General features: G+C 34.9%; 51 protein-coding genes, 1 rRNA gene, 2 pseudogenes and 1 riboswitch (1 of these 55 running past the window's edge). Of the genes and pseudogenes, 4 read left to right on the forward strand and 50 right to left on the reverse strand.

The genetic code is table 11. The features are described 5' to 3' along the window. The 18 genes from G600_RS0105290 to G600_RS16240 form a co-directional block, all read right to left on the reverse strand. A 16S ribosomal RNA gene (locus G600_RS0105290) occupies positions 1-129 on the reverse strand; the annotation flags it as partial. A 555-nt stretch (positions 130-684) separates the two neighbouring features. Beyond that, positions 685-1,458: a CvpA family protein gene (locus tag G600_RS0105295; RefSeq protein WP_027431017.1), complete on the reverse strand. Its 774-nt coding sequence runs from the start codon at positions 1,456-1,458 to the stop codon at positions 685-687. A gap of 35 nt (positions 1,459-1,493) precedes the next feature. After that, positions 1,494-2,744 (reverse strand): DUF5711 family protein, encoded by a 1,251-nt coding sequence (locus G600_RS0105300; RefSeq protein WP_027431018.1) that lies wholly within the window; start codon positions 2,742-2,744, stop codon positions 1,494-1,496. A gap of 13 nt (positions 2,745-2,757) precedes the next feature. Further along, positions 2,758-3,852 carry a hypothetical protein gene (locus G600_RS0105305; RefSeq protein ID WP_027431019.1) on the reverse strand — a complete coding sequence of 365 codons (1,095 nt, stop codon included), beginning with the start codon at positions 3,850-3,852 and terminating at the stop codon, positions 2,758-2,760. A gap of 223 nt (positions 3,853-4,075) precedes the next feature. Continuing rightward, positions 4,076-6,364 carry a hydratase gene (locus G600_RS0105310; RefSeq protein ID WP_027431020.1) on the reverse strand — a complete coding sequence of 763 codons (2,289 nt, stop codon included), beginning with the start codon at positions 6,362-6,364 and terminating at the stop codon, positions 4,076-4,078. Between the two features lie 72 nt (positions 6,365-6,436). Next, entirely contained in the window at positions 6,437-6,853 is a 417-nt protein-coding gene (locus tag G600_RS0105315) for an HIT family protein (protein WP_027431021.1), read from the reverse strand. A gap of 113 nt (positions 6,854-6,966) precedes the next feature. Continuing rightward, positions 6,967-7,992, reverse strand: coding sequence for an SCP2 sterol-binding domain-containing protein (locus G600_RS0105320; protein ID WP_027431022.1), 1,026 nt, complete (start codon positions 7,990-7,992; stop codon positions 6,967-6,969). Positions 7,993-8,057: 65 nt separating this feature from the next. Then, positions 8,058-9,632 carry a DUF6382 domain-containing protein gene (locus G600_RS0105325; RefSeq protein WP_027431023.1) on the reverse strand — a complete coding sequence of 525 codons (1,575 nt, stop codon included), beginning with the start codon at positions 9,630-9,632 and terminating at the stop codon, positions 8,058-8,060. Next, positions 9,632-10,105, reverse strand: a complete 474-nt coding sequence (locus tag G600_RS0105330; RefSeq protein ID WP_027431024.1) for a TadE family protein — start codon at positions 10,103-10,105, stop codon at positions 9,632-9,634. Before G600_RS0105330 ends, G600_RS0105325 begins: the two co-directional genes overlap by 1 nt. An 11-nt stretch (positions 10,106-10,116) precedes the next feature. Beyond that, positions 10,117-10,575 carry an A24 family peptidase gene (locus G600_RS0105335; RefSeq protein WP_027431025.1) on the reverse strand — a complete coding sequence of 153 codons (459 nt, stop codon included), beginning with the start codon at positions 10,573-10,575 and terminating at the stop codon, positions 10,117-10,119. A gap of 13 nt (positions 10,576-10,588) precedes the next feature. Further along, positions 10,589-11,506, reverse strand: a complete 918-nt coding sequence (locus tag G600_RS0105340; RefSeq protein ID WP_027431026.1) for a TadE family protein — start codon at positions 11,504-11,506, stop codon at positions 10,589-10,591. A 50-nt stretch (positions 11,507-11,556) separates the two neighbouring features. Then, positions 11,557-13,749 carry a DUF5702 domain-containing protein gene (locus G600_RS14980; protein ID WP_027431027.1) on the reverse strand — a complete coding sequence of 731 codons (2,193 nt, stop codon included), beginning with the start codon at positions 13,747-13,749 and terminating at the stop codon, positions 11,557-11,559. Next, positions 13,730-13,897: a Flp1 family type IVb pilin gene (locus G600_RS15400; protein WP_074521981.1), complete on the reverse strand. Its 168-nt coding sequence runs from the start codon at positions 13,895-13,897 to the stop codon at positions 13,730-13,732. The genes G600_RS14980 and G600_RS15400 overlap by 20 nt, the downstream gene beginning before the upstream one ends. A gap of 37 nt (positions 13,898-13,934) precedes the next feature. Further along, positions 13,935-15,218, reverse strand: a complete 1,284-nt coding sequence (locus G600_RS13810; protein WP_034245671.1) for an immunoglobulin-like domain-containing protein — start codon at positions 15,216-15,218, stop codon at positions 13,935-13,937. Positions 15,219-15,235: 17 nt separating this feature from the next. Beyond that, a complete protein-coding gene (locus tag G600_RS0105360) occupies positions 15,236-16,000 on the reverse strand; it encodes a type II secretion system F family protein (protein WP_051195374.1) in 765 nt (254 codons plus the stop codon). Next, positions 15,936-17,159: a CpaF family protein gene (locus tag G600_RS0105365; protein ID WP_027431029.1), complete on the reverse strand. Its 1,224-nt coding sequence runs from the start codon at positions 17,157-17,159 to the stop codon at positions 15,936-15,938. The genes G600_RS0105360 and G600_RS0105365 overlap by 65 nt, the downstream gene beginning before the upstream one ends. Next, positions 17,149-18,138 (reverse strand): P-loop NTPase family protein, encoded by a 990-nt coding sequence (locus G600_RS0105370; protein ID WP_027431030.1) that lies wholly within the window; start codon positions 18,136-18,138, stop codon positions 17,149-17,151. The genes G600_RS0105365 and G600_RS0105370 overlap by 11 nt, the downstream gene beginning before the upstream one ends. A gap of 32 nt (positions 18,139-18,170) precedes the next feature. After that, positions 18,171-18,626 (reverse strand): prepilin peptidase, encoded by a 456-nt coding sequence (locus G600_RS16240; RefSeq protein WP_081669419.1) that lies wholly within the window; start codon positions 18,624-18,626, stop codon positions 18,171-18,173. Between the two features lie 205 nt (positions 18,627-18,831). Here G600_RS16240 and G600_RS13815 point away from each other — a divergent pair, with 205 nt between their 5' ends. Further along, complete coding sequence (locus G600_RS13815; protein ID WP_051195375.1) at positions 18,832-19,815, forward strand: glycoside hydrolase family 25 protein; 984 nt, start codon at positions 18,832-18,834, stop codon at positions 19,813-19,815. Between the two features lie 47 nt (positions 19,816-19,862). Here the strand turns inward: G600_RS13815 and nudC are convergent, their stop codons facing one another. The 8 genes from nudC to uvrC form a co-directional block, all read right to left on the reverse strand. Further along, positions 19,863-20,921 (reverse strand): NAD(+) diphosphatase, encoded by a 1,059-nt coding sequence (gene nudC / locus G600_RS14985; protein ID WP_051195376.1) that lies wholly within the window; start codon positions 20,919-20,921, stop codon positions 19,863-19,865. A gap of 69 nt (positions 20,922-20,990) precedes the next feature. Then, the gene (locus G600_RS0105385) at positions 20,991-21,941 is read right to left on the reverse strand and encodes a TIGR03943 family putative permease subunit (RefSeq protein WP_027431031.1); all 951 of its coding nucleotides are present in this window, start codon (positions 21,939-21,941) and stop codon (positions 20,991-20,993) included. A gap of 123 nt (positions 21,942-22,064) precedes the next feature. After that, positions 22,065-23,267, reverse strand: coding sequence for a CobW family GTP-binding protein (locus G600_RS0105390; RefSeq protein ID WP_027431032.1), 1,203 nt, complete (start codon positions 23,265-23,267; stop codon positions 22,065-22,067). Between the two features lie 201 nt (positions 23,268-23,468). Continuing rightward, positions 23,469-24,422 carry a DNA-binding protein WhiA gene (gene whiA / locus G600_RS0105395; RefSeq protein ID WP_027431033.1) on the reverse strand — a complete coding sequence of 318 codons (954 nt, stop codon included), beginning with the start codon at positions 24,420-24,422 and terminating at the stop codon, positions 23,469-23,471. A gap of 2 nt (positions 24,423-24,424) precedes the next feature. Beyond that, positions 24,425-25,297: an RNase adapter RapZ gene (rapZ, locus tag G600_RS0105400; RefSeq protein ID WP_027431034.1), complete on the reverse strand. Its 873-nt coding sequence runs from the start codon at positions 25,295-25,297 to the stop codon at positions 24,425-24,427. 76 nt (positions 25,298-25,373) lie between these two features. Next, complete coding sequence (murB, locus tag G600_RS0105405; RefSeq protein WP_027431035.1) at positions 25,374-26,291, reverse strand: UDP-N-acetylmuramate dehydrogenase; 918 nt, start codon at positions 26,289-26,291, stop codon at positions 25,374-25,376. A gap of 106 nt (positions 26,292-26,397) precedes the next feature. Next, positions 26,398-27,357: an HPr(Ser) kinase/phosphatase gene (gene hprK, locus G600_RS0105410; protein WP_027431036.1), complete on the reverse strand. Its 960-nt coding sequence runs from the start codon at positions 27,355-27,357 to the stop codon at positions 26,398-26,400. Positions 27,358-27,494: 137 nt separating this feature from the next. Further along, a complete protein-coding gene (gene uvrC / locus G600_RS0105415; RefSeq protein WP_027431037.1) occupies positions 27,495-29,333 on the reverse strand; it encodes an excinuclease ABC subunit UvrC in 1,839 nt (612 codons plus the stop codon). Positions 29,334-29,584: 251 nt separating this feature from the next. Between uvrC and G600_RS0105420 the strand changes: the two genes are divergently transcribed. Together G600_RS0105420 and G600_RS0105425 are read left to right on the forward strand one after the other, a co-directional pair. Further along, positions 29,585-30,445 (forward strand): hypothetical protein, encoded by an 861-nt coding sequence (locus G600_RS0105420; RefSeq protein ID WP_027431038.1) that lies wholly within the window; start codon positions 29,585-29,587, stop codon positions 30,443-30,445. 14 nt (positions 30,446-30,459) lie between these two features. Beyond that, entirely contained in the window at positions 30,460-31,131 is a 672-nt protein-coding gene (locus tag G600_RS0105425) for a hypothetical protein (protein WP_027431039.1), read from the forward strand. Positions 31,132-31,277: 146 nt separating this feature from the next. Here G600_RS0105425 and metK read toward each other — a convergent pair whose 3' ends face one another. The 22 genes and pseudogenes from metK to G600_RS0105535 form a co-directional block, all read right to left on the reverse strand. Continuing rightward, the gene (gene metK / locus G600_RS0105430; RefSeq protein WP_027431040.1) at positions 31,278-32,453 is read right to left on the reverse strand and encodes a methionine adenosyltransferase; all 1,176 of its coding nucleotides are present in this window, start codon (positions 32,451-32,453) and stop codon (positions 31,278-31,280) included. 122 nt (positions 32,454-32,575) lie between these two features. Then, positions 32,576-32,685, reverse strand: a riboswitch (SAM riboswitch). 198 nt (positions 32,686-32,883) lie between these two features. Continuing rightward, a complete protein-coding gene (locus G600_RS0105435) occupies positions 32,884-33,984 on the reverse strand; it encodes an HD-GYP domain-containing protein (RefSeq protein ID WP_027431041.1) in 1,101 nt (366 codons plus the stop codon). A 221-nt stretch (positions 33,985-34,205) separates the two neighbouring features. Beyond that, positions 34,206-34,472: a hypothetical protein gene (locus G600_RS0105440; RefSeq protein ID WP_027431042.1), complete on the reverse strand. Its 267-nt coding sequence runs from the start codon at positions 34,470-34,472 to the stop codon at positions 34,206-34,208. A gap of 125 nt (positions 34,473-34,597) precedes the next feature. Next, positions 34,598-35,518, reverse strand: coding sequence for a YitT family protein (locus tag G600_RS13825; RefSeq protein ID WP_051195377.1), 921 nt, complete (start codon positions 35,516-35,518; stop codon positions 34,598-34,600). Positions 35,519-35,542: 24 nt separating this feature from the next. Then, positions 35,543-36,928: a DEAD/DEAH box helicase gene (locus G600_RS13830; RefSeq protein ID WP_051195378.1), complete on the reverse strand. Its 1,386-nt coding sequence runs from the start codon at positions 36,926-36,928 to the stop codon at positions 35,543-35,545. Between the two features lie 163 nt (positions 36,929-37,091). Then, positions 37,092-37,550, reverse strand: coding sequence for a low molecular weight protein-tyrosine-phosphatase (locus G600_RS0105455; RefSeq protein ID WP_027431043.1), 459 nt, complete (start codon positions 37,548-37,550; stop codon positions 37,092-37,094). 163 nt (positions 37,551-37,713) lie between these two features. Further along, positions 37,714-38,180 (reverse strand): annotated as a pseudogene (locus G600_RS16155) (tyrosine-type recombinase/integrase); the annotation flags it as partial. A 62-nt stretch (positions 38,181-38,242) separates the two neighbouring features. Beyond that, positions 38,243-38,506: pseudogene (locus G600_RS16160) on the reverse strand (tyrosine-type recombinase/integrase); the annotation flags it as partial. Between the two features lie 44 nt (positions 38,507-38,550). After that, the gene (locus tag G600_RS0105475; protein WP_027431046.1) at positions 38,551-39,543 is read right to left on the reverse strand and encodes a Panacea domain-containing protein; all 993 of its coding nucleotides are present in this window, start codon (positions 39,541-39,543) and stop codon (positions 38,551-38,553) included. A 107-nt stretch (positions 39,544-39,650) separates the two neighbouring features. Beyond that, a complete protein-coding gene (locus tag G600_RS0105480; RefSeq protein ID WP_027431047.1) occupies positions 39,651-40,139 on the reverse strand; it encodes a hypothetical protein in 489 nt (162 codons plus the stop codon). Positions 40,140-40,703: 564 nt separating this feature from the next. Next, positions 40,704-41,003 carry a nucleotidyl transferase AbiEii/AbiGii toxin family protein gene (locus G600_RS16280; RefSeq protein WP_334290764.1) on the reverse strand — a complete coding sequence of 100 codons (300 nt, stop codon included), beginning with the start codon at positions 41,001-41,003 and terminating at the stop codon, positions 40,704-40,706. Further along, positions 40,937-41,701 carry a type IV toxin-antitoxin system AbiEi family antitoxin domain-containing protein gene (locus tag G600_RS0105485; RefSeq protein ID WP_027431048.1) on the reverse strand — a complete coding sequence of 255 codons (765 nt, stop codon included), beginning with the start codon at positions 41,699-41,701 and terminating at the stop codon, positions 40,937-40,939. Before G600_RS0105485 ends, G600_RS16280 begins: the two co-directional genes overlap by 67 nt. A gap of 367 nt (positions 41,702-42,068) precedes the next feature. Beyond that, a complete protein-coding gene (locus G600_RS13845) occupies positions 42,069-42,878 on the reverse strand; it encodes a FlxA-like family protein (protein ID WP_081669421.1) in 810 nt (269 codons plus the stop codon). Between the two features lie 767 nt (positions 42,879-43,645). Further along, entirely contained in the window at positions 43,646-44,326 is a 681-nt protein-coding gene (locus G600_RS13850) for a helix-turn-helix domain-containing protein (protein ID WP_034245679.1), read from the reverse strand. Between the two features lie 159 nt (positions 44,327-44,485). After that, the gene (locus tag G600_RS0105500; protein WP_027431049.1) at positions 44,486-45,190 is read right to left on the reverse strand and encodes an EAL domain-containing protein; all 705 of its coding nucleotides are present in this window, start codon (positions 45,188-45,190) and stop codon (positions 44,486-44,488) included. A 448-nt stretch (positions 45,191-45,638) separates the two neighbouring features. Beyond that, positions 45,639-46,334, reverse strand: coding sequence for a hypothetical protein (locus tag G600_RS15000; RefSeq protein WP_051195379.1), 696 nt, complete (start codon positions 46,332-46,334; stop codon positions 45,639-45,641). A gap of 273 nt (positions 46,335-46,607) precedes the next feature. Beyond that, complete coding sequence (locus G600_RS0105510; RefSeq protein WP_027431051.1) at positions 46,608-47,696, reverse strand: Fic family protein; 1,089 nt, start codon at positions 47,694-47,696, stop codon at positions 46,608-46,610. Positions 47,697-48,237: 541 nt separating this feature from the next. Beyond that, positions 48,238-49,311: a Fic family protein gene (locus tag G600_RS0105515; protein ID WP_330361984.1), complete on the reverse strand. Its 1,074-nt coding sequence runs from the start codon at positions 49,309-49,311 to the stop codon at positions 48,238-48,240. Between the two features lie 382 nt (positions 49,312-49,693). Further along, positions 49,694-51,730 (reverse strand): methyl-accepting chemotaxis protein, encoded by a 2,037-nt coding sequence (locus G600_RS0105520; protein ID WP_027431053.1) that lies wholly within the window; start codon positions 51,728-51,730, stop codon positions 49,694-49,696. Positions 51,731-51,881: 151 nt separating this feature from the next. Next, positions 51,882-52,973 (reverse strand): GGDEF domain-containing protein, encoded by a 1,092-nt coding sequence (locus G600_RS0105525; RefSeq protein ID WP_027431054.1) that lies wholly within the window; start codon positions 52,971-52,973, stop codon positions 51,882-51,884. 103 nt (positions 52,974-53,076) lie between these two features. Beyond that, the gene (locus G600_RS0105530; RefSeq protein WP_330361985.1) at positions 53,077-54,138 is read right to left on the reverse strand and encodes an NAD(P)H-dependent flavin oxidoreductase; all 1,062 of its coding nucleotides are present in this window, start codon (positions 54,136-54,138) and stop codon (positions 53,077-53,079) included. A 160-nt stretch (positions 54,139-54,298) separates the two neighbouring features. Then, positions 54,299-54,826: a TetR/AcrR family transcriptional regulator gene (locus G600_RS0105535; RefSeq protein WP_027431056.1), complete on the reverse strand. Its 528-nt coding sequence runs from the start codon at positions 54,824-54,826 to the stop codon at positions 54,299-54,301. Between the two features lie 130 nt (positions 54,827-54,956). Here G600_RS0105535 and G600_RS0105540 point away from each other — a divergent pair, with 130 nt between their 5' ends. Beyond that, positions 54,957-55,784 carry a DegV family protein gene (locus G600_RS0105540; RefSeq protein WP_034245683.1) on the forward strand — a complete coding sequence of 276 codons (828 nt, stop codon included), beginning with the start codon at positions 54,957-54,959 and terminating at the stop codon, positions 55,782-55,784. A 149-nt stretch (positions 55,785-55,933) separates the two neighbouring features. Here G600_RS0105540 and G600_RS15005 read toward each other — a convergent pair whose 3' ends face one another. Further along, complete coding sequence (locus G600_RS15005) at positions 55,934-56,509, reverse strand: hypothetical protein (RefSeq protein ID WP_051195380.1); 576 nt, start codon at positions 56,507-56,509, stop codon at positions 55,934-55,936. Between the two features lie 104 nt (positions 56,510-56,613). After that, positions 56,614-57,671: the 3' portion of a hydroxylamine reductase gene (gene hcp / locus G600_RS0105550; protein ID WP_027431058.1), read on the reverse strand. Its footprint extends 577 nt past the window's final position; 1,058 of the gene's 1,635 nt are visible here — the last part of the coding sequence; its start codon lies off the right edge, out of view — the gene reads right to left on this strand; the stop codon is at positions 56,614-56,616.

Genomic DNA, 57,671 nt, shown 5'->3' on the forward strand with positions numbered 1-57,671 from the left:
CTCACCCGTCCGCCACTCAGTCAACAAATCGTCATCCCGAAGGAATCGTGATAAGTTGCTTCGTTCGACTTGCATGTGTTAAGCACGCCGCCAGCGTTCATCCTGAGCCAGGATCAAACTCTCATAAAAAGTTTTACCTTAGCTTAGTTCTGAACGAACTAGCTTAATAGTTTCGTTTCCGTTTAACATTACTGTTATTAAGGATAATCATTTCAAAACAAAATTTGTTTTACGATTGATTACTCGCTTGAATATTTCAAAGAATTTTCAAGGTTGTCATTCTGTTCAGTTGTCAAGGTTCTAACCTCCAAAGCCTTGTGTTTACTGGCTTTGTTGATGTTTTGTGTCGTTGCTGTATCGCAGCGACTTGTATATATTATCACCACAGTTCCTTTCTGTCAACACTATTTTTCTAATTTTTTGTGATTTTTTTGAAGTTTTTCAAAAAAATCGAAGAAAGCCAGTATTTATCGGGCTTTGATAGTGTTTTTCAAAAAAATATATACATTTTTACAAATCACAATTTAAAGATTCGTGTATCTATTATAATGATTTTTCTTTTCTTTTTCAACTAAAAAAATCACATCTAACTCGCAATTAATAGGTTTTTAATCCTATTTCTACGAGCTAGATGTGCTTATTTACTAGCTTATATTTTTTGTTTTGAATTAAAGTGACACATTTTTAGAAGATTCTAGTAAGTAATAATGTGTTTAGTGGGTTATGATTATATAAGAAGGCTAGTATTGCATTTTCATTAATATCTAATAATAGATTAGATGCAAACTCTGTGTTTCCGAGAGCTGTTATTACTATAAAGAATAACCATACTATTATTAAGCCTTCGCACAAACCAACTGCTGCTCCAAGGATTTGATTAGCTCCTTCCACAAATGGAATCTTAGCAAGGATATTAGTAAATGCTAAGATCATTCTGATTATAATGTAAAGAACTACTATTAATATCATGTAAACTAAAGCGTTAAATACAATATTTGTAAGGCTTGTAGCTGCAATATGTAAAGTAATATCTCTTACACTTGTTGTGCCATACTTAGACATTGTGGATGCCATATCTGAAGATGAGTTATTTGAAAGAGCTTTTACAAGTGAATCTGGTAATTCGAACTTCTCACCGATTTGTTCAATAATTTCATTCATCTTATCAGAGATTTGTGTAAGCTTTGATGTATCTATTGTCTGATTAGCAAGTTCGTTGGATGTGAGGTAAGAATTTACCGCCTCATTCTCTCCTAAAATTTCATAGAATGATTGTTCCATCTTGTTGTCTAAATCAGAATTGTTTTTAATTGCTTCTGTAATAATTGGGGCAAAAATTGTTGTTATTAAAATACTTGCGATTAATGAAACAATTGAAAGCGCAATCTTTAACACGCCTTGAGCATAACCCCATATAGCAAATCCAACCAAAATAGCTAAAATTATAACTACTAACATTTCTTGTCCTCCCTTAATTTATTAATCTGAAAAGATTATTTTAGTTTTATAGTCTGTATGTAATTTCTATTAATTATAACATACTTTCCTTTTTTACCTAAGCAAACCACATCTGAAATTGTGGAGTCAAAGGAAATATTGGCTAAAACTTTTCCCTTCATATTCATAACACAAAGAGATGAGTCATTGTTTAAAACAATACTTGAATCATCAAACTGGATCGTGTCATAGTTTGTGTCAAACGTTGTTTCACATATCTCATTACCTGAAGTGTTATAAACTACTAATTTGTATAAATCGGACGAATCCGTGTTATCTGTTACAATACCAATGTATTTGTCGCTATAAAAGATTCTTTGAATTTCTTCATCTATACTAATCTTTTTTAAAAGCTTTGGTGTTTCTTTTACCTTATATAGGCTGATGCTATTCTCACTTACTGCCACTGCAAGTGTATCTGTAAGGAACTGCACATCTCCAACAATTGTTGAATCGAAATCGTAGCCACCTACAACTCTTTCAGTTTCATTTTTACCAACCTCAGAGAAATTATAGAATACGATGTTGTTCTTAATTTCTTCTCCACTTACATATATGTAAGCTGCCATAAGTTTTGTACCATCATCTGTGATGCTTACATCAAATGGATAGCCATCTCCGGAAAGCGTTGTCTTTACGCTATAGATTTTCTCACCGGATTTGTCATACATATTAATATAGTTAGCGTTGTTATCTTCAAGAACCGCAACCACTAAGCCATCTTTTGCTACTTCCACCTGGGAAATTGTAAGGGATGTGTTAACTTCACTTATGTAACCTGACTTATCAAATAAATAAATCATATTACCGTTAACATCGCCAACTGCAATAAAGCTATCGCAAATCTTAACCTGAGGTTTCTTCATGCTAAAGGTTTGATTCCATACAGCGGTTCCATCTAATGTAAAATATGAAATACCATCGCTACTACATCTTAAATATCCATCTCCATAGGAAATGTAATCTGATGTTTCCACGTCTTCTCTACTTATTGACTTAGTCAATTTATATGAGGAATAAGTTCTATTATCCAAAATGTAAATAACTAAGAGCACTAACAAAGCAATCACAAATACTACTGCCGCCACTACCTTAAGCTGTGTGATTCTGTGCTGTCTTACTTTTTGACGTATTTCTTCCTCTGTGTAAATATCATTGCTATCCTCTGAATCTTTTTGAACTATTTTTCTAATTGGCGCGTTCTTATCGCCATTGAATCTAGGTTTGCCTGATAATATGTCAGCCATACGACCTCCCTATTTATCTTAGTTCCTTAAATTCAGAAATTGCCTGACCAATTGTATCAAATTCATACTCTTTCATCATTTCTGCAAGCTCAAATAACTTGTCTTCATCATCTATGAATTCTCTTCCAAGATAAGATTCATAGTTATTAGAAATAAACATTTTCTGATCAGTTAATTTCTTTTCAAGAACTTCTCTTTCTTTTTTCTTGGATGCTAATATATTTTTGTTCTCTTCAATTTTACCTGTATATCTGCCCTCAATTTCAGAGATAATATTAGTCTTAGTCTTTTGCTCAAACTCATCGCAAGCAGCTTCTCTTTCGCTTTCGATTCTAATAATCTCGTTGTTGATAGCTTCTATTTTCTCATCATATGACTCTAGGCCATACATTTCTTCATTCTTATCTTTTTTAATACTATGTCTGATTTTTTCAATTTTAAATTCATTAATCTTAATGAGACTCTTAACTTCCTGTGCCTGTGTTATTAATTCTCTGTGATTAACCATAATTCCTGAGTTAACCTTTTTGTAGATGAAAATAACAATTAAAGCAACAACAAATGTATATAAAACAAGAAATATATCATCTATAACTGGGCTTATATAAATTCCAAATGGAATCAAGCCAAAAACAATAGCAACACATGCTACAAAGATAACATAATCTAACATAGTTTTCGAATTAAATAATGCTAAAAATAATCTTGAATTGCAAAATAGACTTACCTTTTCTTGAGCAAAGGCCTTTTCTATCTGACGCTTTAGCTCTCTATTTTCTATCTTTAAATCCTGTGTTTCTACGGCAATACGTTCCTTTACTCCTGCCATCTTAGCCTGGTCTCTTTTAGACTGAGCCTTCTTTAGTTTATTTTTTCTTGCTCCAACAAGTTTATCATAGCTCGCATTTATACTTGCGCTGCCTTCCTTTACACGTAATGTAACTTCTGTCTGAATATTTTTTTCTGCTGTATTAACTTCTCTAGATAAAGCCTTGATGCTATCGTTTAACTCATCAAGCTCCTCTCTATTGTCGTTATACTCTGTTACATCAGATATAATCTGCTCTAAAATTTCTAATCCGCCATTAAGTATATTCTGGTCTGCCATAATATATTTCACTCCCTCTTTCTAAGCCAAAAGTGTTTTCTTATAAAGCTGATGGGAGACTCTCAATCGAGAACCTCCCTCATCCTTTATAAATTATATAAATTGTAACAATATTTTAAAACAATCGCAATTATAATCTGAAAGAAATTCAACTTTTTCTAAATTATTATGTCCATTTTTTGCAAAATTTAATTTGCCAATTAGCAAGCTAATTTATGGATTATTAGTGATGTGACTTATAGTAATTGATTAAGCAACCATCTAAAATAATCTGGCGCTCATCATCTGTAAGTTCATCCATCTTAAGTTCGAATTCCTTCATTCCCTTATTAACAACGTATGCCTTAAAGCTTGTAGCTTTCTTTGTGATTGCATCCCGTACATTTGGAATGAAAATGTAATCATCATTAGCAAATGGTAAATCACCCTTATCAATGATAAATGGCAACATACCCCAGTTAATAAGATTTGATCTATAACGCTTAGTTGCATATTCGTTAGCAATGTTAGCCCAACCGCCAAGAACCTTCTGACAAGATGCAGCCTGTTCTCTAGCTGAACCATCACCTGGCTTAACTGCAAAGATTGTAGAACCAACACCTGTATTTTCCTTAGATACATCAAAGCTTTCCTTGATTGTATGCATAATATCTCTTAATTCTGGAAGAGCCTCACCCATACACTCTCCTGCTTCTCTTGCCTTTTCTGCCTTTTGAACTTCCTTAGCTTTTCCTACATATGCAGGGTCTTTTCTTGAAAGTGCAAATTCTGCAAGACCAAGAGGATTTGATCTATAAGATGATGTTTCTCCTGATGGAATAAGTTCATCTGTTGTTGTAACTGGATCATGAATTTCTGATACAACCTTTATTACTAAATTCTCTGGTAAAGCTACCATTTCTGGCCAGTCTTTAATGTTAGGTCCAAACTGGATTTCCTGGCTTGGATCTGCAACGCCCTTGCTATCAAATACACGATTAGCATAGATTGAGCTATCGAAATGATATGTTGGACCGCTAAATTCTACATCTAAATCTGTTGCTGAAGTTAAGTAACCCTTATTAGCTGCTGTGGCTGCAATAGAACGAGCATCCATAAGTGCAACTGATGCAATCTGGCCATTTTGTAACTTAGAACCTTCTCTGTTAGGGAAGTTTCTAGTTGAATGTCTAATTGAGAAGGCATTATTAGCTGGAGTATCACCTGCACCAAAGCAAGGTCCACAGAATGCTGTCTTAACAATAGCACCTGTTGCCATAAGGTCAGCTAATCTACCATTTCTTGCAAGTTCAACATAGATTGGTGTTGAAGCTGGATATACAGATAATGTAAATTCGTCTGCACCAATTGAGCGGCCCTTTAGAATATCTGCGGCTGCGCAAATATTTTCAAAACCACCACCTGCACAACCTGCAATGATTCCCTGGTCAACGTATAACTTGCCGTCTCTAATCTTATTCTGTAATGAGTAGTCAACCTGACCATCAAGACTTACTAAAGCCTTCTTTTCAACATCAGCTAAGATGTCCTTTAGGTTAGCGTTAAGTTCTTCGATTGTATATGTATTACTTGGATGGAATGGCATAGCAATCATAGGCTTGATCTTTGAAAGGTCAACGTATACAACTCCATCGTAGTAAGCAACATCACCAGGATTAAGTTCAGCGTATGACTGACTTCTTCCGTGAATGTCGTAGAATTCCTTGATTCTATCGTCTGTTCTCCAAATTGAAGAAAGACATGTTGTCTCTGTTGTCATTACATCTACACCGATTCTGAAATCAGCTGAAAGACTTGAAACACCAGGTCCAACGAATTCCATAACCTTATTCTTAACATAGCCATTTGCGAAAACTTCGCCGATAATAGCAAGAGCCACATCCTGAGGACCAACGCCCTTAGCTGGCTCGCCTGTCATGTAGATAGCAACTACCCCTGGCATGTTAATATCATAAGTTCTATTAAGTAACTGCTTAACAAGTTCAGGACCACCTTCACCCATAGCCATTGTACCTAGAGCACCGTAGCGAGTGTGGCTATCAGAACCAAGAATCATCTTGCCTGCTTCTGCGAGCTCTTCTCTAGCAAACTGATGGATAACTGCCTGATGAGGTGGAACATAGATTCCGCCATACTTCTTAGCAGCTGTAAGTCCAAACATGTGATCATCTTCATTAATTGTTCCACCAACAGCACATAAACTGTTGTGGCAATTTGTTAAAACATATGGAAGTGGGAACTTCTCAAGTCCAGAAGCTCTTGCTGTCTGAATAATACCAACGAAAGTAATATCATGAGAAGTCATCTTATCAAACTTGATCTTTAACTTTTCCATATTACCTGATGTATTATGCTTCTCTAAAATTCCATATGCGATTGTGTTCTTTTTAGCTTCTTCTACTGAAACTTCTCTGCCAACCTTTGAAGCAACTTCTTTACAGACATCAACACCATCCTCAATAATGTCGACACCGTTTAAAAGGTAAGCTCCGCCTTTGCTTAGTTTTATCATACCAACTTCCTCCATTTATAAGCACTAAAATAACATGTCTACAAAATTAGATATATTCAATATGGTAATAAATTACAATAAAGAAGAAACCTTTTTCTTAATTTCATCTATATCTGCTTGTGTAGCTTCACCTGGAGTCCAAGTCACATTTACAGAATCATTCTTGTATCTTGGAATAATATGCATGTGGAAATGGAAAACAGTTTGACCTGCTGCCTCGCCATTATTCTGCACGATATTAAGTCCGTCAAAATCAAGTACCTGATTATATGCCTTAGCCACCTTAGTAGCTACCTTGAATATATGGGCTGCTGTCTCATCGTCTAACTCATAAATGTTATCAAAATGATTCTTTGGTAAAATGAGAACATGGCCCTTAGAAGCTGGACTAGCATCAAAAATCACCTTTACAAGCTCATCTTCATAAATTGAGTTTGTCTCTATCTCTCCATTAGCAAGTTTACAAAAAATACAATCATCTTTCTTCATGTGCTTTCTCCCTTATTATTATTAGCACTTCCTGTATAGTACACATTTACCTACTGTACCCTACTAAAGTACACTTAGTATAATAACCTAAAGAAAGGGATATTACAATATTACTATTTTTGAAAAATAAATAATTCGTCTAACATTTTCAAATCCTTTAGATTACCCTTTGCGGTCATGTCTCCTGCCATAAATGAGCGTTGGAAAGAGGTCTGTCCGCTGACAATTCTTTCAAAAGTTTCTTTATCCATTTTACCAATCACATCAGCATCAAGCTTTTCGCCAAAGCTTACCTCTATGTTGGAACCTGAGATTTCAATAACTAGTTTCTTGCTTGAGGAAGAATCTGTAATGCTTGTTTGCTCTTTCTTATCGCTGATTATTAGCATGTAGCTTCCTAGGTATTTGCTGCTGTTGTTGAAATTATTTTTCAAGACGTCGATGTAATATTGGTCGCCGCCCTTGCTTTCGCTATCATAGAGTTCCTTATACATTGCCGATAGATACTCGATGTCTTCTTTTTGAGTTTTTACAAATGTGTCGTCGGCCGCAAACTTTGAAAGCTGCTCATTTTCCTGCGGTGTTAGATGAATTGTATCTCGAAGCAGATTTTTCTTAATCATACTTGTGCTTGAGGGTAGTGTTAGAGCCTTCTTTGAGATGGTTCTGTATATATTTTCAGAAAATTTTTCAATGAAGGTGTTGTAGTCTACATTAAATTCGAAATCAGAAACATTATCCACATAGGCACTTAGGCTATTCCCTAGTTTTCCACCAATGATCTCCCAAGAGTTGTTAAAAGCGTTAACAACTTCTCTTTCTCCATAGCATCTTGAAAGGACAACCGGGAACATGTAGACGTCTTCTACCTTGCTTTTATCTGCATAGAGCCAGCAGCTATCAAGAAAATGTTGCATATAGCCGCCCATGCCTACCCATTCCACAGTGGTTGCAAGGACCACGCCGTCGCAATCGCCTATAGTTGAACCTAGTGAAGTGATTTTATTTTTTAATTCGTATAAATTGTATCTTTCAACCTTAACCTTTAATTCCTCTAAAATGTCCTGAATCTTTGAAATTACTGTTAAAGTTGGGTCATCAGCTAAACCTCTTCCGCCGTAATAAATATTTACCCTCATAATCTATCCCCCAAATTCTTTAATTGTTCCAAAACTTTATTATTATCTTGAATATAGCATAAAGCCTAGCTTATTTCAACCTTAAAACTTACTGATGCTATAGTTATTATATCTCCATCCTTAAGAATTTTCTTTTCTTTAGTTTCAAGTCTTTCCCCGTTTAGGAAGCTTCCGTTAGAGGAATTAAGGTCTTCGAAAATGTAATCCTCTCCTTCTTTTTTAATACTGGCGTGCATTCTGCTAACTAGCTTTGAGTCAAAGAAAATGTCAGCTACTTCCTTAAAGTTACCCATTACCATTGGGAATTTCTTTAGGGTGATTTCTTCTTTATCTAATTCAAGTTCTACATCTTCTGGATTTTTAAAAGCCATGTTTTTATGAACTGATTCAATAAGGCCTGTGCTGTCCCCATCAAGAATTAACTTGAATTTATTAGCATGTCTCTTTTTTACAAAATCTGAGAGAAGGACTGTATCAACGGAGATGTTATCCTCAACTTTAAAGGCTGTCTTAGATGTTGGATTTGTTTTAGTTAGACTTGTATAGTTTGGGCTTTGGGATGCAGAAGGTTCTGAAATCGGGGTTACTGGGGTTGGACTTGTAAAGTTGTGCTCTGGCGCTGGGGATGTTTTGCTCTTATAAGCGGCTGAGGCTTCTTTGTTTGTATAGTTTGTCTTCTTTTCTCTTGTCACATAAGGAATTTCTTCCTTTGTAAGGGCTGGCTCTGTCTTTAAGCTATCTAAGCTTTTCTTATATAAGTAGATACAAGCTACGCCCACTAAAAGAAATGCAAAGTTTAGGGCCTTCGGGATAGTGATTGGAATTAGTCTTGGAGACAACATTTCTATTAAAGAAAAGATTGTAAAAATTATACCTGCTGCCAGAACCTTTTTATTGGCCTCTAGTTTTTCCTTTTCAGGATCATCAATTAAGATTTCTTCCTTTGAAATTGTATCAATGGTTATCACTTCCGGCTCTGTTGCATTTTCATAATCTGTAGTTTGAGGAGTGTCATTGTAGTCTGGCTCAAGAGGTTTTACTTCCTCTATAAACATCTTGTCATGAAGCTCGTTGTAGAGCTTTAAAAGATTATATGGGTCGTAGCTATTAGAGAGAATATTTTGGTAAAATTCATACAAAAATACCACGCTAGTCTTATCCATGGAATGATCAAAGTGCTCTAAGACATACTCAAATACTGAGCGGAGATTATCTGTGAAGTTGGAGTTTTTCAAACTTGGTAGGTAAATAAAATTCAAATTTTTAGTGATAACATCCATGTAGATAAAGTTAGGGTCCAGTAGGACAAAATCAAGATCTAACATGTATTCATCTACTAGTCTTACCATTTCTGAAATGTTAGAGCAAAGTAATCTAACGTCTTCTAGTTTCATTTTCTCATATTCATAAAACTGAGCGAACTGCTGACGCTTGCTGATGTCATATTTTAAATAGTGTTTGTTGTTTACAGACGCCTTGCTAATCTTTAGGAAGTGATCAAGTCGATTTTTTACAATCATCTTAATCTGGTAATCCTCTTCGTAGCCCTTGTCTGTCTCGATGGTCATTAGGCTCTGGCCGTTTACTCTTTCGTATTCTATATTTAAATTTTCTTCGATTAGATTTTTATTCATCTTCATTAATCCACTGCCTCCTTTAAGGCTTTAGTAATTCTTATCCATTTTTTCGGATTGTTTACTGATATCATTTCACTTGTGTTTATACTTTTACCCACGTAGGCTGTCACTAGAGGGAAACTTGCCTTCGCGGTGATTTTAATATTGTTATCTTTCTTTTGTATAATTATATCTGTGTCATTTAAGTAAAGAGTTTTTGCATCTATGTAGTCTTTGACTTTTGTGGCAAATTTCTCTTCTGTCATTTCATTCTTATCTTTAACTTCTGCTGCATTAATGTAGCGATATTCGTATTCGATTGCCGCTTGCTCTAGGGCGTTTCGCAAAATAATCCTGTCGTGCATGTAGATTGCAACACTTATGGAAATTATATAGACCATAAAAAATATGGGAACAATCACTGCATTTTCAAGGGTATAAACTGCCTTAAATCTAAAGTTTGCCAATGTCTTGATTCCTTTAAAAATTCCTTTCATCCTGCCCTCCTTTAACTAAAGTAAGCAATAGTGCTTATTAGGTAGCCAGCAAGTAAAAAGGGGATAAAGGGGATTGTGGCTTTTCTTTTTAATTTCTTTAGGGCTAGGCCTATGAGGGAGAAAACTGCTGCCGCTAGCATGGCAAGAAAGAAGCTAGAAAGGGCTATAAGAAAGCCGTTTGTTAGGGCTACTAAGCCTACTGTTATAGAATCTGCAATAGCGATTGCTTTGAATAAAAGAGACATAATAATTAGTATAAGCATGAATGATAAGCTTAAGATTAGTTCTTTTAAATCGATTTTATCTTTTGTAAAAAATAGACATAGTAAATTTACTATCATCATTAGACCGTAGACTAGTAGCGCCCAAAGGCTTACTTCTTTTCTTTTTAAATCCATGTAGGATAGAATTGTTAAAGCAAACAGGCTAATTAACAGACCAAAATTTACTCTTATAATTTCTATTATCATAATTTACCTCTTCTTATTCTCCTGCGCATTTGCTGCAAGGTCTTCTGTTTGCCACACTTGATAGGGGCACTCGTAAAATGTCTCTATGTAGCTGGCCGCACTCTTCTGAGTTGTGATACCTAGTTCCGTAAGATGTGTAATAGACTATGCCGGAATTAATCTCGGCCTTACAAGAATCGCAAGGGTAATATTTAGCCCCTGATTGATTTCTCACATTTTCAATATTAGAAAAGCTGCTAGATAAAACATCACGCGTTAAATAGGTACAACTTGCATCTCTATGATATACTTCACCATCTTTTGTAATGTAGACATAGTCATCATCCTCATCCCCGGCAAACTCCTCAAAGGCATCCTTATCCTCACCAAGCCAACCATCCGTTACAAGCTCCGTCTTCTTTTTAACTAGACTAAGTCCGAATATATCAAAGGGATTATCGATTACATAATCTAGGCAAACTTTGATTTGAGAATTGTTATTTAAAATGGAACTGCGAAGCAGAACAAAGCCTGCATTGCCGCCAACTATATGATTCTTACTAGCAAAATCGCTGCCTAAATTGTCAATAAACATTCCAAGGAAAATACCATCATTAATTCCTGACATGGCAATTGCTTTTATGGTATTTGCACTAGACTGTGTATTAGTGTTGTTGGTGTTTGTACTTAAGCTGTTTAGATAAGCTGCGTCTTCTTTTACATTTTCATAAATATAGGCGTAGCTAGAGCAGCGCCTTGCGGTTTCAAATAAAGCCGCGTTGATTCTTGTTTCTATGGCCACTATCTGTAGAAGGTAGATTATAGTCAAAATGGCAAATAGCACTATTGGGATAACTATAGCTCCTTCTACTGTGGCGCTAGCTTTTAAATATGCCCCTTTTAAACTTGGCATTAGTTTTTTTCTGATTCGGGGCTGATTGTTATCAATCATTAATCTGTATTTCCTTTCACATTTCTTTAAAGGGGCATATTCAAGCCTCATTAGTTAATATATGAATATGATATTTCTTGTTTGTAACTTGAAGTTTTACTGCTCTTTTTAAAGCTTGCCTCTCCCTTAAAGGAGACGATGTAATCCTTCATTCTAAAATCTGTGTGGCCCATGTCTATCATTTGTAATTCCATGGCGGACATGGTGCCTAGATTTTTCTTAGATAAATTTTTTACAAGGAGCAACATTCTTAAATAATCCTCGTAGGCTAGACCTTTGTCGTCATTTTTATTATTAGTGAAATTTGAATCTAAAAGATTAGTTAGACTTAGTTGCCAGTTATCTTTTGTTTTTACTAGGGGAACTTTACCGCCCTTCATTAAGGTCCTTAAATCCATAATGCTCTCTCCATAAGCCCAGGCTGAAAGAATCAAATATTGTCCTGCTCTTACTGCTGCCTCGCAACCAGTAAAACCCACTAGGCTTAAGGCTAGGGTGTAGGCTTCCGCCTTTTTTGTGCTATCTGTTAAAAGGTAGGCAAGATTCATTCCCTCCCTAATCCCAGACATTTCAAATAGGGTTTTAGATAGATTTTCCTTATCTGACGAATTACCGCAAAGGATAAATTCAATCATATAATCCAATTGCCCCGTGTCGCTTTTTTTCAATTTTCCATCTTCATCTAAAAAGTCCGCCGCGTCTTTAAAATGCATTGTTAGATACTCATTATAGAAAATGTTATCTTTAGTGTCTTTTAAACTAATTTCCGTCTTTATCTCATCTCCTGATAAGCTATTGGCTAAATCCTTGTAGTTTATGCTCTTATCAGAAATTGTGGAAACATCGTCAATTATCAGGCCTAAATAGCCCTCCTGTAGAGTGGAAATGATTTTCTTGATTTTAGATAGACCAGATGATGATGAACTAAAATCAATTTGTGAATAATCAAATTTTAGATTCTTATTAGAAATCTTTGACAGATTAGATTTTATGCTATCTAGACTGCTTTTGTATTCTGTTATTTTATCTTTAGTTAATGTCTCTTTTATACAAGAAAGCTTATCCTCTGCATTGTTTAAATAGATGTTGTTGCTTGTAATAGCTTCTTTAATCAGATCCACATTGCAAAGCTTTCTCTCGTTATTTTTAACGCCATTTTTAATTTCCTCATAATCTCCTGCAAAGCTATCGTAAAGCTCCTGCCCTAAACTCTCCTTATTATTGTAAAGTTTTGTGGTTAAGTCATCCACGGATTTACTAGCAGTATCCTGAGAATTGTAGTAGGCCTTAACGTAACCCATGGCCTCTTCATTGGCCTTCTTGGTATCAGTTATATATTCTTCTAGCTTGTCATAATCTCTTTTAAAAATATTGGCATAGGAATTATTTCCATTGGCATTACTTTCCTCATCCGTAATTAATTCAAGCTCCTCAAGGCAGATATACATATCATCCACGATTTCCTCTAAATTAATGTAAGCATAATCACTTGAATTTAGCACCTTATAAACTTTGTCGTTATCAATATTTGCACTGCTCATGGAAATCTCTCCATAAATTCCTCGCTTAGCGTAAGATTTTTTAGCAAGCTGGGGCTTCCCATTTTTAATTACAACCCCATCATCTGTGGTATCAATACCCTCCACCACCTCAAGGAGGCGCAATACATTTACATCAAGCTCTACTAAATCCTCTTCAAGCCCTGCCATATCCTCGGAAATTTCCTTAGTGGCCTTGGCACGCTTCACTTCTTCTTCTGAGTTCTTAAACGTATCCACAAGATCTGAATAAATTCCATACTTCATGTAGCTAAGGATTTCCTCGTAAACTCCCTCGCCGCAATTGCTTGTGGCATACTGATAATCCGTGATGTTTAGGCCATCGAGATAGACTTTTGAGGAGACGTCTGAGAGGTTAGTGTTTATGTATTTACTTAGCTTGGCCTCGTTTTTACTGGCATCCTTTAATAAAAATATGCCAAACTCCTCTAGGCAGTCGTTGTGATAGGCTGCAAAAACCGACTCTGCTGAGAGAATGCAAGCCTGCTTAATCTGTGTGTTTAGCCTGCTATCTGCTGCCGAGCGAACTAGGGTTATAAGTAGGGACAAAACAATGGTGATTGAGATACTAGCAAGGATTGTGATTTGGGCCGTAAGGGTTTTCCTTGTGGCTTTACATGATCCGCTATTTCTGTCCTTGTGGTTATCACAAATCTGGTAAGGCTTAAATATTCTTTGCTTCATCTGACATGTTCTTTAAAAGAGTCTGAACAAGGCTTGTGATCTGGGTTTTGAAAATGCTAACAAGGCCGATAAGTACCACGATAATTAGCACAACCTCAATAACTCCCATTCCATCTTCTTCCTTTAAAAAATTCTTAAATCTTTTCATTTTTTCTTTTCCTTTCGTTTGTAAAAATATTTTCTATCTAAATTCCAAAAGACGTCACTGCCGGAAACATAATGATAATCATTACAATTACTAGCATCATGATCATTGGAATTAGTAGCTTTGTGGAGGCCTCTTCACCTTTTTGAAGAGCCATTTGCTTTCGAAGCTCAAAAGCTTCACGGGTTTCATTTTCTAGTAAAGAAACCAGGTCTTTACTACCTTTCTTTAAATTGCTAACAAGTAGTGAAATAAACTTTGTATATTCTTTTATATTTACTCGTCTAGCAAAATCCTCATAACAGGCGGCTTCAGGAATTCCTGCCTGCATGTTACAACTAGTCTCATACATTTCTTCATAAATAGCATGACTAGTGGCCCTCCCCTCTTTAAAATTCCTATTGTAATCTGCAGCAATCTTAGTCCAAGCCATTCGAATTGTCATGCCAGAACCAAGCAAAAGACAAAGCTTTGAAACCAGCTCTGAATAGTCATATTTCATCTGCTTTATCCTATTTTCCTTCTCCTCTTTTAGTTTTGCGTAATCCTTATAAATTATTAAAACCGCTAGCATTATTCCTAGGAAAATGTAGTAAAAGGGGGAAGTTTCTTCTCTACGAATTTTATATATAAATTCCTTACCATCTATATTATCTGGCAGGCTAAACTTATCTTCATTAACAGACTCCTCTAGATTCTTATCAATACGCTTGGCAATTAAGTTATCAAGGGATAACTCACTTTTATCCTTTGCTATTACAGTTATCCTGTATTCTAGGCTTGTCTTATACTCGTCATAGGAAAGGACGGCGCGAAGGACTACCGGTCTAGATTCATTTTCTAAAAAATCATCATTACTGACCTTGCCATTGTAGTTAATGATATTAAAGTCATCAGAGTACCAGTCGATATTAACTAGGCCTGAAACTGCGCTAGTTTGCAGCTTTAGATTATACTTAACCTTATCAAGACTCTCGTTTGTTGCAAGCATATTTTCTTCGATTTCTTCATAGGCCTTAAAAAAGTTTTCCTCCACCTCGCTAGCATTAAGCTTTCTTGGATCAAGGGTTAAATCAAGGCTAGTAATTAACTTGCCTGACTTATCATAGACATCTACCGTCTCCTGTCTTGCATCTGACCCAGGCGCCGGTCTTTTTAGGCTATTATCAGAAATCTTTGTGCTTGAAGAATTGGCTATGCCTTTAAAAATAGCCAGCATTAGGAAAGCTAGAAAAATAAGGAGGGCTGTTTTGTAGCTCTTGTTAAGCTTTATTTCATGTCGTATTTTTTCAAAAATTTGTTTTGCTTCAGTTTTTAATTTCATGCTAGTTTGCCTCCTTTCTAGATTTCAATGTCCATAATTCTTTTTGATACTTTTACTGAGATGCCATAAATCACTAGGCAGATGGTCATTATGATTATGCCTAAGGGATTAAAGTATAGGCAGTCAAGATAGCCTCTAGTGGTTAGTTTTAAGTAAAATATAATCACAATTGGAATGTAACTCATGATTCTTTGTTCCATCTTCTTAGCACTAATCTGGGTTTTGATTTCATTTGCCACCGCCCACTTTTCGCTGATTTGCTTTGTGGTGTTTTTAATGATTTCAATTAAATTGCCGCCGGTTCTTTTAGCGTATCTAAAGACTTCTACGAAATAATTTATGTCTTCACTTTTCTGTTTGCTGGCAAAGTCCGATAACAAATCTTCTATATTTTCATTCCTATCAAGGCGCCTAACGATATTGTAAAAGTCCCGGCTAATCTCATCTTCCTTGCCAAATGTTTTCTCTAGTTCCACAAGGGCCTCACGAAAGGCATTCTCAATGGAGTAACCTACATCAAGGGCAAAACTTATGGAAAGTAATGCCTCCTTAAACTTTCCTAAATAGGCATTATTTCTTGATTCTTTCTTGATTTTAATTTCTTCCTTTAATAGATAAATGCCTAAGGGAATTAGGAAAATTGAAAAAATAAGACTTCCATAAAAGGCAAGGGAAATTATTAGGATTGTGGCTAGGACCTTAACTAGCATCAAGGCATCAATTTCTGACTTGTCTAGATTTTTTAGCCATAAGTTTGTTATTTGTTCTTTGAAGGCTTCCAAGAATCTTACCTTCTTCGTCCTCCCCTTCTTCCTTGAATAAAAATATGGGATTAAGTTTGATAGTTCCATCTTCATAATTTAAAACCTCTGTTATTTCCACTACTTTTCTTGTTTTATCTCGCATCCTCTTTAAATGAACTATTAAGTCAATGGCCGAGGCGATTTGCTGCCTTATGGCATCTAGTGGCATTTCAATTCCGCTCATTAAAACCATGGTTTCAAGTCGAATTAACATATCTTCGCTAGAGTTACTATGACCTGTGGATAGAGAACCGTCGTGGCCAGTGTTCATACTAGTTAACATATCTAGGGCCTCGCCGCCTCTGCACTCGCCAACTACGATTCTATCTGGTCGCATTCGAAGGGAGGACTTAATTAGGTCTCTAATGCTTATGGCATTCTTCCCTTCGATGTTGGCGTTTCTAGCCTCAAGCCTTACTAAATTTTTCACCCTTGTTAGCTGTAATTCTGCGGAATCTTCAATTGTTATTACTCTTTCATCTTCTGGAATAAAGTTTGATAGGGCATTTAAAAATGTAGTCTTTCCACTACCTGTGCCCCCACTGACAAAGATATTTAATCTAGATTTTACAGCATTTTCTAAAAAGATAGCTACTTCTTTTGTTATAGAATTTATCTCGATTAATTTCTCAAGACTTAAGGGACTTTCATAAAACTTTCTGATAGTAATCACAGGACCGTTAAGAGCTACTGGTGGCAAGACTATATTTACTCTTGAACCATCCTCTAGTCTTGTATCTACTATGGGAGAGCTTTCATTTACAATTCTATTGGACATTGCCGCAATTTTTTGTGCAATGTCTGCTAGTTTTTCATCACTTTCAAACTGTCCCTTATATCTAATTATTTGTCCCTTTTTTTCAATAAAAATGTTACGATATCCGTTAATCATAATCTCTGTAATGCTGTCATCATCAAGAAGTTCCTGTAGGATATCTAGCTTTCTTATGGAATTAAATAGTCTTTGCTTTAGGCTTTCTTTTAGTGTTAGGGGGATGATTTTATTCTGACTGTAGTTTTCGATTTTCCTATCAATTAGATCGTAGATATAGTTTTCTTCTAGCTCCCTTGTTATATCAAGTTCGCTATATATGCTTCTCTTTAGTTCGTTGAAGATTTCCTCTTTATTAGTCAACATCTATAACCTCTTTAAGTCCTTCAAAGGATCTACTGTATTCAATGCGACTAAGAATCTTTTCGTTCATACATTCTTCTGTTAAATCCACATCGATTTCTCGAATTTCATCTAGCAGCTTTTCCATACCACTTTCATTCATGTAGGAAACCATGGAACACTCTCTTGCCTTATCAAAATAATCTGTAGACTTTGGCATAAAAAGTCTATTGCAGGCTCCGTATAAATTCCAAGGATTGTTAATGCCATTTCCAATATCTACAATTACGTAATCGTAGGAAAGGCTTACCCCCACAAGCTGAATAAAGGTAACTAAGTCCTCTACTGCAATATAGGAAATGTCCTCAGCACAAACCACTGAAGGAATGTAATCAAAGTTTTCAATTGTGGATATGCACTCTTCGATTTTTTTATGATACTGCATCTTGTTTTGCTTAAAAGCATAAAGAGCATCTGATAAGGTCTTACTAGAGCGTCTTGGTAAAATGTTTTCTAAACCTGCAAACTCTTCTAAACTAATAAAAAGTGTATGTCCTTTTTTTGCAAATTCTTTTGCGAGACTAAGAGAAAGAACAGTACGCTTACTTGAATTAACTCCCATGACACCAATAATTTTACTAGATAGACTTGTGTGATTTTTTCTCTTGCCCTTTGAAAGTTTTGAGAGCAGTTCTTTTGATGGTTGATACTTACAAACCATAGATACATTTTCTAAATCCTTATTATCCTCTGGCTTATTATCAATCTCCTCTTCGCATAAAACCACGTATTTATCAGCCTTATCAGACTCGCAGTAATATTCGTAGAGTTCTTCATTAAGCATTAAAACCTCAGGCTTTTCATCTTCTAAATAATCCTGTAGTTCTTCCTGCTTTGTAAAAATTCTTGCATTATAGGGAACTTCGTTATCCTCATTTATAGCTCCCATTAAACGCTTGGCATAATTCTCGTCGGAATCATAAATTACACATGTATTTCGCATTTTCATACCTCTTTCTTTTGAATAATCTTAAGTTATAAACTAATTATTAGGCAGACTATTAGGGCCAATAAAATCCCGTAACTAAAGTGAATCCTGTGAAGTTTAAAGCCATAAGCACTGCTAACTGTTATGCTTTTTTTCATAAGAACTTCTATGGCTCCGATTATGAGATTGAAAATCATGGATAGCACGAATAGTTTAAAGATTAGTGGGCCAAGTAATAGCGCTAAATTTGTATAAAGTTTCACGTCTCCTGCTCCAATTCCGCCAATCATATAAATAATGTATGTTAGGAAAAAAATTGCAAACGCAAAGATAAAGTGATTAATTGTATTTTCCTCTTTTGTAAAAATTTTACCGAATAACACAAAAACTGTGCCGGTAATAAATCCTATTAAGTTTAAAAAATTGGGAATCTTAAATGATGAATAATCATAATAAACAGATATGATTGTTAGAATTAAAGCCGCTAAAAAATATATTAAAATATTTACCTCCTAGCTGGCAGTGCTATGACAATATACCTTCTGTTTCTCTTTATGTCAACTATAAATTTTTAATATATATCCAGGTAAGGCATTAAAAGCCGCCTAATCACTAGATTTTCATTACAAAAAAAATTTTTAAAAAAGACAAGTTTCCATTATTGTGTTATAGTAATCATATATAATTTTTATCAGAATTGGAGAGTTTATGATTAAGAACAGTAAAAAGATTATTGCCCTTATTGCTAGTTTAGTGGCTGTAATACTTGTCCTAGTGGCTATTCTAGTTAGATTGCAGCTTTCAGGAATTAATGTTTTTACAACAAAGCTAAGCAAGGATAAGGAAAATGAAATTAAAACAGATGGCAGGGAGGAATTGCTTGAGGAAATCAAGGAAAGCTACAATGATGGTTATTCCACAAGCCAGATTTTAAAGTCCATTTTTACAAAGAATGTGGTCTATTTAAGTAACAACCGCTACAATTTCGCAGAAATCAATAATAATTTGGCTAAGTCAATCATTGATAATGACAAGATTAGCATTGATGATAAGACAGGCTACTACAGCTATGAGGATGACAAGTATGAGTCTGTTGCTGGTGTAGATCTTTCCGTTTATCAGGGGGATGTTGATTTTAGTAAGGTTAAGAATGCAGGTTTTGACTACTGCATGTTAAGAGTTGGTTATAGAACTTATGGTGGTGGCATGGTTACTGCCGATGCTAATTTCGAGACTTATGTAAGTGATGCTCTTAAAAATGATTTAGATGTAGGAGTTTATTTCTTTACCTCTGCTATAAGCACTGCTGAGGCCAAGGAAGAAGCTCAATTTGTTCTTGATGCAATTAAACCTTACAACATTACTTATCCAGTTGTTGTGGATGTAGAGGAAATTGTTTCTGGAACTTCAAGACAGGAGAGTTTATCCGTTGAAGAATTAACTGAAATCGTTAAGACATTTTGTGAAACTATTGAAGATGCAGGTTATGATGTAATGATTTACTCAAACCTCAAGGGTTTCATCGCCAATGTAAATCTAGAAGAATTAGAGGATTATGATAAGTGGTTTGCAAACTACGATACAACTCCTTACTATCCTTATAAATTTACAATGTGGCAATACAGCCAATCTGGTAGCGTTGACGGCATTGACGGCGATGTTGACCTTGATATTTACTTAAAAGAAAAATAAGATATACATTTTCAAAATAATAAATAATACAGATTACGCAAATGGTCCTAATTGTTTAGAACATCGTCTCTAAACTTTAGGATCATTTCTCTTGTTAGAGCGACATTATCTGGAGTCACTTCAATATCTTTGGCTGCAACCCAAGTTCCAACTGATAACTCTTCTTCCTGAAGCTTGATTTTGTCATCATCTCCATCAAGCTCGCAAAAATAGCCTGATAGCTGAGACCCTGAGAGACCCCAAGGCTGACTCTTATAATATCTAATATTCTTAACTTTAATGCCCACTTCTTCCATAACTTCTCGTCTTACAGTATCTTCCATAGTTTCACCGATTTCTGTAAAGCCTGCAACTAATGCATAGTTTGTGTAGGTTCTGCCGGCATATTTTGTAAGTAAAATCTTGTCTTTGTTAGTGATTGCTACAATAACAGCTGGTGAAATCTTAGGATAAATGCTATTTCCACAGACAGGACATTTCATCATACGTTCCTTAACATCTCTTTCTAATAGCTTTCCACATCTTCCACAGAACTTGTTATCTCTATACCAACCGTAAAGATGATAGGCAGTAATAGTGGCGTAGGCTAGAGCTCTATCCTTCTGAGTTCTAAAATTGTAAACGCCATAGTAATCAAAGCCTTCTAGGCTAGACTTATATTCCTTGTGAACATCAGTATCTGCAAGCTCTCCAAAGAAGTCGCCCTTTAATACGATGTTATTTTTAAAGGCAAGGAAAAAGCGTTTAACTACTCTTACATTTTCAGAATCATAAATAGAACTATCCTTATCAATACTTGACTTATCCACATTATCCACAATATCAACACCCCTATTTTGTGGATAACTATCTTTCTTTTCCACTAAAGAGAAGAGATAGATATAGCTATATTTATCAGTATTTTCTGTGTTATCCACATTATCCACAGCGTTGTTGGTAACTATTCCTGCTTTAAACTCACTGTATTGTGGAAAATATAATTCATTTTCCCCTATTTCCTTTGCTAAAACTGTGGATCCTGCAAAGCAAAAGATTGTGTCATCGTCCTTAGGACTTGCATTTTTGTATTGATTGTCTAAATGTAATGGATAAATATCTTGTATCATAATCTTACCACCTATCTATATTTTTTGCTTAAGAAAAATCCCCACCAAAAGTTGATGGGGATAGTATTCTTATAAGTAAACTAATTCTTCCTTTGGAGCTTCGCATGGAGTAACTTCAGTGCAGTAAACTACAGGGCCCTTCTTCTTATAGGCCATCTGGAATTCATTCTTAACTGTACCTGTTACCATTACCCACTGCTTGTTCTCTAATTCTCTAATCTTATCGTAGTAGCTAATGTAACCAATAAAGGATGTATCATCTGCGCAGCAAGTCATAACTTTACGTCCTGGAACGAAGTTCTTATCCTTAAAGTACTTATTCTTTAAAACCTGTCCCTTGAAACGTACTGTCTTACCGTTATAAACTTCTGGACGTTCGTTAACATCCATGTACCAAATACCATAGTCTTCATCTTCAATTTCAATAACATCAGAATTTAAATCATAAGGTAACTGTTCTGAAATAGCAACCTGCTCACCCTTATCATCTTCAAATACAATCTGAAGTGATGGATTAAGTGCCTTAACGCTACGTCTAAAGCTGCCTAAATCCATTCCTGGAGCGCATCTATTAAAAACAACTAAATCTACTAACTTAACTGTCTCTGCAATAATTGAACGCATATTAGCCCACTGTAACTGGAACTGCTCTGCATTAATTAAAGTAATTGCTTGATAAATTTCCCAACCATTAGGCTTTTCTGTATCGTAAATAAGCTGTGGAGCCCACATACCGTTATATTCTACTAATACAATCCATGGATCATATTTCTTATCAAGTTCTACTAACTTATCGTAAGTGAATTCTTCTTTTTCAAGAACAACCATGTCGATTCCGTTGTCTTTAAGGAACTTTTCAGAGTATTCTTCTTCGCCTTCTTCTAAAACGATTAAAAGCTTCTTCTGAGCTTCTTCAAACTGTCCCATCTCAACAGTATCAACGATAAATTTTGTCTTACCACTATCAAGCTGTCCATTAATTAAAAATATAGGAATCTGATATTGCTCTTCCTGTGCCATATTGTCCGCCTTTCTAAAAAAGGTGCGACATAAAAATATCTCATATCGCACCTATTCTACACATAATTATTATATTAGTTTTCTTTATAAAAGCCTTAGTTAGGAGCTTAAGCCCTATCTAAATTAAAGCTTGAATAAAGTCTTTAACTTCTCTTCATTTAACTTAGAACCGATAACACAAATTCTTCCTGTGAAATCTGCCTGTCCTTCTCTGATTTCGTACTCACCTGGTACTAGATCGAAGTTGAACCAATTACCTTCTGGTGACTGAACCATACCCTTTGTTCTAAGGATTACGCCGTATTCTGTTGAATCAGCTAAATCATCAAGGATATTATCCAAGTCAGCCTTTGAGTACTTGTTAACTGTTTCAATTCCCCAGCTATCAAATACTTCATCTGCATGATGATGGTGATGATCATGGTGGTGACCGCATGAGCATGTTTCTCCATCATGGTGATGATGTTCATGATCGTGGTCATGGTCATGATGATGCTCTTCATGGTCGTGGTCATGGTGGCATTCTTCACCATCGTGATGATGATGTTCATGATCGTGGTCATGGTCATGATGATGCTCTTCATGGTCGTGATCATGATGGCATTCTTCACCGTCTTCATGATGATGTCCGCATGAGCACTCTTCTCCATCGTGATGATGATGCTCATGTTCATGTTCCTCATGAACCTTTTCTGCAGCTTCTGCTAACATTTCAAGTTCAAGATTAGTAACATTCTCCATAGCACCAAGAATTGTATCGCCTGAAATATCATCCCAAGGAGTTGTGATGATATGAGCCTTCTCATTTAATGTTCTAATAAGTTCGATTGCCTTATTAAGCTTCTCCTCAGTAACATTCTGAGTTCTACTTAAAATGATTGTTCCAGCATGTTCAATCTGGTTATTAAAGAACTCACCAAAGTTCTTCATATAAACCTTAACCTTTGAAGCATCAGCAACTGTTGAAGCGCTGTTTAATGTGATCTCGTTCTCAATATGAAGATCCTTAACAGCCTTAATAACGTCTGATAACTTACCAACACCTGATGGTTCGATGATGATTCTATCTGGATGATACTTATCTACAACTTCCTTTAAAGATGTACCAAAATCACCAACAAGTGAACAACAGATACAGCCTGAATTCATCTCACGAATTTCAACACCTGCGTCCTTTAAGAAACCGCCATCAATACCGATTTCACCAAATTCATTCTCTATTAAAACTACCTGTTCTTTATTAAGCTTGCTATCCTGTAAGAGCTTCTTAATTAAAGTTGTCTTACCAGCGCCTAAGAAACCTGAAATTATATCTACCTTAGTCATATTAAACCTTCTTTCTCAAAAATTAGATTGTGTGTAATTGATATTAGTACTTATAACATTTGTTTGTCAAGAAATGCTTGTGAATTTAAGAATAAATTCATAATTATTGATAAACAAAAGTTTAAGTAACCTTTTCATAACTAAACTCATCTTTTATTATACTCTTGCTGTCAATCCCTAGAATTGATGAAACGTGCCCTCTTAAAGCTCGCCTCTTGCTTCTCTTAAGCCTTCTGCAAATTCACTTATCTTTCGTAGTCTATGATTAACCCCTGACTTACCTACTGGCGGGTCAAGCATCTCTCCTAAATCCTTTAGGTTTGTGTCTTGATTCTCTAGTCTTAAAAGAGCCACCTCTCTTAAGTTGACCTTTAGCTTATCAAGACCCACTGTGTCTCTAATATATTCAATGTCATTAACCTGCTTAACTGCTGCCTCTATAGTTTTATTAAGATTGGCAGTTTCGCAGTTAACCTTACGATTCACATCATTACTTATGCCCTTGTAAATCATGATATTAAAGAGTTCCATTTGCAAACGCACAGCGCCCATGAGATTTAGCACATCTGTAATGTTATTACCTTCCTTTATGTAAACCACAAAGTTATTCTTTCTTTCCGTAACTTTGGCATCTAAATTAAAGAAGCGCAAAAGCTCCACTAACTTTTGTGCGTCCTCTTCAAATACACATACTATTTCATAATGATAGAATTTATTAGGATCACTTATAGAACCTGCTGCAAGGAAAGCGCCTCTAATAAAGGCTTTCTTACAACAATCCTTTTGGATAATTCGTGAATCTAAGAATTGTTCTTCTATTGAAAGAAATGTGTCATCACACCATTTAATAGTTTGCAAAATGTTAGCAACTAACTGTTGCTTGAAAATTCTAATTGTAATTAATTTACTAGAATTTAATTCGTGGCTCTTTGTATAATCCGACTCCTTAACATCAAAAAGTGTCTTTAAAAGTAGCTCGAATTTCTCCACCACCAATGTATTCTCTGTTAGACTTTCTATGCCAATAAGCCCCTCTTCTGTCTCAATTACATGAGCTGTAAAAGACATAAGAGCTGCAAATTCTGCAATCTGGCAATGTCTTGCCGTGTCCATTTTATTCAATAATTCTTTTTTTACTTCTAATGAAAAAGACATCTCTACCCTTTCCTCTTAGCATCCTTTTCTATATCACGATGCTCGATTTTACATCCATAATCTAGTTCCCAAATTAACTTATAAATTTCATTGGCAAGGGTAACTGATCTATGCTTACCGCCTGTACAACCAATGGCAATAACTAGATTGTTCTTACCTTCTTTGACATAATTAGGGAGTAAAAATCTTAACATATCCTTCATCTTAACAAGGAATTCTCTAGACTCACTTGCACTAAGTACATAGTCTTGGATTTCCTTATCATTACCCGTTAAAGGTCTTAGCTCTTGAATGTAATAGGGATTTGGAAGAAAACGTACATCAAACACAAGGTCAGCATCTGACGGAATTCCATACTTAAAGCCAAAGGATAACACTGTAACAAAAAGGTTATTAAACTTCTTATTATGGATAAAAATCTTCTCCATCTCAGCCTTAAACTCTCTTGTTAGCATGTTAGAAGTATCAATTATAATAGTTGCCCTTCTTCTTAAGAAAGATAAAATCTCTCTTTCCTGCTTTATGCCATCTTCAATTCTATTTCCCTTTGCAAGAGGATGAGTTCTTCTAGTTTCCTTATAACGCTTAACTAAAACCTCATCACTTGAATCAAGATAGAGAATACTATAGTTGTAATTATTCTCATCTAATTCATCTAAGACTTTATCTAACTCTTTAAAGCCTTCTCCATTTCTTACATCCACTCCCAATGCAATGTTCTCATATCCACCTTCACCCTTTGAAGCAATTTCTGCGAACTTCATAATTAGAGAAATAGGCATATTATCTACACAATAAAAGCCTTCATCTTCTAATACATTAAGTGCTGTACTCTTTCCTGCACCTGACATTCCAGTCACTATAATCATCTTCATGAAATTGCGCTCCTTTCAGTGAAATTTATAAGCTTATGTTTTATAAGCCAAAATTAAGCTCGTATCAAAGAAAATATTAGAATCCCAATTTAACTACTTCAAGTTCTAATGAAACTCCATTCTTTTCCTTAACAACTTCCTTAACCTTATCTGTAAGTTCAATAACGTCTTTAGCAGTTGCGCCGCCTACATTTACAACAAAACCAGCATGCTTTTCAGAGACCTTAGCTCCACCAACCTGTAGACCCTTAAGGCCTGCCTCATCAATTAACTTAGCTGCAATGTAGCCTTCTGGTCTTTTAAATGTACTTCCGGCACTTGGATAATTAAGAGGCTGCTTCTCCTTACGGCTATTGGCATACTCTTTAATCTTAGCCTTAATATCAAGGCTATCACCCTTATTAAGTTTAAAGCAAGCATCTAGACAGATGTAATTTTTCTTTGCTAAAATGCTTGTTCTATATGAAAGTTCTAGTTCCTCATTAGAAAGAGTCGCTACTGTATTATCCTCTGCAATAGCAGTTATATTCACTAAAATGTCCTTTAACTCGCCACCATATGCACCGGCATTCATTCTAACGCCGCCGCCAATTGTTCCTGGAATTCCAGTGGCAAATTCAAAACCTTCTACACCCTGTCTTGCAAGATAGTTGCCCACGCTAGACATTAACTCTCCTGCCATTACTCTTACTGTAAAAGTCTTATCATCCTCTTCAAGCACCTCAATGCCCTTAAAGAATTTCAAAGAAACAACAATACCATCAAAACCCTCATCGCTTACAAGTAAGTTGCTTCCATTACCCATAACGAAAAAATTTGTCTTAGTCTCTCTTAAAAGACTAACTACTTTAATAATCTCCTCTTTAGTGCTTGGCATAACTAATGCTCTACATTTTCCGCCAATTCGAAATGTTGTGTAGTTCTTTAAACTCTCTTCTGGGAAAATTCTAGAATCCCCCACAATATCTCTAATTCTATCTATAACATCTATCATAAAAACTCCTAACCACATAAAACTAATAAAGAGAAAAGTTGTAGCCAAATATAACTACAACTTCCCCCCAGAAAACTTATTAGTATTTATGTCCTTTTTTTACAAATTAGTCGTCGTCTTCATCGCCCTTCATTAAGTTCTCCTGAACTCTACGATAAAGTTCAACGGCCGCATTATATCCCATCTTCTTTTGTCTATGGTTAACCGCAGCTGCCTCTACAATAACAGCTAAGTTTCTACCAGGTCTAATTGGAAGTGAGTGGCAAACCACCTTATTTCCAAGATACTCTGTGTATTCTTCCTCTAAACCAAGACGGTCATATTCCTTATCCTTATTCCAATCCTCAAGCTTGATAACCATATCAATTTCCTGAGTTTCCTTTACTGATTCAACACCGAAAAGTGTCTTAACATCAATAATTCCAATACCTCTTAACTCGATGAAATACTTTGTAACACCAGGTGCTGAACCTACTAAAGTCTCATCTGAAACCTTTCTGATTTCAACTGCATCATCAGTTACAAGTCTATGTCCTCTCTTAATAAGTTCAAGGGCAGCCTCTGATTTACCAATACCAGATTCACCTGTAATAAGTACACCTTCACCGTAAACATCAACTAATACGCCATGAATTACGATACATGGTGCAAGCTGAACCTTAAGCCATCTAATTACCTCAGCTGTAAAAGATGAAGTTGTATCATGTGAACTTAAAAGTGGAATTCCAAGTTTATTAGCCATATCAATAACTTCCTGTTCTGGTCTTAGCTCTCTACAAAAGATAAGACAAGGAATGTTACTTGAAAGTAATTGAGAATATCTTTCTAATCTCTCTTCCTTTGATAAGCTTTCCAAATAATTAAACTCTACATTACCTATAATCTGCAATCTATCATTATCAAATGATTGATAAAATCCTGTTAGCTGTAAAGCAGGTCTATTAATATCTGGCACATGTAGCCAAATCCCTGACGCATCTATGTCTGGTGTCATATTCACAAGCTGCATCTTCTCGATAACCTTAGATAATTTTACCTTCTCTTTACCAGTGCTTGTTCCAGCCATTTTTAATTTCCTCCTCGCCATCTATTCTAGCAAATAATCCCTACTACTTAATTTCTATATCATTTATTTAAAGTTTATCACAGCAACTTTCACTTTTCAATGAAAGCCTAAAGTTTAACAGTTTAAAATCTTGGCATTTAGTGGAAAAAGCTGTAAATATTTTCCGCAAGCTCTAGGGTAATACCATCAACTTCCATAAGTTCTGGTATAGACGCATTTCTAATCTTATCAATATCAAGAAACGCCTTCATTAAAGCCTTACGTTTTACAGGGCCAATTCCCTTAATATCATCAAGAACTGATTTCACCTCATACTTTCCACGCAAACTTCTATGGTAAGTAATAGCAAATCTATGGGCTTCATCCTGAACTCGTGTTATAAGTTTAAAGCCTTCTGAATGCTTATTAATAGGAATCTCCACATTATTATAATAAAGACCCCTTGTACTATGCGTGTCATCCTTAACCATACCAGCAACAGGAATATTAAGGCCTAGACTGTCTAATACCTCAAGGGCAATATTTACCTGGCCTCGACCACCATCCATCATAATAATATCTGGTAACTTAGAAAATCCTCTAGACTCCTCGCTGCCATCAATTTCAGCTAGTGCCCTATTAAATCTTCTAGTCAAAACCTCACGCATAGATTCATAATCATTAGGTCCTTTAACTGTTCTAATCTTAAATTTTCTATAGTCATTTTTCTTAGGCTTACCATTTTCAAAAACAATCATTGAACCAACAGACTCTACACCACTTGTGTTAGATATATCATAAGCTTCAACACGCTTTAAATTCTTAAGATGTAGCCAACTCTCGATTTCCTTCATAGCGCCAATAGTTCTTTTTTCCTCAAGTTTAATCTTCTCCGTATCTTGATTAAGAACCATCTGTGCATTCTTATAGGCAAGTTCTACCATCTTCTCCTTATCCCCCTTCTTTGGAGTAATAAGACTAACTTTCCTTTGTTTTAAACCACTAAGCCACTCTGTAATAATATCCAGCTCCTCAATTTCTTCTTGAAGCATAATGATGTTAGGAATATACGGAGTTCCGCCATAATACTGCTTTATAAAATTTAAAATAATATCTGCTCTTGTATCTCCTGTGGCTACGCGCATATGAAAATGTTCTCGCCCCAATAACTTTCCTTCTCTTATAAAGAAAATCTGCACAACCGCATCTTCGCCATTAGAAGCACATGCAATTACATCTCTATCCGTTGGGTCATCTGCTGTAATCTTCTGTTTTTGTGCGACCTGCTTAACAGAATTTAGTAAATCTCTATATCTAGCAGCCTCCTCAAATTCGAGATTTTCCGAAGCCTTTAACATTTTCTCATTTAAAGAATCCATAATATCTGAGTAATTTCCATTTAAGAAACTTATAACATCATCAATTCTTTTATGATACTCTTCCATAGAAATGTAGCCCTGACATGGGGCATCGCACTGTCCGATATGATAATTAAGACAAGGTCTTTCCTTGCCAATATCTGCTGGCAACTTTCTATTACAGGTTCTAACCTTATAAAGCTTAGTCAAAAGTTCAATAGTATCCTTAACTGCTGCCGATGAAGTATATGGGCCAAAATATTTTCCTGTACCATGCTTCATAGTTCTAGAAAAAAGAACCCTTGGAAAAGCCTCATTAACAGTAATCTTAATAAAAGGATAAGTCTTATCATCCTTAAGCATTGTATTATACTTTGGTCTATGCTCCTTAATAAGATTATTCTCTAAAACAAGAGCTTCAAGCTCTGAATCTGTAATTATGTACTCAAAGTAAGCCACACGAGACACCATTTGAATAATCTTAGGTGAATGATTTCTATGACTTTGAAAATACTGTCGCACCCTGTTCTTTAAAATCTTAGCCTTGCCAACATATATAATATTGTCAAATTTATCATGCATAATATATACTCCAGGCTTAGCTGGAAGCTTCTTTAACTCTTCTTCTAAATCAAACATAATTTAATCTTCCCATTACCAATGATATTTACAATTCTCTTTGCTAATTCGCTCTACTTACATTATATATTTGAAAAACATATTCATCAATTGAATGCAATATAATTTTATCATTAATTAATTTCTATACAAATATATTGATAAACCTAGTAAAATCAATGGTTTTTTCAATGTTTACTTGATATTATAAAAGTATTCTAACAAAATATAAGTACGGATATGTGAATAATTAAATATAAAGGAGAATGCTTATGAGGAAAGTAAACTTAAAATTTAAACGTTTAATTTGCTTTTTTATAGCTATTATTTTATTGTTTTGTCTTGATAAAAATAACTATTTGCATCAAGTTAAGGCAGATAATGAAACACACGTATTTAATATTTCACCTGTTGGAAAAATTTATACGATTACTGAAAAATTTGATAATACTTACTCTATACCTGACAATAACTATACCCTTGATTTATCTAATACAAGTAGGAACTCTCCTGCAGAAATAACTGAATTTATATATCAAACTAAACTTAAAATTGAACCCAATACAACAAATAATGCCACAATCACTAATATTGAAGCCTTAGATGTTAATGAAAAAGCCGTTACTATAACAAGTTCAACTGATAATGATAATAGTTATACACTAGAATTTAATTCCTTTTTCTATGACAATGTAGTTTTTGAAATAACTGATTCAGAAAACGAAAAATATTATTTAAAAATTAACCGCTATGCCGCAATTATTTCAACCAACTTCGATAATATAGATGATCCAACTCCCACTACTAAAAAGGTTTTTGCTAATTTATATTTAGATGAAAAAGAAGAGGCTGGTTCAGAAGTAGTTAATTTAACTACTCTTATTAAAAAAGTTTATAACGATAACAGTTATGATTTTGATTATGCTTCAGTTGAATTAAATGGTTCACAAAATCTAGTAATAACTACTAATACCTACCGTGCATGCCAATTTTCAACTGAGGTTGATTCAAATGTCAAAGAAGTATATTTCATAACAACAAGACCGCATTGGACTTCGAAAACTAATGGTATAATAACTGGATCTGGTATGGGTGTTAAATATGACATATCAACAAAGAAGACAACTTATTAATTAGGAGAACGCTTATGAAAAAAACAAAGATTATATTTTTATTATCATTAGTTATTCTCATAATTTCAACTTTATACGTGCCTGTTAAAGCTGGAGATCTTTTATCCATTGAAGCTACAACAAGTGATACAAGAAACATACACATATCAGGAACAACAGACTCAGATGTATACGCTATAATTCTTAGAATATACTACATAGAAAATGCCGACACACTTACTACAGAAGATGAATTTATAGCCGCACATAAAACAATAGATGTACGTTCTATAGAAGTGACAAATAACACATATGATTTAACTATAGACTTAGGCCAGGAATTTAATATATTTGGTTATAACGGCCTATTAGTATATGCTTCAGATTATGATGGCGGCTCTTTTAAAAGCACCATTGTTCAATACATAAATACATCGCCAACCAATAGTGATTCTGATACCACATCAAATAAAGAAGAAAGTAACACTATAACAGAAGTTACAACAGCTAATAGCTTTGAAGAAAATATCGAAACTGAAGCTATTTCTATTTCTGAAAATGTAACTACTAACACTCAAAACGAAAAAGCAGCCAATGATAATATTGACACTGGAGATTTTTCTAAATCAGTTTTTTATTTAATTCTATTACTAATTGTATTAGGTGTAATAATACTAGAATTGAATAAAAATAAAAAACAACTATAAATACCAAAAAGGAAGCAGCTATACCAAATTATTGTACCGACCTCCCAATCGTTAGATTTTTAGGTCTAACTTTTGGGGGTCGGTACATATGGCTAACTGCTTCCTTTTATACTTTTTATTTACTACATATCAGTCTATCGAATTAATTATAAGTATTTTTTCAAAGTATCAACCTTATCAAGATGCTCCCATGGTAAATCTACATCTGTTCTACCAAAATGACCATAAGCTGCTGTCTGCTTATAAATTGGTCTTCTAAGGTCTAACATCTTTATAATACCATTTGGTCTTAAATCGAAGTTTTCTCTTACAATTTCAACTAACTTCTCTTCTGATAGCTTACCTGTTCCAAATGTATCTACTCTAACTGATGTTGGAGTTGCAACACCAATAGCATATGATAACTGGATTTCACATCTATCTGCAAGGCCTGCTGCAACAATGTTCTTAGCAACATATCTTGCTGCATAAGCTGCTGAACGGTCAACCTTAGTACAATCCTTACCTGAGAAAGCTCCACCACCGTGTCTTGCAGCTCCACCGTAAGTATCTACAATAATCTTACGTCCTGTAAGTCCTGAGTCACCGTTTGGTCCGCCAATTACAAAACGTCCTGTTGGGTTGATGTAAATCTTAGTGTTCTCATCAATCATCTTAGGATCAACGATTGCATCAATTACATACTTCTTAATATCAGCATGAATCTGATCCTGAGTTACATCTGCAGCATGCTGGCTTGAAACTACGATAGCATCAAGTCTTACTGGCTTGTCGTTCTCATCATATTCTACTGTAACCTGAGTCTTTCCATCTGGTCTTAAGTAGCTAAGTGTGCCATCCTTACGAACCTTAGTTAACTGAAGAGAAAGCTTCTGTGCTAAGTTAGCTGAGTATGGCATAAATTCAGGTGTTTCATTAGTTGCATAACCAAACATCATACCCTGATCACCAGCACCTGTTTCTAAGTCATCCTTACCATCTCTTGTTTCAATAGCATTATCAACACCCATAGCAATATCTGCAGACTGCTTATCAAGAGCAACCATAACTGCACATGTGTTACCGTCAAATCCCTTATCTGAAGAATCATATCCTATATCTGTTACTGTTTTACGAACGATGGCTGGGATATCAACATTTGCCTTAGTTGTAACCTCACCCATAACCATAACAAAACCTGTATTAGTTAATGTTTCACAAGCTACTCTTGAGTATGGATCCTGCTCAAATAATGCATCTAAAACAGCATCTGAAACCTGATCACAGATTTTATCTGGATGTCCTTCTGTTACTGATTCTGATGTAAATAATCTTTTTTCCATTGTATTAGTTTCTCCTTTCAAACTTAAACAACCGTTGTCTTCTTGTGAATATTTTTTATATCTAAAATTAGCGAAATGCAAAAAAATAAGTCCCTTAAGGGACTCTAAATAAATTCAGACTCCTCTTATTGTTCGAAATTCTCTCGCTCAGGTTGGCACCTTCCTCTAATCAATGTTAAAGGGGTTGCCGGGCTTCTTAGGTCCTATGTACCTCCACCACTCTAAATAAGGGATATAATCAATATTCAATTAACTCACAAATCGATAGTTATCTATCGTAATAGCATGATAATATATGTGTATTATTTCGTCAAGGGTATTTTATGAAATAAAAAGCTTCTTATTAAGAAAACTTTCTCATATACATTTTTTTAAAACCCCAGAGCAGCTTTCACCACTCTGGGTAAAAATGAAGAAGGAAGTTATAAAGCTAATTAATTAAGGCTACAATTTCTAGATTTGTCTCTCTAGATAAATCTATCAGCCTCTTTCCAACTAATACTGTAGGTCTAGATAGGTCATTTTCATTAACAAGAATAACCTTGCCTACGCTTCCATCTGACAGTCTTACATCTGTATGAATATAGGAAGTAACTATGTTTCTTAAAAATGTAATTGCTACGGTAGGATCATATTTACTAAAAGATTCCTTATACATTATATCTACGACGCTAAAAGGACATATTGCCTTTCTATAAACTCTATTAGCTGTCATGGCATCATAGACATCTGCAACCGTTATAATCTTTGCTTCTAGTGGAAGCATCTCATTTTTAAGACCAAATGGATAACCACTACCATCACATCTTTCATGATGTAGAAGCACTGCTTCCTTAATTCTTTGATCTATATTTTGATTCTTTAAAGCCTCGTAACCAAGATTAACATGTTTTTTCATAATGGTATATTCATTGTCTGTTAATCTACCTGGCTTTGTTAGAATTTCAATCGGAATTTGAAGCTTGCCAACATCGTGCACTATTCCAGCTAAGGCTAATAATCGAATCTTTTCCTCGTTGTAATTTAGCCATCTACCAATAGTTGATGCAAGCAAGGATACACTTACACTATGAACATAAGTTAAATCATCGTACTGCCTGATACTATGAATCATATCAAGTAGCTGCAAATTATTAGGAGTGGTCTTAAGGAGTTTTAACGGACCCTCTAATAATTTGGCTGTATCGATGGACTTGTTGAAATTGATTACATTTTCAAGCTCTTCCTTAACCTCCGAAACTGAATGTATAAATTCCGCCTCGAATTTCTGAAAAGCTTCAGACTCTCTTACCTTGTCGTAATATTTAACGGTTTCTCCTGATTCTTGTAAAAATGGTACGTCCTCGTTAGTGGACTCATTGTCAACGTAAACCTTAATCTCAAGTATATGATGATTTGAAATAGTTGAAATAAGGTCCCAATTTAGTACCGAACCCTTCTTTACTAGAAGATGTCCATCAGGGGTAATAACGTCTTTAGCAAGCGTCATTCCTACTTCTGCGTCAAATATAAATATTACGGCCTCTTCCATATTGTGTACTCCATTAATACTAATAAAACTATGGTATAATTATAAACTTTAAATTATCTTATGTCAACTTTTATACTTAATTATTGATAGTTTTAGAATATATCTTTGCATAAAAAAAGAACCTCTCAGCAGCTATTGTATAACGCTCTCCGCGTCCTACGTTCTCCTTAAGGTTCTTTTAAATACTTCTCCCGTTTTGTCCCTATCCTTAGGAACTAAATTTATGTTAAGCCAATGCTGTCTATTTCAGCTGGCATAACCACCTCAACCGCTGGAACATTGTCCACTTCGTTGATTCCATTTGTTGCTCTATCTTGATTTATGTTTCTTTCATTTACAAAAAATACAATGGCAATAAGAGCAGCTATTCCTATAAAAAGGGCTATAACATCCTTTTTTACAGCCTCTAATCTTTCTTCAATTGTAGGTCTTTTCTCATCATCTTCGTAGTAATTATAATCTTCGCTAAGAATCTTAAATAATCCCATTTTTAAAACCTCCAATTCTTCCTTGTATTTTCTTTATCGGAACTAATATAAAAAAATTAACCCCCAAATAAAAATTTTTAAAAATTTATTTGGAGGTCAATATAAATTGCTCTATTAAATTTGGTTTACGCGATCTTATCTTTCGCATGTAGTGGCTTATCTTTGATTAGTTTTGGAATATATCTAATCTCTGAAACTGTATATACTGTTACAAAAGCCTTAGGATCATTTTCCTCAATAAAACGCATAAGCTTTTGATACTCCTGCTTTGTAACAATACAGATAATTTCACGTCTAGTTATCATATCATAGGCGCCAATTGCCTGATAAATTGTAGCGCCGCTATGTAGTTCATGTAAAATGTAATCTCTAATAAGTTCTTCTTTCTCTGTAATGATACAAACTCTCTTCTTAATATTTTGTCCAAAGATGAAATGATCTAGAACAATACCATTAATATATGTTCCAAAAAGTGATAAAATCACTGACTTTGCATCATAGAAAAATATTGTTGAACAAGCAATCAATATACCTGCAATAGCCATACCCTTTCCAAGCTCTAAATGAAAATATTTATTAAGCACCTTGGCAACAATATCCATTCCTCCTGAACTTGCATTATCATTAAATAACAGAGCACATCCAAAGCTTACTAGACATACATAAAGTATAACATCTAAAAAGGCATCATTTGTTAGTGATACATTATTTGGATATACATTTTCAAAAACCCCTAAAAATACTGGAAGTAAAAGGGATGTATAAATTGTCTTAAATCCAAATTCTGAACCAAATAAGGCAAAGCCTACAATCAATAAAAGAATGTTCATAATAAAAGTTAATTGTGAAACTGTAAGTGGCAATACATTTGCCAAAACAATTGCTAAAGCCGAAACACTTGAAATTGCTGTGTTAGATGGCTCCATAAAAAAATAAACTGCAAAGGCTATAATAAATGTGGCAAAAGCCATGTAAATTAAGTCTTTAATACACTCTCCTACAGAATTGTAGTTTGGTAAAATCTTAAAACTTCTAAGCTTATTCATGATGACTCCTTTAGCTTTATTTAATTATTTAGCTGTCGATTTTTTTGAGCTAGATCTATTATTTGACTTGTAATTTCTAGCTTTATCCGACTTAAATACATTTTCACGACCATTATTCTTACGATTGTCATTATGTCTATTATCCCTGTGGTTATCGTTTCTTCTTGGTCTATTATTATCTTTATAATTTCTTCTAGCAGAGTTTTTTCTATAATTGTTGCGCTTATTGTTACGCTTGAACTTTGTTCTATCTAATTCAAGGGACCATTCTGTGCTTGCCTCTGGAATTTCCTTGCCCATGAGCTTTTCAATTTCATAAAGCAAATGTAACTCATCCTCACAGCAAAGTGTGTAGGCAATTCCTGACTCGCCGGCACGTCCTGTTCTACCAATTCTATGAACGTAATTGTCGGACTCTTCAGGTAAATCATAGTTAAAAACATAATTTAACTTAGGAATATCAAGTCCTCTTGCCGCAACATCTGTGGCAACAAGGATTTGAACCTGACCTGAACGGAATCTATCAAGAGCGTCTTTTCTTTGACCTTGAGTCTTATCGCCGTGAATTGATACTGCAAGTAATCCTGCCTTTACTAAGGCCTTATGAAGTCTATCTGCACCCTTTTTAGTTCTAGTAAATACGATTGCATTCTTTCTATCCTTACGAGGAAGTGCAAGATTTTCAGGGTTCTTAATCTCATTTTGTAAAAACTGAATAATAATTGTGTCTTTAAGCTCGCCTTTAGTGTAGATTAAACGCTGATCTACTGTTTCAGCAGCATCGTTTTGAGCTGCAACCTGAATACGAACCGGGTCTTTAAGCATCTGATTAGCCAAATCTTCCACTGCCTTATCCATTGTGGCAGAAAACATAATCATCTGGCGCCACTCAGGCAAAAGTGAATTAATCTTTCTAACATCTGGCACAAAACCCATATCAAGCATTCTATCAGCTTCATCTAATACGAAATAATCTACGGATTTAAAATCTAGCACCCCTTCGTTATAAAGGTCAATTAAACGTCCTGGTGTGGCAACAATAATATCTGCCCCACGCTTTAACTGTGCTAACTGATTACCTTTTTTAGCACCTCCATAAAGACATACTGTCTTTAAATCCATATATCTTCCGTACTTTTTAAAATTCTCAAAAGTCTGGATTGCTAACTCTCTTGTTGGTGTAAGAATAAGCGCTCTAACTCTTGCTCTCTTTCTAAATTCTATTGAATTAAGGATTGGCAAAGCAAATGCAGCTGTTTTACCTGTACCTGTCTGTGCTAATCCTATAACGTCACTGCCTTCCATAATAACAGGAATTGCCTTCTCCTGAATAGGAGTAGCTTCTTCATAACCTGCTTTTCTAATGGCATTTAAAATATCTTTCTTAATTCCAAATTCTTTAAATTTCAATACTTTCTCTCTTTCTAAAAAAAGACTGATCAGCTCATAAATAGTGCGATCAGTCTAGGTCTATTTTTACTTTCATTTGCACGTGTCTCTAAGAGCAACCCCTCAATTATACAGTGCTTTCATAAAAATTACAAAACATATATTTAATTAATCTCTAAAGATTTTATAAATTTTTCAAAAGTTGCCCACAGGCTAAGTAAATATCATCCCAGGTTTTTTGAAAGTTTCCTGTATACCAAGGGTCAGCAACGTCTCTTTTTTGGCCTGCATATTCCATCATTAAATGAACTTTACCTTCAGTATCTTCTGGAATTAGTTTCCTTAGATTTCTAATATTATTAGAATCCATTGCAATGAGTAAGTCAAACTTATCATAATCCTCATACTTAACTTGTCTAGCTCTTTTCCCTTCACAAGTAATTCCATGCTTTGCAAGTATATCTCTAGCAGGAGGATAAACTGGATTTCCCACTCCATGCCATATTTCTTCTGTTGAAGTTGCTGCTGATTCTATGTAAAACTCATCAGCCCTTCCCTGTTTTTCTACCATATCTTTTAAAATAAATTCTGCCATTGGCGAACGGCAGATGTTGCCGTGGCAGATGAATAGTATTTTTATCATAGTATTGTAAATCCTCTGTTTCCCTTGATTTTACTGGGTTTGCGTCACATTTTCGGCAGAATGATTTTCTCCATTTCTTGGCATATCTTGGCATAAAAAGTTGTAAATTTGCCATCAAAAGTTGTAAAAAAAGTTGTAAATTTGAATTCCGTACAACTCGCTATTACTGAGCCTTTGATAATCGCTCCATCTCTTCTTTTGCATCATCAAATGTTAGATGTGTATAGGTATTTAATGCAACACCTATATCCGAATGCCCCATAATGTACTGAAGCGTCTTTGGGTTCATTCCTGACTTTGCCATATTGGAACAGAACGTGTGCCTACAAACTCTGAAATTCTAAGTCCTGTGTGAAAAAGAATGTAAAATCCCTCGTAGTATTTACTAAAATGCTTATCCTCTTCCACAAATTTTAAGAACTTACGCATATCTGCTCTAGAAATGGCTTCTCTTGTCACGCTGTCATTTACTACTACTGTCACCAATTGGAAATCAAACGGATTCTTACGAATCAAATCATCATCTGTTGCCATTTGAAAAGCCGGTCTTACAACACCACGCACCGTATGAATGGTACTATACCCTCAACCATCTTTCTGTAATTTGATAAGCCACGCCTTTGCATCCGACTGTTAGTTTCTAGCAACCGCTCTAGCTCTGTTTTTGCGTCTTCAAGTCCTAAATGTGTATACACATTTAACGTCACACCAATATCTGAATGCCCCATTAGATACTGTAGGTTTTTTGGACTTATGCCCATCTTTGCCATATTACTACAATAGGTATACCTACAAATATGCGGTGTAATCGGTGGCAACTGTAATGGATGATTTCGGTTATACTTGTCTCTTGCAAACTTCATATACTTCTGCCAATGCAGTGCAACCATCGGCTTTCCTTCCTTATCGAAGAAAAGAAATCCGCCATAGCCATCAATTTTTTGCCATATTTTTATTCCTCTGAAATTATCAAATCAATACAATTATTTCATATGCCGCATTAATGGCTAGCCTTTAAACATGTCATTATATAAGCCATAATGGTATCTTCAGAATTCAACTTATGATTAGTATAAAACAACTTAATCGAAGCTTCGTCTATTACTTCTTGTCCTGCTTCATCTTCCTTGTATCCTATTCGTTTTTCTTTCCATGGATCTTGAGAATGACTAATCCTTTCTAGTGTTTTAGGTGAATAAATTCCAAATGTATTAATCACTAAATCAATTGCTTCTATTTCTTCCTCCGATAGTTTTGATAACATACAACCATGTGTGCTATATATTCCATCATCAATTGGTTTATATCCATACTTTTTATATTTATTATATATTTGTGGATATACTGGTCCATGCGCCCAAGCTTGACTTTTTTCAAATATCAACTGTTTTCCATTTAATGCGTAATTAACACCATTCGAAAATGATAACAACTTTTCTAAAGCCAATGGGGTAACTTCTCCAATGTGTGTAATAATATAATTTGCAATCTGATCAATTTTTGAACTACTTATTTCAACTAATCTCTCATATCTAGAAATAATCTTTCTATAAGCAACATCTTTCAGTTTCTCTTTATTATCTTCTACCAATTCAATGAAATATTCTTCGTCATTCAATATTTTAAATAGGATTTCAGAATATTCTCTAGAAGGAATAAACCCATCAAAATAACGTTTGATTGTAACTTTTCCAAATCCGGCAATATCAGCTAGATTTTCTTTTCCTATGTCATATTTCTCTAATATCTCCGATATTCCATTTAAATCAATTATTCCTGTCTGCCTTTTATATGCCTCAATTTTTTCATTAGATTTTCTAGAATTGTAATCGATATCTGTTGCTACCTCACAATTGCAACATTTACATTTTCCAATTTTAAACTTATAACTTATTTTTACTCCTTTGAATTCTTCTTCAATTAATTCATCATAAATATCATATTCTACTAAGTCTTCGCATTCATTACAGTAAGCAAGTTTCAAATTTTCCATAAAGCCACCTACTTCCTTTTTGTTCATCTTAAATTATCTTTTTCTTTTTATTTTATACTTTTCAGTATGTAGCTTATGATAAGCTACATACTGGCAAGTTAATTATCTTATCTAGTTTTTGGTCTATTCTTGTGGAATGAAATAACGAATACTTTCTCATTTGGTATCTTTCTATCATTCACTTTGATATATATCAAAATGTCTTCGTCATCTACACCACTAGATTGTGCATCTCTTCTCATTAGTTTACATGCATATTTGAATACATACAAATATTCCTCTGGAAGACCTTTTTCTCTACGCTTTGCAGCACCTTTACTGAGGTCCTTAACTTTTCCAACAAAATTATCTCTTTTCAAATCTTTCAGAATCAAATTTTCATCTTTAGTATCAAAAATATAGTCATCTGACAATGCTGGGTTATCCGCTGTTGGTGTCTGTGGAATATAAGTTTTTTTATCAACTGCATTATGCAAATCAACAAGAACTTCTGATATCTCATCTTCAGAATATGCAACTCTAGGTTCTGCTTCAACTGTTTCTTTTATGGCATTTAATGGCAACTTCACTATATGCCCAATTTTGTCTTCGGCCATCAAAACCTCCTATTCTTTTGTATTTGATACTTTTTTACAAAAAATCACTTAACGTATCATAACTATATTATAGCCACTGATACGTTTTTTGTCAATATTGTTTTTCCGTATCATCGTTATTTAATTTTTATTACACTTATATCTGCAGTCCTCGTAACTTTATACACATATAATAAGAGCAAAGATATACCATAATTTCCCATCTCCGCTATGGACATCAACATCCAAATATATATCCCCTTGTTAAAAGCACCAATATCTGTGCAATTAAATAGTTCACAAATCCCAAAAATACAGAAAAAAATAGAGCCATATCACATCACTGCAATACCGCTCCACAAAAGCACACGCTTTTTCTTGTGCTTGTATTTTATTGTTTTCCGGATCCTCTGTCAATTACCAAGCCGCAATTATTATTTTCAGAAAACCAAAAGCAGATCTAATCATATCATGGTCTTGATAATTATCAACATTCTTGTCCATCATATCCGTCAAACGCTTGAAAAATAAAGGATTTCTAGCCATTGGTTAATACCATGCCGTGGCAGATGAATAATATTTTTATCATAGTCTTAAATTCCTTATAAATGCTGTATTCACGTAGTTATAGTGGAATGCATCCAGGCTGTGACTGAATCTTGAAGCATCGTAAAGAGAATATCCCTGTTCTGACATATATCCTTTTAGGATCTCCGTCAATCGAACTCTTTCGTTTATTGTCTCTTCTCTTGTCAAATTCGGGATAAAATCCAGATCTATATCAACAGACAATCTTGGAAGGTTGAAAACAGTCAAATTTATGGCTGTTCCACCCTTAAGCAGCATGTGTTCACACATATATTCTTTGGGTATACCAGCTTCCATTCATCCGAATATCCGGGCACACTTATACCGTTTGTCAGATATCGCTTTGAATTTCCACTCCTATCCTTACATATCTTTATAAAATTATCACTTATACCCAGCTCTGTCTGATATTCACTAAAAATAAAACCGGTCTTCTGGTATAAAAAGGCACTATCATATCCTGCCAGATACTTTAGCATTTTAGTCTCATCAATACTGTTCACGGACACAACGCATGAAAGAACCTCTTCCAGACCGGCGATGCGATTCAGATCCTTTATGGAATCTACTATCGTCCGCTCCTTATCCGTAACCTTTATACCGCCACTAAACTCCGGAGAAACTATGCCGTCCCTCATTTGCTCTTTAACATAATGATAGGTGTATCCGTCAAATTCAAAGTCATGGAAACGTGTCTGAGAGCCAACATAAACCTCATAGAAGACCTGATCGACAGTTCCATAATACTCAAAGGCGGTATGATGGGATACATAAGAAGATGGCGTGATAGCACTGGCAACTTGAAATCTGTTCGCCACCGGTCCGCCATTTTCCCCACTCACGCACGTGTATAATCCGTTGCGGATTTTTAATGCCATATTCCCCTTCAGAAGCTTGCCCAAAGCCACTCTTGCCGTCCGTTCACTTGAATACAGTGCATTTACTTCTTTCATGGAAAAAACTGGATACTGTAGCAATTCATAATACAAATTCATATTCTCGCTCCATGATGTTAACTATTTGTTGAAATTTACTCTGTTTTATGTCATTCTCGTACATATTATCAACTTAACATCATGGGTTTGCTTTGTCAAGTTGAATTTATGTATTTTTTTACTAACTTTTTTGTTGCTATCATACCTTGTCTAAACATATCGCTATTTTACTACTCGCTTATTCAGACTAATTCTCAAATAAAAATATTACACAGAAAGTACCAGCTTGTCATTGTACTTGTAATATAAAAAGCCAGCATCCAGAAGGATCTATTCCTTCAAAATACTGGCTTTGCATCATCGGTTATCATAGTAACTGTTACCGGAAGCATATTCTCTTATCGTTGACATGAAAACATCCCCATTTCTACAGCTTTATATCCACGTTATTTCTAATCGGCTCTGATGTACCAATATCCACGCCATCCGGCGAATTATTCGGAGGAATCGGTATATCTTCATTCTGTATCTGCTCCTGTTCTTCCGTTTCCGTTGCTTCGTCCTTGCCCTCAGCCGCCTTCGTTTTCTCTGTATTGTCTTTTTTATCAATCTTGCCTTCTGTTTTCGCAGCTTTCTGATCTTCTTTTGCTGCTTCCTCTAACTTCTTGTTAATATCAGAAATCGCACTCATCTGTGATGCTTCAATATCCTGTGCTTTTGCTTCAACTGCCGCAAGTTCCTCTTTTTTCTTCTCTACATCACCACGCCCTGCGTCCTGTTTGATTTCCGCCTTTAAAACACCCGCTTTTCCTTCCATCTGTAACTTGACCGCTCCCTGAACCTTTACCTGATCCATTGAAGCATCTGCAGATATTATAGCCTGCATACTTGCACTTGACATTCCGGTACTACCTTTTGCAGATTTGGACGCTTGTCTGTTGCTGCCAAGCATATCGTCCATAGAAGGACCTTTTTTCTGCTGGCTCTCTTTACGCTGTTCAACCTGATGCTGACGGAGCTGATTCTGCAAATCACTAATCTGCTGTTGAATCTCCTGACGCTTTTTCATCTTTTCTTCCAGAGACATCTCTTTGTCCTGCCCAAGCTCCTGCATCTGCTTCTGAGCATTAGCAATCTGGTTCTGAAGATTCTTGCTGACAGAATCCGTCCCCTGATTCATATTCATCTGAAATGACTGTACTCCTGCATTACTTCCACTAGTTCCATTTACATGCATCTGATTGTCCTCCTTTTACTTTGTAGTTGAAATCCTTTTCTTTATATGCAAATATCAATCCACTTGTATTTATCGAGAACATTTTCATTCCCAGATAAATCTGCCAAATCTAATATTGTCAATAGTACATTTTTGCTTATGCCTTGACATCAAGTGCAGCCATCCCAACCGCACTAAAAGTTTTGGAATCCATTTTTTTATCACTTCCGCAGTCATATGCTTAATGACTGATCCCACAGCCGAAAATACTTCATGACTTCTTAATTAGAATATCGGCATACAAAATAAAAATATAAAGCCAGATTCGGTGAAACGACCTTTTTTCAGTGTGAACGGTATCATCTTATAGGAAAAGATCCTGACACTCTCTTCCTCAGATAATAACGGGCTCCTAATATTTTGTTATTCATTGACAGTTTGTGACCCCATGCCCATATTTTATCAAATAACAAACCCGTCCAAGAATATCAATCATCAGAGCATCTTCTCTCTCATTGACATTCCCGGGCGGGTCCGTTTTGTGGTAATCATGGGCACTTAAGGATAAGTGTCCTAAATCAAATATTTAGTTTCGGTTCATGTACCGACCGAGATGGTCATCCTAAGCACAATGCTATTACGGTACACGACTCATTTCAAAAGGTATAAACAAGGTATAAAATAAAGTCAAAATAGTGCTAAAGCCCTTTATTTACAAGGATTTCTTTACCTGCCCAATATATTGCCGTGGCAGATGAATAACACTTTTATCATACTGATTTTATCTCCTACAATTCCTCGATTCTTGTTATTTTATTGATATCTATTGTGTGACCAAACATCAATTCCAAATTCTTTTCATTAAACTTTTTAATTACAACATCCAAATAGTCATCATTAGTGTAGTCAAAAAATCCTTTTAGAATACCCTCTTTATGTGCCACTTCAAGCATTACATGTTTATCAACAAAATATAATTTACTTATATCTTTTGTTTCAGACTTAGTTTTTATCTCTTTTGTTTTTGCAACTGAAACAATATAATTTTTTCCTATCATTCCGGTAACTAACTTATTTTTTTCTTGCTTTTGATAATACAAAAAATTGCTATCTTGCCCTATTATTATCACATCATAAACGCCATCATTCCATCCATTAAGCTCAATTGTACAATTGTATCCGTCATACTCTGGACATGGCAAAATACTTTCGCCCTGCATCTGATTGTCATCCGAAGCAATGCCAAGACTAATATCCTTGTTTTCTATATTATCGTTTTCATCAAGAAGACTATCTATACTTATGTTTAATAGTTTTGAAATACCTTTTAAATTTGAAACATCTGGGATTCCTTTGTTGTTCTCCCACTTTGCTACAGCTGATCTTGAAATGTTAAGAGCTTCCGCAAATTGTTCCTGTGACAAACCCGAAATGTTCCTTGCCGCTTTTAGTTTTTCTCCAAATGTCATGTAAGATGACCTCCTCTAATATTTTTCCAAATCATTTTATGATAATTTGGGGACATTACTCCATACACAGACTGTAACATTCATTGTTACTTTCCGTAACACGACAAATAATAATGTAAAATAAATCGAAAAAGAGCCTCTAGCACTACTAGAGACTCCCTATTCTGGCATTCCTAAGTAATAACCCTGGAAAAAATCTGCACCAAGCTCTTTCATAGTGTTAAACTCAGCCTCAGTTTCTATTCCTTCTGCTACTACATTCATTTTCTTCGCATGGAATGTATCAATCATTTCTTTAATACAAATCTGTCTGAACTTATCCTTATCGATATCAGTAAGTAATGTTCTATCAATCTTTACAATATCTGGATTAGCAGCGTTAACTACATCCAAAGTATTAAGTCCAGTTCCAAAATCATCAATAGCAATCTGGTTATCATTAATATCCGCTATTATTCTTTTTGCTTCAGCAATATCAATCGACAAATATGGATACTCTAACGTTTCCAAAATCATTGCATTCTTATCATCACCAAAGTATTCAATATATGCATTTACTTCTTCCTCTGTAAATATCTCACACGGAAATGTATTTACCGAAAGAATTTCCTTATAGCCTCTCATAAAATATGCCTGAGTTGCTCCAAATAAAGTTGCCACCTCAAGTATATGAAGCTTATCCTGTTCCTGATACTCGGTAATCAGCTCCATAACATCCTTATCGTGTGGACGCATCAATGCTTCTCTCGCATATATTGTCTTTCCATCTGGATAAAATATTGGCTGGAATACATATTCAATTTTCAATTCTGATAATGCTGCCAAAATGTCTTCTGATAATGGCAAATCGTCAAAATAAATCATATTACTAATCCCCTAGATAAAATTGCGTATGAAAAAACGTAAAATACTACATTTATATTATATCAAAACTTTTTTCTTAGTCTATAAGATAAAGCTTCTAATCAATAACAAACCCGCCCCAGAGTGTCAATCAACAGAATCTTTTTTCTGCTTTTGACCCCCCTAGGACGGGTTTGTTTATTTATAACTAAGGCCACTACAAAACAGATCTCAAATGTGTTGTTTTGTCTTTGAACTAAGCGCATTCGGTATTCCAATATCCTGTTTCATCTCCTGAATGTCCTGTTTTGCATCTTTCCATCTCCATTTAGGGTGATTTTATGCACTGGATAAATGAAAAAATCACCCTAATTTTTCAGATTTTACAACATCAATTATTTTGACAATTTGTGACTACACGCCCAATATAATCACAAGCTATATCCCTTCAACAATACTTCCTATGAAATCATACCGGTATAAGATGATACTTCATTTTTCTTGCTTTAAACCAACACCAGCCATTTGTGACATTTTCTATTGTGGCATATTCATCATCAACAAGATAAATATAGTCTTCGTGAAAAAAGATAGTTCCGCCACCCCAATATGGGTCATACAACTCAGGATTTCTACTCGATATATCATACTCAATATCACCTTCAAACCACATCTCTAAATTACATCCCCATATGTCTGTCATTGCAACATATAAAACGTCACCTGTTTGTTTTATTTCTGAAATCATTCCGTCGTGAAATTCACCAACTGCCCACAATAAGTCATGCACATCTTTTTCATTTAATATGTATGGATACGGATTATAATCATATTCAGCATCCATAGCTATGCATTTCTGCAGCAAATCATCTGGGACCTTTTTATCTAAAACCCAATTATATAGTTCTTCTGTTGGTAAAAAAAATACAGACATAATGTTATCATTAATCTTTTTCCAATTTGATTCATCATTATCTGTAAAAATAACCGTTGAAACCAATCCTTTCTCTGCAAACACTGGTTGCAAAATTAAACTGTTCTTTTCTTCATTTAGCACCACACAATATCTATGCTTATAGTCCCATTTATTTTTAGGGAAATCATAATAACCAAATACCATTGTTGTATAAAATTTTCCATTTCCTTGTCTAATAATCGCATACATTTATTTCACCCCTCAAAAAAAATATCTCATTAAATCACATTATATCAGAAAATCAACATCATCGTATATTACATCATAACAACCTCGCCTTGGACCTGTATGTATAATTATATTCTATTAACCATGTTCAATATTATTTCATTTTTGGCTAATAAAATACAATAATAGGCCAGTGCCTTCTGGGCTCTCCCAGGGTACTAGCCTATGTCATCTTTTATTTAGTTTCGGTTCATACCTTTTTTCAAAAGGTTTTTCCGTCGAATATTGGTTGTTTTAAAAAGATTTCTGATTTCCTATCAATATTATCCATTCACCTTTTTTATTTGAGCCAATTCGTTTCAGTACGCCCTTTTCAACCATCGACTGTAAGCACCGCTTAACTGTTGAATCCGAACAATCTAAACGAGCTGCCATTTCTTTTCGTGTTAAGCCAGTTTCTTCACGTAACAACTCTATAATTTTAAGCTCACGTCCATCTAATTTTATCGGGTCATTTATTGGGTCATTTATTGGGTCATCGTGACCCAATAAAAATTTACCACTAACATGCATTTCTCTATTGTGAAGCTCGTGTTTCTCATTCAACAAAAGATTCCTTAAAAACATTTCAAGGAACTCTGTCGTCTCATAGATACCATTCTTTAAGTTATTATAATTTGCCCTAACCAAAGCATTTCGGAAATACCAAGAGTGCTCCGCAAACAAATCATTTTCAGCATCAAATCCAAGCATGCGAAGATACTTTATTAGAAACACAGCTGTCGTTCTGGTATTGCCTTCCTCGAACACATGAATTTGCCAAAGTCTGGAAATAAAAACCGCTAAATGATGAATCACCTCATCCATTGTTAAACCGTTATAGCGAAAATCCCTTTCCTGTGAAAAATCATAATCCAGCGTTTCTCGAAGTTCAGTAGCACCACCATAAGAAACTGTATCTCCATCAAGAACCCATTCCTTTTTCGTGATATTATAATCTCTGATTTTTCCTGCATGGGAATAAATACCAAGGAACAGCTCGCGATGAATAGATAAATATTGTGTAGGCGAAAACGTAAATGCCTTCTCAGATAAGATTTTTGCAATTCTTGCAGACACCTTATCTGCCTCTTCTGTACGCGTCTCAACCTCAGAACGACCGTCTTTACTCTCGTAATAACTATTAATCAATTCTCCGGCCTCATCTACAGAGATTTCACCGTCAATGTTCTTTTTTGCCGTCTCATACAAGTATTCAGATGGTTTTAATCCATCAACATCCTGCAACCCAATCGCAGCCTGCCAAGCTTGTCCAAGTTCTTTTCTTGTAGGAGGAAGATTTTTTATATATTCCTCAAATGGATCTTTTTTTATATCCTTCATATCAAACCTCCGTAATCCAATAAAAACTCATTATTTTATTATATTCTATGACGCGAACACTTTCAATGTGATTGCTTACCATTTTTCATAATCTGCTCTTTATAATTGTGCCGGCACTGTCGGCGTAATCTACGATATATTTTTATAAGCTCAAACAACTAACAACCCCACCAGCCCGTGTCAATCTTCAGCACATCTTCCCTGCTTTTGACACGACCCGATGGGGTTGTTTATAGATAGCCTAGCACACTTAAGATTAAGTGCGCTTCGCCATATGTAATTGTATGTCACATCTCCAAAATCACTGTTATTTTGCTGCCTTATCACATTTGCACAAAAACTGCCAGGATTAAAAGTGGGTTACAAATCCACCTAAAAATCCCAACAAGCCTTGCTATTACTGACTTTAAGAGAATCGTGGAATCAGTTGCCGTGACAGATGAATAAGATTTTTAGCATACTGGTTCTCCAATCGTTTACAACATGAACTATTATTGCGTGTAATAATAATGTTTTAAAGCCAATTCACAACTCAAAAAAATCAAACAAGTGCATCTTTTCTTACGTAATAGGTGCCCCTGCCACGTCCTCGACGTTCAAGCACTTCCTCATTTACAAGTGCTGTTAACGAGTTTTCCACCGATGCACGCCCTAGCTTTGGGCACATTTCCATTATTTCACTTTTTGTAAACTTGCCTATTTTTTTATAAACGGCAGCTCTTACCTGTTCAATTGCAGGTTCCTTTATATCAATAATTTCAATTCGCTCCTCAAAATCTTTATAAGCTGCAATTATGATCTTTAGTATATACTTGATAAAAGGAGTCGGATCATCTTCTCCTTCATGCCAACCATTTTGGCTCATGTTAAGCGAGTCATAATACAAATCTTTTAAGTCAGCTATCTTTTTTTCCAAAGATACATATCTACCCACAACATAACCAGCTCTATAAAGTAGCAATGTTGTCAACAATCTACTCATTCGACCATTGCCATCATTAAAAGGATGCACACATAGAAAATCATGAATGAATATTGGTATTAAAAGTAATGTATCTACTTCTTCGGTAGCAGACACTCTATTAAACTCTTCACATATTCTATCAATAGCAATAGGTGTCTCTAAGGGACTAAGTGGTTCAAATATAATATGTTCACCGCCATTTCCATCCCTGGCAACAATGTGGTTATCACTGTTTTTAAAATGACCACCTATACTTCTGTTAGTAAAACGATAAAGATTCTGGTGTAACTGAAGAATATAATTTGAAGAAATTGGAATATACTCATAACTTTCATGAATCATATCCAATACAAATCGATAGCCAGCAATCTCCTCTTCATCACGATTCTTTGGTGTGGTTTTTGACTGCATCAATTGATTCAATCTTGTATTTGAAGTAAAAATTCCCTCAATCGCATTTGAACTCTCAGTACTTTGAACCTTAGCCACTTCAACTAGCTTATCTAAAACAGCCGGTTTCTGAGTTAAATACAGCTCTTGCCGTCCTCTATATTCATGTATACCTGAGACTAAACCTAATATTTCACTGTCCCATTTGTAATCTTTATACTTACTGTAATTAAATTCTCGCATAGCGCTTCTCCTTTTCACCTAAATTATATCACATATTAGGCGATAATCAACACTTTAGGCGATTATTCGCCTATTTTCTTACTTATTTTAGGCGATAAAAACATGTTTAGGCGTTAAGCCTCGGTACATTTATCATTCTTATTCAACTTGTGGTCACGAGGGACCATAAGTCATTTTCAAATCAATCCTATCTTATGCCATGCGGTTTATATTAGTCTTTATAAACTATCTACATAGTCCTTAGCTTCCACAACTCTACCTGCTCTTTTAAGATTAAGGACCTGTGAATAAGCACTACTATTTTTTCATTTATCATAAGCAAAATAAAAATTAAAAGCAAGCCGGATTTCTCCGACTTGCCTCTTAAAAGTTGATCATTGAATTTTTATTTTTGAAAATATTACTCAATCGTAAACTGATCTAGCAAGTTACTAATAGACTTAGCCGAATCTGATACTGTGTTAGCTGAATCAGATACACTCTTACTTCTATCAGCAATATCATTAGCTGAAACAACAAGTGTTTCTACAGTAGCTACAACTTCTTCTGAACTTGCTGACTGCTCTTCTGAAATAGCTGCAACATTAGATGCAATATCATTAACATCATTCATAAGAGTAATCATTGACTGCATAATATTAGCGGCATTATCAAGTTCACTAATAATAACAGAGAAGCTCTCTCCTGCCTTCTTAACAGCATTGCTTGATTCTCCAATAGCTTCCATATTATTCTGAGACTTATCAGTAAGCTTATCAACTTCACTTGTAATCTCAGAAATAATCTTTGCAATATCCTGAGCTGCATCCTGGCTATTAGATGCAAGATTACCAATCTCACCCGCTACAACTGCGAAGCCCTTACCAGCTTCACCAGCTCTTGCTGCCTCAATACTTGCATTAAGTGAAAGAAGGTTTGTCTGCTCTGCAATAGAATCAATCATTCTTACGATTTCATTAATCTTATCAGCTGATTCTTTAACCACATTTACAACATCATTCATTTCGCTCATAGACTCTGTAATACGATCCATGTTCTGTTCAACATTTGCCATATCCTTTTGTCCAATATCTGCCTGTTTTACAAGATTTAACATAACCTCATTAGTTTCATTTCCGTTATCTGTTAAATTTGCAATAGACTGAGCAAGGTCTGTGGCATTTTGTGCAAGTTCAGTAACCGCTCTTGAAATACCATCCATAGCCTCTTCAATCTGATTCATAGAAACAGACTGATCACTAGCTTCTTTAGACATGAAGTTTGCTGCATCTTTCGAGGTATCAGACTCACTAAGCAACTGATTTGCTTTACTCATAATATCACTAATGGTATCTCGCATTTTATCTACATAATTGCTCATCTCCATACTTATCAGGCCAATTTCATCGCCCTTATTTTCTGGCATCTTAGTAGTAAAATCACCGTTAGATACCGAAAGAATACTATCTGTTAAATTACCTACCGGTTTAGCTATAATCCTTCTAATAGCAACTAAAACAATTGCTATAATTAAAGCTAATACTATAACCATAAGTACAAGTGCTATATTTCTAAATTGTACCGACGCAGCAAGTACATCATCTTCCGCAACAACAGAAACAATTACCCATGGCAAACCTGGAATCGTACACTTTGCCATATATACCTTGTAACCATCATCATGTTCAAGCTCTATTACATCTGTCTGACTATCATCAAAAGCAAATTCCTGTAATTCAGATAAATAATCACTATTAACTGAAGAAATCTTTGTACCGTTTAATGAAGAATCAGTATAAGAAAGGAACTGAGTCTCATTAATAACTGCAGATCTACCTGTATCCATAGGTGTAAGTGCTGATACTTCATCATTTAATTCTGTTAAGTATACATCCACCGCCATAACTGCTTTTGTTCCATCATATAAATCAATTCTTCTTGCAAATGTAACGCAAAGGCCACCACTTGATGCCTGATAAGCTTCAGTAACCTCAAATGTATCATTTTCCATACCAAAACTGTACCAATCACGCTGTGTTGGTAACCAACTAGAATCCATAACGGTACCATCTGCATAGATATAAGAATCATCTGGGAAACCAATATAAATACCTGAATTCTTAACAGGTTGATAATCTACAGAAGGCTCTACATACTCTTTAATTGCATCATGATCTGCAAATTCTACGGTCTCTAGAGTATCTGCATACTGTCCAAATTTAGACATAAGCATTCTAAAAGGCGAGCTTAAAATATTGGCATTCGCATTCGTTTCTGCTTGTAAATCTTTCTTGGACAATTCTAACATTGAAGATGACGCCTGATGATTTAGAAATAGAATAATACCTAGAATACCTACCGTAACAATAGGTAAAATAACAAGTAAAAGTGTAGTACTTATACTTCTTTTTACCTTCTTGCTCTCTCCTAATTTCTTTGTTTCATTTTTTGCATTCATAAAACACTCTCCATTTCACTTAGAAATTATAATCATATTTAGTTGTCACATAATTATTCATATCGATATAATACATTATATGTCAACAATATACAAGTTTTTCCCTATGTTTTATGAACATTATACAATTATCTCAAATACTAATTTACTATTAATAAATTATTTGATTTCTTCCGTTTTCTTTTGCCTTATAAAGATTAGTATCCGCAAGTTTTATTACCTCAGGAATAGACAAGTTTTCTTCATATTTTGCTACTCCAACTGAGATAGTACATTTAATGGGTTTAGGAGGTTTTTCATCAGTAAATGCAAAAACTGTATTTAAAACCTCATGTCTTATTTTTTCTAATATAAGAATAAATTCACTAAATTCCACTTCTCCATCTGCTATTAATAAAAATTCTTCGCCACCCCATCTGCCGGCTTTTATATTATCTGAACTGTTCTTTGTAAGAATAGAGGCAATACCTTTTAACACCATATCCCCTTTGTCATGACCATAACTATCATTAACATTTTTAAAAAAATCAATATCTAACATAGCTACAGAATAACTAGTATTCTCCGCATTATTTCTTTCTAGCTTTACAAGTAAATCATTCATGTAATATCTATTACCCAAGCCCGTTAGCTGATCTGAATCTGCTACATTATGTAAAACTGAATACTTATATTCCATCTGTCTTGTATAAGCAACTGTAAACACTGCTATAGCTCCAAAAGCGGAAAATGCATTACCAATACTTAATACTGTTTTTCCTGTTTTACTTAATTCATTAGTAAAAGGGAATTCAAAATAATGGGTAAATATATATATAACTACAAATTCAATAAACATAACAATTGTTCGTTTTATTGCATCTTTAACACTATCCTTTTTTGTTCTATCGGGTGTGATATATGGGAATAAATATGAACAGAGCAAAGAAAACAACCAATACTGATATCCACTTTCCCAACCTAAAATAAGAGTACATAAAAAAATATGTAGCATTATTTCAGAAATGATTAAATGCGAATAAATAATTATATTTTTCTTACTTCCTTTTAAAAGTGGAAAAGCAATTAAATAAAAAAGTATGCTAAAAACATTAATAATAACTATATAATTAAAGCCAGTTAATAGCGCTAACACTAAAAAATAAACATGAAAACTCAACAAAAGTATTGTTGTTTTTTTATATAGAATTAAATCCTTTTTAAAAGTTTTAATTTCATAAGCATTTGGAGTTCCAAATTCCATATTTCACATCTCCTAGATTTATTATAAGCAAATGTTGTTTTATATTTCTTCTTTTTTTAAACTAGTTAAAATATATCACATAAGCCATGATAAATCTATATATTTATGATTGACAGTCCTTTAATAACTCCTCTACTAAATTATGGACAGATACTATCTCCTTAATCCTAGATACATTTTCACCACAGAAAAATAAACCTTCTTCCTTGTTACCTTCCACCGCAGAAATCAAGGCACGGCTGATACAGTAAGGAATCTTATCTCCCTTAGGACAGGCTGTTAAACAGTTATTACATTTCTTTGCAAAAAATTTATCTCCCATGTCTAATTTTTTCAAAAGTGGAGTGTAGACAGCTCTTGCTGGCATGCCAACAGGACTCTTAATAATCTTTACGTCCTCTTCCTTTGCCTCCACTAAAACTTCCTTGAAAGTATCTGCTGCATCGCACTCATTTGTTGCAATAAATCTTGTACCGATCTGAACGCCATCAGCTCCGTTTTTTATAGCCTCAGCCATATCTTTTCCAGTAAATACGCCACCGCCAAGGAATACTCTAATCTTTTTCTTAAACTGCTCCTCAAAAGTCTTAACGACCTCAAGAACTTCCTTTAGGATTGTTAGATTGTCCTGGCATGTATCATTTTCTAAATCATCAGCTGAAAAACCTAGATGTCCTCCGGCCTGATGACCTTCAATTACAATAAAATCTGGTACTGAGTTTTCTCTCTTTGCAAAGGTCTTTAAAAGAAGCGCTGCTGCCCTCTTACTTGAAACGATTGGCGCATATAGAGTTTTACTGCCCTTAACTAGTCCTGCTAATTTTAGAGGAAGACCAGCACCTGAAATAATTGCATCAGCTCCTGCTTCAATCGCCGCCTTAACTGTCTCTTCATAATGACTTACAGCCACCATAATATTGACCCCAATAAGGCCCTTGCCACCAGCAATTTCCTTAGCTCTCTTAATGTGATTTTTAAGAGCTCTAAGATTAGCCTCTAAAGGATTTTTGTAAAAATCAGACTCCTTATAGCCAATATTTACCGAGCTAATAACGCCCATGCAGCCTTCCTTTGCCACATTACCTGCAAGCTCAGAAAGGGACACGCCAACGCCCATTCCACCTTGAATAATTCCATGTTCTAGTTTCTTACCATTAATATCCATCATATTTCTCCCTACATTCTAGTCTAGCTTATATAAAATCCAAGCCAGATATATTTTGTAGAAAATAACAAACAAATTGTATAACTACATTTAATTATTATAAAATCAAAATATTCAAAGTCAATATTAATTTTATGTTCAAACTAATGTAAATATTTAACTAGCTAATGAAACCTTCAAGAGTAACGGCAATATCCTCTACCTTTTCTTTCTTGCCATTTTCCTCCCACTTTAGGAAACTATTAAGAAGCGCTCCTGCGTAAGAATATAATTTATACATAGAAATACTCTTATCTGGCTTTAAATGATTTATCATAAATTCATTAATGCCTTCAAATAAAACTGAATGTAGTTTATTGTCTGCTAGAGTTAAGAAAAACTCTGCATATCTGTCGAAAAAATTAAAGGAAAAGATAATGTGATCATAGTTAAAAAACTTATCCTGTCCTAAATTCTCGCCTTTAACAATATACTCAGAAACCATCAGGCTTAAATAATCCTTAAGCACTGAATATGGTGTTGTGTAATACTTGTAAAAAGTGGTTCTTGATACTCCCGCCTTTTTTACAATGTCTGATATTTTCAAACGAGAAAAATCTGTAGACTTAAGCAAAATCACTATTGCCTCGCCAATACATTTTCTCGTAAATTCTGATTTCTCGTTAATTTTAATGTTTTTTAATTCCATAATCAATCTCCATCGCCATAAATGAACAAAAATAGCTATTTTGTAAATTGTACACCCTCGTCGTTTTATTTACAATAATATACGGTTTGAAAAACCACGAGATGACGATTTAACTTAAAGGAGTACGTTTATGATCAAGTTTATTGCTGACTCATCATGTGATACTAGAAAAATTAATGATACCGATATTAATATCGCTTCACTTAGAATATATACTGAGGAAAGAGATTACCTAGACGACGAGAATTTAGACATCCACGAGATGCTTGACTATCTTCTTGCCTACAAGGACAGATCTTATACAGCTTGCCCTTCAACAGAGAGCTGGTTAAATGCCTTTGAGGGCGGAGATGAAATCTATGTTGTAACAATGACTAGCGGTCTTTCAGGCACTTATAACAGCGCTTGTGTTGCAAGAGATTTATATCTTGAGGACCATCCAGATAGCAAGATTTTAATTGTAGATACTTTAAGCACCGGCCCTGAAATGCGCCTTATGTTAGAGAAGATTATTGACCTTAAAAAGGCCGGTAAGTCTTTTGAGTTTATTGAAAATGAAACAAAGGCCTATCTTTCATCAACTCGCCTTTTCTTCGCTTTCAAATCTCTACATAACCTAGCTCAAAACGGTCGTGTTAATAAAATCGTAGCTTCCCTTATTGGAAAGCTTAACATTAGCATTATTGGTACTGCAAGTAAAGAAGGTACAATCGAGCCTATAGCTAAATCTAGAGGCGTTAAAAATGTATTTTCAAAGCTTATAGAAGAAATGACAAAGGCAGGCTTTGCTGGCGGTAAGGTAAGAATTTGTCATGTAGAAAATGAAGAGCTAGCCTCAGGTTTTGGCGCTGCCCTTAAAAATCTTTTCCCTAATTTGGATATTAACATCTATCCAGCTAGAGGACTTGTAAGTTACTATGCAGAGCGCTATGGCATTGTAATTGCCTGCGAATGCTAATTTTTTGAATAAATTTTACCGATATGTAGTTTTGAATAAATTTTACCAACCAGATAATCCTATAATAAATGACTTAGCCGAGGCTAATGTGAATCATCCACATTAACCTCGGCTAGTTTTGTTATTGTATTTAAGATTTATATAGCTTTTTACTTAGCAACTTCCATTGTAGCATTGTCGATACAACAGTAAGTATTACCATCCTGTGTGTATGTCTTAAAGGTTCCGCTTACAACAACCTCTGTCTTATCTGTTGGATACTCATCTGGGTAAACGTGACTACCATCACCCCAAACAAACTCCATACCCTGAGTACAACAGCCTAAGGCATCAGATATCAAGCAATACATATAATAAGTCTTATCTGCTTCTACATATAATGCATAATACTGACCTTCCATCTTTACTGTTTTTCCTTCGTAAAGACTTGGATATGCCATCATTTCATAAACTGTTGCATAAACCATTGTTGAGCTCATTTCAGTTAAATCATAGTCAATTCCATTAGAAGAAATAGGTCCATCGCTATCATCCACTGTGGATTCATTCTCTGTAGTAGCTTCTGTAGTCTTTTCATTTAATACACTATTAACAGTTGATGAACCTATAAAATTACAGTCCACTAAATTAAAACAGGCAAAAGCTGCTACTGCTAGTATTAGTATATTTTTCCCAATTCGAATAAGCGTCTTTTTTAACTTATCTTTATCTTCCTTATTAGACATAATTTACCCCTTTCCCGTTTCTTTCCTGTATTATAAACACGAAAATTAGGGGTGTCAATACTTTTGCAAATCGTTTGCATATTAATCAAACATTCAAATATTAATTATTCGAAAAATGCCTTTAAGTCATCATCTACATCAGTGATTCCTGAAATTCCAAAGTTCTCAACTAGGAAGTTAGTAACATTTTCAGAAAGGAAGGCTGGAAGTGTTGGACCTAAGTGGATGTTCTTAACTCCAAGGTAAAGTAGGGCAAGTAAGACAATAACTGCCTTCTGCTCGTACCAAGAAATGTTATAAACGATTGGTAAGTCATTAATGTCATCAAGACCAAAGATTTCCTTAAGCTTAAGGGCAATAACTGCAAGAGAGTAAGAATCGTTACACTGACCTGCATCAAGAAGACGTGGAATACCTCCAATATCGCCTAAATCAAGCTTATTAAACTTATACTTAGCACAACCTACAGTTAAGATTACAACATCCTTAGGAAGCTTATTGGCAAAGTCTGTGTAGTAGCTTCTAGACTTCATACGGCCATCGCAACCACCCATAACTAAGAACTTTCTAATAGCGCCAGACTTAACAGCCTCAACGATCTTATCTGCAAGGGCAAATACCTGCTCGTGAGCAAATCCACCAACGATAGTTCCTGTCTCGATTTCTGTAGGAGCAGGACAAGTCTTAGCCTGAGCAATGATTTCAGAGAAATCCTTAACCTCGCCGTATTCACCTGGAATGTGCTTACATCCTGGATATCCTGTAGCACCTGTTGTCCATAATCTGTCGATGTAGCTCTCTGATGGTGGTACGATACAGTTTGTAGTCATTAAGATAGGGCCATTAAACTTCTCAAATTCTTCCTTCTGCTTCCACCATGCATTACCATAGTTACCAGCAAAGTGAGGGTACTTCTTAAAGGCAGGATAATACTGACCTGCAAGCATTTCTGAATGAGTATAAACATCAACTCCTGTGCCAGCTGTCTGCTCAAGTAACATTTCAAGATCTCTTAAGTCATGTCCTGAAATAAGAATAGCTGGATTTTTACGAACTCCTAAATCAACCTTTGTAATTTCAGGAGCGCCAAATCTTTCGTTGTGGGCAGCATCAAGAAGTGCCATGCCATCAACACCAAACTTACCTGTCTCCATGCTTAAAG

The organism is Lachnospira multipara ATCC 19207, from assembly GCF_000424105.1.
Taxonomy (GTDB): Bacteria; Bacillota; Clostridia; order Lachnospirales; family Lachnospiraceae; genus Lachnospira; species Lachnospira multipara.

Coding starts and splice junctions, on each gene's coding strand:
- G600_RS0105330 (WP_027431024.1), bottom strand. CDS start 10,105: ATGAAAGGAATTTTTAAAGGAATCAAGACATTGGCAAACTTTAGATTT.
- G600_RS0105480 (WP_027431047.1), bottom strand. CDS start 40,139: ATGGCCGAAGACAAAATTGGGCATATAGTGAAGTTGCCATTAAATGCC.
- G600_RS13825 (WP_051195377.1), bottom strand. CDS start 35,518: ATGAATAAGCTTAGAAGTTTTAAGATTTTACCAAACTACAATTCTGTA.
- G600_RS0105320 (WP_027431022.1), bottom strand. CDS start 7,992: ATGAGGGTAAATATTTATTACGGCGGAAGAGGTTTAGCTGATGACCCA.
- G600_RS15400 (WP_074521981.1), bottom strand. CDS start 13,897: ATGAAAAGATTTAAGAATTTTTTAAAGGAAGAAGATGGAATGGGAGTT.
- G600_RS0105420 (WP_027431038.1), top strand. CDS start 29,585: ATGAGGAAAGTAAACTTAAAATTTAAACGTTTAATTTGCTTTTTTATA.
- G600_RS0105525 (WP_027431054.1), bottom strand. CDS start 52,973: ATGGAATTTGGAACTCCAAATGCTTATGAAATTAAAACTTTTAAAAAG.
- hprK (WP_027431036.1), bottom strand. CDS start 27,357: ATGGCTGGAACAAGCACTGGTAAAGAGAAGGTAAAATTATCTAAGGTT.
- G600_RS0105325 (WP_027431023.1), bottom strand. CDS start 9,632: ATGAAGATGAATAAAAATCTAATCGAAGAAAATTTAAATATAGAATAC.
- G600_RS13845 (WP_081669421.1), bottom strand. CDS start 42,878: ATGCATGTAAATGGAACTAGTGGAAGTAATGCAGGAGTACAGTCATTT.
- G600_RS0105455 (WP_027431043.1), bottom strand. CDS start 37,550: ATGATAAAAATACTATTCATCTGCCACGGCAACATCTGCCGTTCGCCA.
- G600_RS13810 (WP_034245671.1), bottom strand. CDS start 15,218: ATGAAATTAAAAACTGAAGCAAAACAAATTTTTGAAAAAATACGACAT.
- G600_RS0105385 (WP_027431031.1), bottom strand. CDS start 21,941: ATGGCACAGGAAGAGCAATATCAGATTCCTATATTTTTAATTAATGGA.
- G600_RS0105425 (WP_027431039.1), top strand. CDS start 30,460: ATGAAAAAAACAAAGATTATATTTTTATTATCATTAGTTATTCTCATA.
- G600_RS16280 (WP_334290764.1), bottom strand. CDS start 41,003: ATGGAAGCTGGTATACCCAAAGAATATATGTGTGAACACATGCTGCTT.
- G600_RS0105520 (WP_027431053.1), bottom strand. CDS start 51,730: ATGAATGCAAAAAATGAAACAAAGAAATTAGGAGAGAGCAAGAAGGTA.
- uvrC (WP_027431037.1), bottom strand. CDS start 29,333: ATGTTTGATTTAGAAGAAGAGTTAAAGAAGCTTCCAGCTAAGCCTGGA.
- G600_RS13850 (WP_034245679.1), bottom strand. CDS start 44,326: ATGACATTTGGAGAAAAACTAAAAGCGGCAAGGAACATTTCGGGTTTG.
- G600_RS0105365 (WP_027431029.1), bottom strand. CDS start 17,159: ATGTTGACTAATAAAGAGGAAATCTTCAACGAACTAAAGAGAAGCATA.
- G600_RS0105510 (WP_027431051.1), bottom strand. CDS start 47,696: ATGAAGGATATAAAAAAAGATCCATTTGAGGAATATATAAAAAATCTT.
- G600_RS0105535 (WP_027431056.1), bottom strand. CDS start 54,826: ATGGAATTAAAAAACATTAAAATTAACGAGAAATCAGAATTTACGAGA.
- G600_RS0105305 (WP_027431019.1), bottom strand. CDS start 3,852: ATGGCAGACCAGAATATACTTAATGGCGGATTAGAAATTTTAGAGCAG.
- G600_RS0105475 (WP_027431046.1), bottom strand. CDS start 39,543: ATGGAAAATTTGAAACTTGCTTACTGTAATGAATGCGAAGACTTAGTA.
- G600_RS0105310 (WP_027431020.1), bottom strand. CDS start 6,364: ATGATAAAACTAAGCAAAGGCGGAGCTTACCTTTTAAACGGTGTCGAC.
- G600_RS0105440 (WP_027431042.1), bottom strand. CDS start 34,472: ATGGGATTATTTAAGATTCTTAGCGAAGATTATAATTACTACGAAGAT.
- G600_RS0105300 (WP_027431018.1), bottom strand. CDS start 2,744: ATGGCTGACATATTATCAGGCAAACCTAGATTCAATGGCGATAAGAAC.
- G600_RS0105335 (WP_027431025.1), bottom strand. CDS start 10,575: ATGATAATAGAAATTATAAGAGTAAATTTTGGTCTGTTAATTAGCCTG.
- G600_RS0105540 (WP_034245683.1), top strand. CDS start 54,957: ATGATCAAGTTTATTGCTGACTCATCATGTGATACTAGAAAAATTAAT.
- G600_RS0105295 (WP_027431017.1), bottom strand. CDS start 1,458: ATGTTAGTAGTTATAATTTTAGCTATTTTGGTTGGATTTGCTATATGG.
- G600_RS14980 (WP_027431027.1), bottom strand. CDS start 13,749: ATGAAGCAAAGAATATTTAAGCCTTACCAGATTTGTGATAACCACAAG.
- G600_RS0105530 (WP_330361985.1), bottom strand. CDS start 54,138: ATGGATATTAATGGTAAGAAACTAGAACATGGAATTATTCAAGGTGGA.
- G600_RS15005 (WP_051195380.1), bottom strand. CDS start 56,509: ATGTCTAATAAGGAAGATAAAGATAAGTTAAAAAAGACGCTTATTCGA.
- G600_RS15000 (WP_051195379.1), bottom strand. CDS start 46,334: ATGTATGCGATTATTAGACAAGGAAATGGAAAATTTTATACAACAATG.
- G600_RS0105500 (WP_027431049.1), bottom strand. CDS start 45,190: ATGATTTATTTTGACGATTTGCCATTATCAGAAGACATTTTGGCAGCA.
- G600_RS0105315 (WP_027431021.1), bottom strand. CDS start 6,853: ATGAAGAAAGATGATTGTATTTTTTGTAAACTTGCTAATGGAGAGATA.
- metK (WP_027431040.1), bottom strand. CDS start 32,453: ATGGAAAAAAGATTATTTACATCAGAATCAGTAACAGAAGGACATCCA.
- G600_RS0105485 (WP_027431048.1), bottom strand. CDS start 41,701: ATGAATTTGTATTATGAATTGCTACAGTATCCAGTTTTTTCCATGAAA.
- G600_RS0105340 (WP_027431026.1), bottom strand. CDS start 11,506: ATGATTGATAACAATCAGCCCCGAATCAGAAAAAAACTAATGCCAAGT.
- nudC (WP_051195376.1), bottom strand. CDS start 20,921: ATGATACAAGATATTTATCCATTACATTTAGACAATCAATACAAAAAT.
- G600_RS13815 (WP_051195375.1), top strand. CDS start 18,832: ATGATTAAGAACAGTAAAAAGATTATTGCCCTTATTGCTAGTTTAGTG.
- whiA (WP_027431033.1), bottom strand. CDS start 24,422: ATGTCTTTTTCATTAGAAGTAAAAAAAGAATTATTGAATAAAATGGAC.
- rapZ (WP_027431034.1), bottom strand. CDS start 25,297: ATGAAGATGATTATAGTGACTGGAATGTCAGGTGCAGGAAAGAGTACA.
- G600_RS0105370 (WP_027431030.1), bottom strand. CDS start 18,138: ATGCGAAATACATGTGTAATTTATGATTCCGACGAGAATTATGCCAAG.
- G600_RS0105435 (WP_027431041.1), bottom strand. CDS start 33,984: ATGGAAGAGGCCGTAATATTTATATTTGACGCAGAAGTAGGAATGACG.
- murB (WP_027431035.1), bottom strand. CDS start 26,291: ATGATAGATGTTATAGATAGAATTAGAGATATTGTGGGGGATTCTAGA.
- G600_RS0105390 (WP_027431032.1), bottom strand. CDS start 23,267: ATGACTAAGGTAGATATAATTTCAGGTTTCTTAGGCGCTGGTAAGACA.